Source organism: Pseudomonas sp. CHM02 (genome assembly GCF_000612585.1).
Taxonomy (GTDB): Bacteria; Pseudomonadota; Gammaproteobacteria; order Pseudomonadales; family Pseudomonadaceae; genus Aquipseudomonas.
Window position 1 is genome coordinate 1 of record NZ_JFCA01000019.1, and the last position, 56,536, is coordinate 56,536.

General features: G+C 60.4%; 55 protein-coding genes and 1 pseudogene (1 of these 56 cut by a window edge). 32 read left to right on the forward strand and 24 right to left on the reverse strand.

Features of this window, described 5'->3' with window-relative positions; all coding sequences use genetic code 11:
• Nucleotides 1-112: 112 nt before the first annotated feature.
• The 4 genes from sutA to glnK all read right to left on the reverse strand — a co-directional run bounded on the left by sutA (nt 113) and on the right by glnK (nt 2,890).
• Nucleotides 113-439 (reverse strand): transcriptional regulator SutA, encoded by a 327-nt coding sequence (gene sutA, locus BM70_RS0112455; RefSeq protein ID WP_015886504.1) that lies wholly within the window; start codon nt 437-439, stop codon nt 113-115.
• Nucleotides 440-542: 103 nt separating this feature from the next.
• The gene (locus BM70_RS0112460; RefSeq protein ID WP_025856326.1) at nt 543-968 is read right to left on the reverse strand and encodes a secondary thiamine-phosphate synthase enzyme YjbQ; all 426 of its coding nucleotides are present in this window, start codon (nt 966-968) and stop codon (nt 543-545) included.
• 211 nt (nt 969-1,179) lie between these two features.
• On the reverse strand, nt 1,180-2,517 hold the full coding sequence (locus BM70_RS0112465; RefSeq protein ID WP_025856327.1) for an ammonium transporter: 1,338 nt from the start codon (nt 2,515-2,517) through the stop codon (nt 1,180-1,182).
• Nucleotides 2,518-2,551: 34 nt separating this feature from the next.
• A complete protein-coding gene (gene glnK, locus BM70_RS0112470; RefSeq protein WP_002555808.1) occupies nt 2,552-2,890 on the reverse strand; it encodes a P-II family nitrogen regulator in 339 nt (112 codons plus the stop codon).
• 422 nt (nt 2,891-3,312) lie between these two features.
• Between glnK and BM70_RS0112475 the strand changes: the two genes are divergently transcribed.
• A complete protein-coding gene (locus BM70_RS0112475; RefSeq protein ID WP_025856328.1) occupies nt 3,313-3,573 on the forward strand; it encodes an accessory factor UbiK family protein in 261 nt (86 codons plus the stop codon).
• A 224-nt stretch (nt 3,574-3,797) separates the two neighbouring features.
• A complete protein-coding gene (locus BM70_RS0112480) occupies nt 3,798-5,294 on the forward strand; it encodes a YifB family Mg chelatase-like AAA ATPase (protein WP_025856329.1) in 1,497 nt (498 codons plus the stop codon).
• A gap of 107 nt (nt 5,295-5,401) precedes the next feature.
• Here the strand turns inward: BM70_RS0112480 and BM70_RS0112485 are convergent, their stop codons facing one another.
• Together BM70_RS0112485 and BM70_RS0112490 are read right to left on the reverse strand one after the other, a co-directional pair.
• The gene (locus BM70_RS0112485; RefSeq protein WP_025856330.1) at nt 5,402-7,378 is read right to left on the reverse strand and encodes a methyl-accepting chemotaxis protein; all 1,977 of its coding nucleotides are present in this window, start codon (nt 7,376-7,378) and stop codon (nt 5,402-5,404) included.
• A 177-nt stretch (nt 7,379-7,555) separates the two neighbouring features.
• Nucleotides 7,556-8,476, reverse strand: a complete 921-nt coding sequence (locus BM70_RS0112490) for a LysR substrate-binding domain-containing protein (protein WP_025856331.1) — start codon at nt 8,474-8,476, stop codon at nt 7,556-7,558.
• Nucleotides 8,477-8,628: 152 nt separating this feature from the next.
• On the opposite strand from BM70_RS0112490, the gene BM70_RS0112495 reads away from it, so the two are divergent.
• Complete coding sequence (locus BM70_RS0112495; RefSeq protein ID WP_025856332.1) at nt 8,629-10,026, forward strand: NorM family multidrug efflux MATE transporter; 1,398 nt, start codon at nt 8,629-8,631, stop codon at nt 10,024-10,026.
• Nucleotides 10,027-10,139: 113 nt separating this feature from the next.
• Here the strand turns inward: BM70_RS0112495 and BM70_RS0112500 are convergent, their stop codons facing one another.
• The gene (locus tag BM70_RS0112500; RefSeq protein ID WP_025856333.1) at nt 10,140-11,804 is read right to left on the reverse strand and encodes a bifunctional diguanylate cyclase/phosphodiesterase; all 1,665 of its coding nucleotides are present in this window, start codon (nt 11,802-11,804) and stop codon (nt 10,140-10,142) included.
• Nucleotides 11,805-12,059: 255 nt separating this feature from the next.
• Here BM70_RS0112500 and rep point away from each other — a divergent pair, with 255 nt between their 5' ends.
• The gene (gene rep, locus BM70_RS0112505; RefSeq protein ID WP_016975907.1) at nt 12,060-14,069 is read left to right on the forward strand and encodes a DNA helicase Rep; all 2,010 of its coding nucleotides are present in this window, start codon (nt 12,060-12,062) and stop codon (nt 14,067-14,069) included.
• A 58-nt stretch (nt 14,070-14,127) separates the two neighbouring features.
• Nucleotides 14,128-14,700, forward strand: coding sequence for a xanthine phosphoribosyltransferase (locus BM70_RS0112510; RefSeq protein WP_025856334.1), 573 nt, complete (start codon nt 14,128-14,130; stop codon nt 14,698-14,700).
• 83 nt (nt 14,701-14,783) lie between these two features.
• On the opposite strand, the gene BM70_RS0112515 is transcribed toward BM70_RS0112510, so the two are convergent.
• On the reverse strand, nt 14,784-16,706 hold the full coding sequence (locus tag BM70_RS0112515; RefSeq protein ID WP_025856335.1) for an acetyl-CoA hydrolase/transferase C-terminal domain-containing protein: 1,923 nt from the start codon (nt 16,704-16,706) through the stop codon (nt 14,784-14,786).
• Nucleotides 16,707-16,987: 281 nt separating this feature from the next.
• Here BM70_RS0112515 and BM70_RS31235 point away from each other — a divergent pair, with 281 nt between their 5' ends.
• From BM70_RS31235 to BM70_RS0112535, 4 genes are read left to right on the forward strand one after another with little or no spacing between them, the layout of a single operon-like run.
• On the forward strand, nt 16,988-18,322 hold the full coding sequence (locus tag BM70_RS31235; RefSeq protein ID WP_043274233.1) for a saccharopine dehydrogenase NADP-binding domain-containing protein: 1,335 nt from the start codon (nt 16,988-16,990) through the stop codon (nt 18,320-18,322).
• Nucleotides 18,323-18,358: 36 nt separating this feature from the next.
• Nucleotides 18,359-19,090, forward strand: a complete 732-nt coding sequence (locus tag BM70_RS0112525) for a ferritin-like domain-containing protein (protein ID WP_025856337.1) — start codon at nt 18,359-18,361, stop codon at nt 19,088-19,090.
• Nucleotides 19,091-19,109: 19 nt separating this feature from the next.
• Nucleotides 19,110-19,823 (forward strand): hypothetical protein, encoded by a 714-nt coding sequence (locus BM70_RS0112530; RefSeq protein WP_256220898.1) that lies wholly within the window; start codon nt 19,110-19,112, stop codon nt 19,821-19,823.
• Nucleotides 19,820-20,176 carry a hypothetical protein gene (locus tag BM70_RS0112535; RefSeq protein ID WP_025856339.1) on the forward strand — a complete coding sequence of 119 codons (357 nt, stop codon included), beginning with the start codon at nt 19,820-19,822 and terminating at the stop codon, nt 20,174-20,176. Before BM70_RS0112530 ends, BM70_RS0112535 begins: the two co-directional genes overlap by 4 nt.
• Before the next feature lie 78 nt (nt 20,177-20,254).
• On the opposite strand, the gene BM70_RS0112540 is transcribed toward BM70_RS0112535, so the two are convergent.
• The 5 genes from BM70_RS0112540 to dadA all read right to left on the reverse strand — a co-directional run bounded on the left by BM70_RS0112540 (nt 20,255) and on the right by dadA (nt 24,294).
• Nucleotides 20,255-20,668 (reverse strand): cytochrome c5 family protein, encoded by a 414-nt coding sequence (locus BM70_RS0112540; protein ID WP_043274234.1) that lies wholly within the window; start codon nt 20,666-20,668, stop codon nt 20,255-20,257.
• Nucleotides 20,669-20,850: 182 nt separating this feature from the next.
• Nucleotides 20,851-21,399, reverse strand: a complete 549-nt coding sequence (locus BM70_RS0112545; protein WP_003176893.1) for a cupin domain-containing protein — start codon at nt 21,397-21,399, stop codon at nt 20,851-20,853.
• Nucleotides 21,400-21,515: 116 nt separating this feature from the next.
• The gene (gene alr, locus BM70_RS0112550) at nt 21,516-22,589 is read right to left on the reverse strand and encodes an alanine racemase (protein ID WP_025856341.1); all 1,074 of its coding nucleotides are present in this window, start codon (nt 22,587-22,589) and stop codon (nt 21,516-21,518) included.
• A 78-nt stretch (nt 22,590-22,667) separates the two neighbouring features.
• Nucleotides 22,668-23,021: a RidA family protein gene (locus BM70_RS0112555; protein WP_017135862.1), complete on the reverse strand. Its 354-nt coding sequence runs from the start codon at nt 23,019-23,021 to the stop codon at nt 22,668-22,670.
• Nucleotides 22,993-24,294: a D-amino acid dehydrogenase gene (dadA, locus tag BM70_RS0112560; protein ID WP_025856342.1), complete on the reverse strand. Its 1,302-nt coding sequence runs from the start codon at nt 24,292-24,294 to the stop codon at nt 22,993-22,995. Before dadA ends, BM70_RS0112555 begins: the two co-directional genes overlap by 29 nt.
• A gap of 156 nt (nt 24,295-24,450) precedes the next feature.
• Here dadA and BM70_RS0112565 point away from each other — a divergent pair, with 156 nt between their 5' ends.
• Nucleotides 24,451-24,939, forward strand: coding sequence for an Lrp/AsnC ligand binding domain-containing protein (locus BM70_RS0112565; protein ID WP_003176896.1), 489 nt, complete (start codon nt 24,451-24,453; stop codon nt 24,937-24,939).
• Between the two features lie 28 nt (nt 24,940-24,967).
• Here BM70_RS0112565 and BM70_RS0112570 read toward each other — a convergent pair whose 3' ends face one another.
• Nucleotides 24,968-25,321 carry a YkgJ family cysteine cluster protein gene (locus BM70_RS0112570; RefSeq protein ID WP_016975913.1) on the reverse strand — a complete coding sequence of 118 codons (354 nt, stop codon included), beginning with the start codon at nt 25,319-25,321 and terminating at the stop codon, nt 24,968-24,970.
• Between the two features lie 115 nt (nt 25,322-25,436).
• Here BM70_RS0112570 and BM70_RS0112575 point away from each other — a divergent pair, with 115 nt between their 5' ends.
• Entirely contained in the window at nt 25,437-26,729 is a 1,293-nt protein-coding gene (locus BM70_RS0112575) for an FAD-binding oxidoreductase (RefSeq protein WP_025856343.1), read from the forward strand.
• On the opposite strand, the gene BM70_RS0112580 is transcribed toward BM70_RS0112575, so the two are convergent.
• A complete protein-coding gene (locus BM70_RS0112580) occupies nt 26,730-26,954 on the reverse strand; it encodes a DUF1127 domain-containing protein (RefSeq protein ID WP_025856344.1) in 225 nt (74 codons plus the stop codon). It abuts the gene before it with no gap.
• A 167-nt stretch (nt 26,955-27,121) separates the two neighbouring features.
• Here BM70_RS0112580 and BM70_RS0112585 point away from each other — a divergent pair, with 167 nt between their 5' ends.
• Both BM70_RS0112585 and BM70_RS0112590 read left to right on the forward strand, forming a co-directional pair.
• Nucleotides 27,122-28,546: a PLP-dependent aminotransferase family protein gene (locus tag BM70_RS0112585; RefSeq protein WP_025856345.1), complete on the forward strand. Its 1,425-nt coding sequence runs from the start codon at nt 27,122-27,124 to the stop codon at nt 28,544-28,546.
• Nucleotides 28,547-28,608: 62 nt separating this feature from the next.
• On the forward strand, nt 28,609-30,177 hold the full coding sequence (locus BM70_RS0112590; RefSeq protein WP_043274235.1) for a phospholipase D family protein: 1,569 nt from the start codon (nt 28,609-28,611) through the stop codon (nt 30,175-30,177).
• Nucleotides 30,178-30,300: 123 nt separating this feature from the next.
• Here the strand turns inward: BM70_RS0112590 and BM70_RS0112595 are convergent, their stop codons facing one another.
• Together BM70_RS0112595 and BM70_RS0112600 are read right to left on the reverse strand one after the other, a co-directional pair.
• Nucleotides 30,301-31,443, reverse strand: a complete 1,143-nt coding sequence (locus tag BM70_RS0112595) for an MFS transporter (RefSeq protein WP_025856347.1) — start codon at nt 31,441-31,443, stop codon at nt 30,301-30,303.
• A 181-nt stretch (nt 31,444-31,624) separates the two neighbouring features.
• On the reverse strand, nt 31,625-33,118 hold the full coding sequence (locus BM70_RS0112600) for an aldehyde dehydrogenase (RefSeq protein WP_025856348.1): 1,494 nt from the start codon (nt 33,116-33,118) through the stop codon (nt 31,625-31,627).
• Nucleotides 33,119-33,348: 230 nt separating this feature from the next.
• Between BM70_RS0112600 and BM70_RS0112605 the strand changes: the two genes are divergently transcribed.
• Nucleotides 33,349-33,711: a cupin domain-containing protein gene (locus BM70_RS0112605; protein WP_015886527.1), complete on the forward strand. Its 363-nt coding sequence runs from the start codon at nt 33,349-33,351 to the stop codon at nt 33,709-33,711.
• A 72-nt stretch (nt 33,712-33,783) separates the two neighbouring features.
• Here the strand turns inward: BM70_RS0112605 and rpmG are convergent, their stop codons facing one another.
• Nucleotides 33,784-33,939, reverse strand: coding sequence for a 50S ribosomal protein L33 (rpmG, locus tag BM70_RS0112610; RefSeq protein WP_003176906.1), 156 nt, complete (start codon nt 33,937-33,939; stop codon nt 33,784-33,786).
• Between the two features lie 11 nt (nt 33,940-33,950).
• Nucleotides 33,951-34,184, reverse strand: a complete 234-nt coding sequence (rpmB, locus tag BM70_RS0112615; RefSeq protein WP_010207494.1) for a 50S ribosomal protein L28 — start codon at nt 34,182-34,184, stop codon at nt 33,951-33,953.
• A 458-nt stretch (nt 34,185-34,642) separates the two neighbouring features.
• On the opposite strand from rpmB, the gene BM70_RS0112620 reads away from it, so the two are divergent.
• Nucleotides 34,643-36,235, forward strand: a complete 1,593-nt coding sequence (locus tag BM70_RS0112620; protein WP_025856349.1) for an ABC transporter substrate-binding protein — start codon at nt 34,643-34,645, stop codon at nt 36,233-36,235.
• Nucleotides 36,236-36,322: 87 nt separating this feature from the next.
• Here BM70_RS0112620 and radC read toward each other — a convergent pair whose 3' ends face one another.
• Complete coding sequence (gene radC / locus BM70_RS0112625; protein ID WP_025856350.1) at nt 36,323-36,997, reverse strand: DNA repair protein RadC; 675 nt, start codon at nt 36,995-36,997, stop codon at nt 36,323-36,325.
• Between the two features lie 161 nt (nt 36,998-37,158).
• On the opposite strand from radC, the gene coaBC reads away from it, so the two are divergent.
• From coaBC to argB, 4 genes and pseudogenes are all read left to right on the forward strand, one after another.
• Nucleotides 37,159-38,367, forward strand: a complete 1,209-nt coding sequence (gene coaBC / locus BM70_RS0112630; protein ID WP_010207499.1) for a bifunctional phosphopantothenoylcysteine decarboxylase/phosphopantothenate--cysteine ligase CoaBC — start codon at nt 37,159-37,161, stop codon at nt 38,365-38,367.
• 5 nt (nt 38,368-38,372) lie between these two features.
• Nucleotides 38,373-38,828, forward strand: coding sequence for a dUTP diphosphatase (gene dut, locus BM70_RS0112635; protein WP_025856351.1), 456 nt, complete (start codon nt 38,373-38,375; stop codon nt 38,826-38,828).
• 240 nt (nt 38,829-39,068) lie between these two features.
• Nucleotides 39,069-40,490 (forward strand): annotated as a pseudogene (locus BM70_RS0112640) (phosphomannomutase/phosphoglucomutase); the annotation flags it as partial.
• 19 nt (nt 40,491-40,509) lie between these two features.
• Entirely contained in the window at nt 40,510-41,415 is a 906-nt protein-coding gene (argB, locus tag BM70_RS0112645; RefSeq protein WP_010207505.1) for an acetylglutamate kinase, read from the forward strand.
• Nucleotides 41,416-41,615: 200 nt separating this feature from the next.
• Here argB and pyrE read toward each other — a convergent pair whose 3' ends face one another.
• A complete protein-coding gene (pyrE, locus tag BM70_RS0112650) occupies nt 41,616-42,260 on the reverse strand; it encodes an orotate phosphoribosyltransferase (protein WP_025856353.1) in 645 nt (214 codons plus the stop codon).
• A gap of 82 nt (nt 42,261-42,342) precedes the next feature.
• On the opposite strand from pyrE, the gene BM70_RS0112655 reads away from it, so the two are divergent.
• Complete coding sequence (locus tag BM70_RS0112655) at nt 42,343-43,122, forward strand: exodeoxyribonuclease III (protein WP_003195493.1); 780 nt, start codon at nt 42,343-42,345, stop codon at nt 43,120-43,122.
• Between the two features lie 58 nt (nt 43,123-43,180).
• Here BM70_RS0112655 and BM70_RS0112660 read toward each other — a convergent pair whose 3' ends face one another.
• Nucleotides 43,181-43,552, reverse strand: a complete 372-nt coding sequence (locus BM70_RS0112660) for a DUF4870 domain-containing protein (protein WP_025856354.1) — start codon at nt 43,550-43,552, stop codon at nt 43,181-43,183.
• Nucleotides 43,553-43,574: 22 nt separating this feature from the next.
• Nucleotides 43,575-44,297 (reverse strand): ribonuclease PH, encoded by a 723-nt coding sequence (rph, locus tag BM70_RS0112665; protein ID WP_010207511.1) that lies wholly within the window; start codon nt 44,295-44,297, stop codon nt 43,575-43,577.
• A gap of 185 nt (nt 44,298-44,482) precedes the next feature.
• Here rph and BM70_RS0112670 point away from each other — a divergent pair, with 185 nt between their 5' ends.
• The 6 genes from BM70_RS0112670 (at nt 44,483) to BM70_RS0112695 (ending at nt 49,794) form a co-directional block, all read left to right on the forward strand.
• Complete coding sequence (locus BM70_RS0112670) at nt 44,483-45,346, forward strand: YicC/YloC family endoribonuclease (protein ID WP_025856355.1); 864 nt, start codon at nt 44,483-44,485, stop codon at nt 45,344-45,346.
• A 10-nt stretch (nt 45,347-45,356) separates the two neighbouring features.
• Nucleotides 45,357-45,977: a guanylate kinase gene (gene gmk, locus BM70_RS0112675; RefSeq protein ID WP_025856356.1), complete on the forward strand. Its 621-nt coding sequence runs from the start codon at nt 45,357-45,359 to the stop codon at nt 45,975-45,977.
• 167 nt (nt 45,978-46,144) lie between these two features.
• Nucleotides 46,145-46,408 carry a DNA-directed RNA polymerase subunit omega gene (rpoZ, locus tag BM70_RS0112680; RefSeq protein ID WP_003176920.1) on the forward strand — a complete coding sequence of 88 codons (264 nt, stop codon included), beginning with the start codon at nt 46,145-46,147 and terminating at the stop codon, nt 46,406-46,408.
• A 60-nt stretch (nt 46,409-46,468) separates the two neighbouring features.
• Nucleotides 46,469-48,574 carry a bifunctional GTP diphosphokinase/guanosine-3',5'-bis pyrophosphate 3'-pyrophosphohydrolase gene (gene spoT, locus BM70_RS0112685; protein ID WP_017735756.1) on the forward strand — a complete coding sequence of 702 codons (2,106 nt, stop codon included), beginning with the start codon at nt 46,469-46,471 and terminating at the stop codon, nt 48,572-48,574.
• Nucleotides 48,575-48,613: 39 nt separating this feature from the next.
• Nucleotides 48,614-48,994, forward strand: coding sequence for a RidA family protein (locus BM70_RS0112690; protein ID WP_003176922.1), 381 nt, complete (start codon nt 48,614-48,616; stop codon nt 48,992-48,994).
• Nucleotides 48,995-49,050: 56 nt separating this feature from the next.
• On the forward strand, nt 49,051-49,794 hold the full coding sequence (locus BM70_RS0112695) for a hypothetical protein (RefSeq protein WP_025856357.1): 744 nt from the start codon (nt 49,051-49,053) through the stop codon (nt 49,792-49,794).
• Between the two features lie 59 nt (nt 49,795-49,853).
• Here BM70_RS0112695 and BM70_RS0112700 read toward each other — a convergent pair whose 3' ends face one another.
• Nucleotides 49,854-50,705, reverse strand: a complete 852-nt coding sequence (locus BM70_RS0112700) for an SDR family oxidoreductase (protein ID WP_025856358.1) — start codon at nt 50,703-50,705, stop codon at nt 49,854-49,856.
• A gap of 188 nt (nt 50,706-50,893) precedes the next feature.
• Between BM70_RS0112700 and exbB the strand changes: the two genes are divergently transcribed.
• The 6 genes from exbB to BM70_RS0112730 form a co-directional block, all read left to right on the forward strand.
• On the forward strand, nt 50,894-51,874 hold the full coding sequence (gene exbB, locus BM70_RS0112705; protein WP_025856359.1) for a tonB-system energizer ExbB: 981 nt from the start codon (nt 50,894-50,896) through the stop codon (nt 51,872-51,874).
• 6 nt (nt 51,875-51,880) lie between these two features.
• Nucleotides 51,881-52,306 carry a TonB system transport protein ExbD gene (gene exbD / locus BM70_RS0112710; protein ID WP_025856360.1) on the forward strand — a complete coding sequence of 142 codons (426 nt, stop codon included), beginning with the start codon at nt 51,881-51,883 and terminating at the stop codon, nt 52,304-52,306.
• Nucleotides 52,303-53,052 (forward strand): energy transducer TonB, encoded by a 750-nt coding sequence (locus BM70_RS0112715; protein WP_025856361.1) that lies wholly within the window; start codon nt 52,303-52,305, stop codon nt 53,050-53,052. The genes exbD and BM70_RS0112715 overlap by 4 nt, the downstream gene beginning before the upstream one ends.
• Nucleotides 53,053-53,357: 305 nt before the next feature.
• A complete protein-coding gene (locus BM70_RS0112720; RefSeq protein ID WP_015886540.1) occupies nt 53,358-54,278 on the forward strand; it encodes a hydrogen peroxide-inducible genes activator in 921 nt (306 codons plus the stop codon).
• An 8-nt stretch (nt 54,279-54,286) separates the two neighbouring features.
• Complete coding sequence (recG, locus tag BM70_RS0112725) at nt 54,287-56,362, forward strand: ATP-dependent DNA helicase RecG (RefSeq protein ID WP_025856362.1); 2,076 nt, start codon at nt 54,287-54,289, stop codon at nt 56,360-56,362.
• Nucleotides 56,363-56,521: 159 nt separating this feature from the next.
• Nucleotides 56,522-56,536, forward strand: the 5' end (the start) of a protein-coding gene (locus tag BM70_RS0112730) for an aminoacyl-tRNA deacylase and HDOD domain-containing protein (protein WP_025856363.1). Its footprint extends 1,386 nt past the window's final position; only the first 15 of its 1,401 coding nucleotides appear in the window; it begins with the start codon at nt 56,522-56,524; its stop codon lies off the right edge, out of view.

Consider the following 56,536-nt stretch of genomic DNA (forward strand, 5'->3'; position numbering starts at 1 on the left):
CATTGACTGACACTGCGCCATCGCGGGCAAGCCCGCTCCCACAGGGTATTGCGCCAGGCATGAAAAAGCCCGCAGCGACGGCGGGCTTTTTCTTACAAGCAGGTGACTGACCTCAGATAGGTCGGCTGCCGTACTTGTTGTCCGGCTTCTTCGGTGGATCTGCCACCACGTTAGCCTCGACTTCCTGCACTTTGCCGCCTTTAGCGAGGAACTCTTCCATCGCACGGGCCAGGGCATCACGCTCTTTGTTCTTGGCTTCAACGCTCGGCAATTCATCTACCGACACAGCCGCCTTGGCTTTGCCTTTGGCAGCCGGGACCGGTGCATCATCGCCACCGTCGTCGTCAGCAACGTCTTCCGCCGCCGCTTCAAGACCTTCTTCGGTGTCGTCTTCGTCACCTACTTCGAGTTCGTCGTTTTCCAGATCATCGTCGCTCATGTTCTACCTCATGACTTGCGAAAAGCAGATTAGTTATAGCCCAGCTTCACCCTCTGTCGACGGCTGCTGGAAAAAAATCAACATCCACTGGATAACCAGTGGCTTATGCCCCATCACCGTGCAAGGTGGCGAGGACTTTACGAGCATCGCCATGATCACGGTGCTCGCCCAGATAAACACCTTGCCAGGTCCCCATCGCCAAGCGGCCGGCCTTCACCGGCAAACTCAGCTGGCAGCCCAGGAGACTGGCCTTGAAGTGCGCCGGCAGGTCATCCGGACCTTCGTCGTTGTGTTCGAACCCTGCGCGGCCTTGCGGCACCAGCGAGTTGAAATAACGTTCGAAGTCACGGCGAACCGCCGGGTCGGCATTCTCGTTGACGGTCAACGAGGCCGAGGTGTGCTGCAGCCACAGATGCAACAAGCCCACGCGACAGGCCTTCAATTCAGGCAAGCCGGCCAGCAACTCATCGGTCACCAGGTGAAAGCCCCGGGGCTTGGCCCGCAGGGTAATCAGGGTCTGTTGCCACATACAGTTCTCCGCCCATCGGCGCGCATTCTAGCGCGCTCTGGGAAAAAACAAAGTGTCGAATACGCCTACATGCCTGTAAGACATTCGCATGCTGAAAAGTGCCACGTGCGCCCCATCACAAACTCGACGCAAAAACCGGCACAGCTTGTTATGACTGACAAACGCCAGGCAAAAAAATGCCCGGCAAGCCGGGCATCTTTTTTTCGCGTACTTACAGGTTGTAGCCGCGCTCGTTGTGTTGCGCCAGGTCGAGGCCGACCGCCTCTTCTTCTTCGGTAACCCGCAGGCCCATGACCGCATCCAGCACCTTGAGGATGATGAAGGTCACGATAGCCGTGTAGATCACGGTGAAGCCGACGCCTTTAGCCTGGATCCAGACTTGTGCCGCCACGTCAGTCACAGTACCGAAGCCGCCCAGTGCAGGGGCTGCGAACACACCGGTGAGGATCGCACCGACGATACCGCCGATACCGTGCACGCCAAACGCGTCCAGGGAGTCGTCGTAGCCCAGCTTGCGCTTGAGGCTGGTGGCGCAGAAGAAGCAGATCACACCGGCAACCAGGCCGATCACCAGGGCGCCCATCGGGCCCACGGTGCCAGCGGCAGGGGTGATGGCGACCAGGCCGGCCACCACACCCGAGGCGATGCCCAGTGCGCTTGGCTTACCGTGGGTGACCCACTCAGCGAACATCCAGCCCAGCGCCGCAGCAGCGGTAGCGATCTGGGTGACCAGCATCGCCATGCCGGCAGTACCGTTGGCAGCAGCAGCGGAACCGGCGTTGAAGCCGAACCAGCCGACCCACAGCATGGCCGCACCGACCAGGGTGTAACCCAGGTTGTGAGGCGCCATCGGAGTGGTCGGGAAGCCTTTACGCTTGCCGAGCACGATGCACGCCACCAGGCCAGCAACACCGGCGTTGATGTGCACCACGGTGCCGCCTGCGAAATCCAGCACGCCCCAGTCGCCCAGCAACGAACCCGGGCCGCCCCATACCATGTGAGCAATCGGCGCGTACACCAGGGTGAACCAGACGCCCATGAAGATCAGCATCGCGGAGAACTTCATACGCTCGGCGAAGGCACCGACGATCAGCGCCGGAGTGATGATCGCGAAGGTCATCTGGAAAGTGACGAACACGGCCTCAGGGAACAGCGCCGCCGGACCAGTGATGCTCGCCGGGGTCACACCCGACAGGAACAGCTTGGACAAGCCGCCCACGAACGAGTTGAAGTTGACGACGCCAGCCTCCATCCCGGTGGTGTCGAACGCCATGCTGTAGCCGTAGACGAACCACAGGATGGTGATCAGGCCGGTAATGGCGAAGCACTGCATCATCACGGAAAGAATGTTTTTGGAGCGAACCATGCCGCCGTAGAACAGCGCCAGGCCTGGAATGGTCATGAACAGCACCAGCGCAGTGGATGTGAGCATCCATGCGGTGTCGCCGGAATTGAGGACTGGAGCAGCCACTTCGTCTGCCGCCATGGCCAGGCTTGGCATTACGATGGACAACAGGGCTCCGAGCCCTGCGAATTTACGCAGAGTCATATTGTTTTCTCCTGGGGCGTTGGGGTTTGGCGGCTTAGATTGCGTCGGTATCGGTTTCGCCGGTACGGATGCGAATAGCCTGTTCCAGATTGACCACGAAGATCTTGCCGTCACCGATCTTGCCGGTGTTGGCGGCCTTGGTTATCGCCTCGATAACCCGGTCAAGATCCTTGTCGTCAATGGCGACATCAATCTTCACCTTCGGCAGGAAATCGACCACGTATTCCGCGCCGCGATACAGCTCGGTGTGACCCTTCTGCCGACCGAAGCCTTTGACCTCAGTAACGGTAATGCCCTGCACGCCGATCTCGGACAACGACTCGCGTACATCGTCCAACTTGAACGGCTTGATGATGGCAGTGACTAGCTTCATGAAAACTCTCTCCCGAATTGGTGGACTTGCCCCAGGAAAACAAACCCGTCTCAAGTCTAAGCGCAGTGCCTGGCTTTGTAACGCGTCGTCGCAAGAGCAGATGCCGTTGCGACGCCAGCGAACCACTGGTGACGAAACCTGTACCCCTGATCCGTCGGCGCACTGCATTCGTCACAGCGACTGCATCAGTGCATGGGTCATGATCGTCTAAGCAGAAACCTTGCCAGCTCCGTAAAAATCACTGAAATCAGTCCTTTGCCCACTTATGCCCACCTGCGGGGCTTTTTGGCGGCACCAATGCGCACAAAAACAGTGCGCCGCCGCCCGACCCCTTGCGCGAAAACCGTGCGCCCGAGGACATGAAAAAGACTATAGACGCTGCGTGATACACTGCCGGCCAACAGTTTTCCGGAATATTTCCCATGCTCGCGCCCAAAGACCTCCTCGACGCCCTGAGCGGCCACGCCTCTCGCCTGTTCAGCGGCGACACCCCGCTGCCCCGCAATGAAATCGAAAGCCAGTTCAAGGCGTTGCTGCAAAGCGGCTTCAGCAAGCTCGACCTGGTAAGCCGGGAAGAATTCGACAGCCAGATGGTCGTGCTGGCCCGCACGCGTGCGCGGCTGGAGAGCCTGGAGGCCAAAGTCGCTGAGCTGGAAGCGCGGTTGACGCCGCCAACCGAATAACCCCTCCCTTGTAGGAGCGAGCTTGTTCGCGAAGAACCCGAGAGCGCCGCGTCAAACCAGATTCGCTGCGCTATCGTTGACGGTCTTCGCGAGCAAGCTCGCTCCTACAGTTGATTTTCCACCGCTCTGGATACGTTCTGTAAAACCTCCCCGCCTCGCGCCTCCCCGCCTCGACTACTCTTGAAAAACCGCAGGAAGCGGCCTCCATTCTTCAAGGAACGAGCATGTCCCTCGCCATTGTCCACAGCCGCGCCCAGATCGGCGTCGAAGCCCCTGCCGTCACCGTTGAAGTACACATGGCCAATGGTTTGCCATCCCTGACGCTGGTGGGTTTGCCGGAAACGGCCGTCAAGGAAAGCAAGGACCGCGTGCGCAGCGCCATTCTCAACTCCGCGCTGCAATACCCCGCCCGCCGCATTACCCTCAACCTCGCGCCCGCCGACCTGCCCAAGGACGGCGGGCGTTTTGACTTGGCAATTGCCCTGGGGATCCTGGCCGCCAGCGTGCAAGTGCCGGCGCTGATGCTCGATGACGTGGAATGCCTGGGAGAATTGGCGCTGTCCGGCGAGGTGCGGGCGGTGAAAGGCGTGTTGCCGGCCGCTCTGGCGGCGCGCAAGGCTGGACGCACCGTGATAGTGCCGCGGGCGAATGCCGAGGAGGCGTGCCTGGCGTCAGGGTTGAAGGTGATCGCGGTGGACCACTTGCTGCAGGTAGTGGCGCACCTGAATGGGCATCAGCCCATCGAGCCTTACAAGTCCGACGGTTTGCTGTACTTGAACAAACCGTACCCGGACCTGAGTGAAGTCCAGGGCCAACTGACGGCCAAGCGCGCGCTACTGATCGCAGCGGCGGGCGCGCATAACCTGCTGCTTAGCGGCCCGCCGGGCACCGGCAAGACATTGCTTGCCAGCCGCCTGCCCGGCTTGCTGCCACCGTTGAGCGAGCAGGAAGCCCTTGAAGTCGCGGCGATTCAATCCGTGGTCAGCCTGGCGCCCTTGAGCCATTGGCCCCATCGACCGTTTCGCCAGCCGCACCACTCGGCATCGGGGCCGGCGCTGGTGGGCGGCGGGTCGAAGCCGCAACCAGGGGAAATCACCCTGGCTCATCACGGCGTGTTGTTCCTCGACGAGTTGCCGGAGTTCGACCGCAAGGTGCTGGAGGTACTGCGTGAGCCCTTGGAATCAGGGCACATCGTGATTTCCCGCGCCCGCGACCGGGTGAGTTTCCCGGCACGCTTTCAACTGGTGGCCGCGATGAATCCATGCCCTTGCGGCTATCTGGGCGAACCCAGTGGGCGCTGTCGCTGTACGCCGGAGCAAATCCAGCGCTATCGCAACAAGCTCTCCGGGCCCTTGTTGGACCGCATCGACTTGCACCTCACCGTAGCCCGGGAAACCACCGCGCTGAATCCAACCCAACAGGCGGGCGATAACACGGCCGAGGCATCGGCACGGGTCTCTCAGGCCCGCAATCGCCAACATCAACGTCAGGGCTGTGCGAATGCGTTCCTTGATCTGCCGGGGCTGCGCAAGCACTGCAAGCTGGCGAAGGTCGATGAAGGCTGGCTGGAAACCGCCTGCGAACGGCTGACGCTGTCGTTGCGCGCGGCCCATCGGCTGCTCAAGGTGGCGCGCACTCTGGCGGATCTGGAGCAAGCAGACGCCATCGCTCGCCATCATCTGCAAGAGGCCCTGCAATATCGCCCGGCAGCAATCACCTGATTGCCCAACATTGTAGGAGCCGGCTTGCCGGCGATGCGCCAGTGGCCTTGCGGTGATTCCAGGGCCGCCATCGCCGGCAAGCCTGCTCCTACAGGGATGGGGTGGTTTCAGCGGAAGCGGTCAACCTCATGGCGCAAGCTCGCCGCCAGGGTTTCCAGTTCCTTGGCGGTAATGGCCAGGTTCGACACCACTTCGCGCTGCTCGCTGTTGGCCAGCGCAATGCTCTGCAAGTTGCTGCTGAGCAAGGTCGCGGTGCTGCTCTGTTCCTGGGTGGCCGTGGTGATCGCGGCGAATTGCTGGCCGGCCGAGCGGCTTTGCTCATCGATACGCGCCAGGGCCGAGGCCACGTCGGCGTTGCGCGACAGGCCTTCCTGCATGAGCACGTTGCCGTGTTCCATGGTGCTGATGGCGTTGCCGGTTTCCTGCTGGATACTCTGGATCATCCCGGAGATTTCATCGGTGGCCTGGCGCGTGCGCGATGCCAGGTTACGCACTTCGTCGGCAACCACGGCGAAACCACGACCTTGCTCACCGGCCCGTGCCGCTTCAATGGCGGCATTGAGCGCCAGCAGGTTGGTCTGTTCGGCGATCGAAGTGATCACGCCGACGATCCCGCCGATTTCCTGGGAACGCTGGCCGAGGGTGTTGATCACCGTGGCGGTGCTGTTCAGCGCAGTGGCGATGTGTTCCAGGGACGACGACGCCTCTTGCATCGAGGTACGGCCAATGCGGGTTTGTTGCGCGTTTTCCTGGGCCAGGCGTTCGGTGTTGCCCATGTTGTCGGCGATGTTCAGCGAAGTGGCGCTGAACTCTTCCACCGCGCCGGCCATGCTGGTGATTTCGCCAGACTGCTGCTCCATGCCCTCATAGGCACCACCGGACAACCCGGACAGCGCCTGGGCACGACTGTTGACCTCTTCGGCCGCTTTGCGGATATGCGAGACCATGGTCGATAGCGCTTCACCCATCTGGTTGAAGCTGCGCGCCAACTGGCCGATTTCGTCATGACTGGATACGTTAAGGCGCGCGCTCAAGTCGCCGGCGCCCAAGGCCTCGGCCTGACGCACCAGGTCACTCAGAGGCTGCAACTTGCTGCGCAGCAACCACACCGCTGCGCCTACCGCGAACAGCATCGCCAACACACTGCCAATCACCAGACGGATCCCCACGGCCCAAGTGACTTCGCGGATTTCCGCCTTCGGCATGCTCGCCACCACCGACCACGGCCCGCCTTCGAAAGGCACCGAGACGCTGTAGAAGTCTTCGTTCTTGTCACTCCAGAAGCGGCCTTCGCCGGGCTTCTTCGCCAGGTCGAGCATCACCGGAATCGACTGGTCCAGTGCTTGCACGCCGGCAGGCGGTACCAACCAGCGTTTCTGTTCATCCAGCAAGGCCAGGGAGCCGGTCTTGCCGATACGGAAGCGCTTGAGGTTTTCGAACTGGGCGTTCTGGGCATCGGTGTAGTCGAAGCCGACAAACAGCACCGCAATCACCTTGCCGGCCGCATCACGCACCGGTGTGTACTGGGTCATGTAGGAGCGTTCGAACAACACGGCGCGCCCGACGTAACTCTGCCCGGCGAGCAGACGTTGGTAAGCCGGGTGCTGGTGATCCAGAGCCGTACCGATGGCGCGACTGCCATCCTGCTTGGTCAGGGAGGTACTGATGCGGATGAAGTCTTCGCCGCTGCGCACGAATACCGTGGCCACGCCGCCGGAGGTGTCCTTGAACTCATCGACCTCATCGAAATCGTTGTTCAGCAGGTCGCTGCCCAGGAACAGGCCAGGGGTCTGCACGCCGGCCACGGCCACCGACTGGTCAGCCCGCACACTCAAGCCGGCGCCGAAGCGCTTTTCAAACAGCCCGCTCAAGCGCTGCGTACTTTCGCGCAGGGTGCTGTGGAAGGTATTGAGTTGGTCGGCGAGCAAACGCGCCTCGCTGGCCAGGTGTTCCTCTCGGGTGTCGAGGTTGGCTGAGTCGAGGGAACGCAAGGCAAACACGGTACTGCCGCTGATGACGACAGCCAGAATCACGGCTAACGCGAGGCCTAACTGTGAGGCTATCCGGGCGCGAGGTTGAGACATGAAGGCTCCTGGCCGAGGCCAGGATCATCCTGATCTCATAGCGCTACTCGGCAAATTATCTAGTGGGAAACGTTGAAGCACGAGGGTTCCAACACACCTACTTCGGCGGCGCGCGGCAATACTTGAGCGAATCACAGGGGTATCACGCAAACGATTGCACGAACGGTCGTCCCCCCCTCAATCGAGGCGTTCAACCTGAGGCAACTCCATGGCCTTGACTTCCGCCTGGAGAAACTCCGCCAAGCGCCGCAGACGCTCGCCGCCGGGTCGGGTTTTCGGCCACACCAGGTAATAATTTTCACCACTGGCCACGGCGGTTGGCCAGGGCAGGCTCAGCCGCCCCTGGGCGACGTCTTCGGCCACCATCAGCAAGTCGCCCATCGACACACCATAGCCCCGCGCGGCGGCGATCATACCCAATTCGAGGGTATCGAATACCTGCCCGCCCTTGAGCGACACCTGGGATGACAACCTCATGCGCTCCAGCCAGTTGCGCCAATCGCGACGGTCGGGTGTGGGGTGCAGCAATTCGGCGGTGGCCAAGCGTGCGGCGTCCCAGGGCCCATCCGCCAACAGATTGGGCGCACCCACCGGAATCAGCAATTCCGGGAATAGATAACTGGCTTCCCAGTCCGCCGGAAAATGCCCATAACTCAGCAGCACCGCACAGTCGAACGGCTCCTGGTTGAAATCCACTTCATCCACACTCATCCAGGCACTGGTCAGTTGCACTTCGTTGCCCGGCTGCAAAGCCCGGAAACGACTCAGCCGCGCCAGCAACCACCGCATGGTCAGGGTCGAGGGCGCCTTCATGCGCAGGATGTCATCTTCGGCGTTCAGGGTATGGCAGGCCCGCTCCAGCGCGGCGAAACCTTCGCGCACGCCGGGCAAGAGCAGGCGCGCCGCTTCGGTGAGCTGCAAATTGCGGCCGCTGCGCTGGAACAGGCGACAGGCGAAATGCTCCTCCAATGTGCGGATATGTCGGCTCACTGCACTCTGCGTGATGGACAACTCCTCCGCCGCTCGGGTGAAGGAGTTGTGCCGAGAGGCGGCTTCAAATGCACGCAAGGCATAAAGCGGAGGAAGACGACGGGACATTGGGAAAGCTCCGACAGTGCAATGCGCAAACCCTACCAGAATCAAACAGGCATGAGTTTTAATCATGTGAACGATCGCATTTATCCCTTTGTGCAATGGGCTGGGAGCGCCGAGAATCAACCCTTCCCCAACCCTCCGAATTGTCGAGTGTGATGATCATGCAGCATCCGGCACGTACCGAACTCTGGGCCATTCTGCGGCTGTCAGGGCCGTTGATTGCCTCACAGTTGGCGCACATGCTGATGGTGCTGACCGACACCCTGATGATGGCCCGCCTGAGCCCCGAGGCCCTGGCCGGCGGCGGCCTCGGCGCGGCAAGCTATTCGTTCGTGTCGATTTTCTGCATCGGCGTGATTGCCGCCGTGGGCACGCTGGTGGCTATCCGTCATGGCGCGGGCGATATCGAAGGCGCCACCCGCCTGACCCAGGCCGGGCTATGGCTGGCCTGGCTGATGGCCTTGGCCGCGGGCTTGCTGCTATGGAACCTCAAGCCATTGCTGCTGATGTTTGGCCAGACCGAAACCAACGTGCACTCGGCCGGGCAATTCTTGACGATCCTGCCGTTCGCCCTGCCCGGCTACCTGAGCTTCATGGCCTTGCGCGGCTTCACCAGCGCGATCGGCAAGGCGACGCCAGTGATGGTGATCAGCCTCGGTGGCACGGTCCTCAACTACCTGCTCAACCACGCGCTGATCGAAGGCATGTTCGGCCTGCCGAAACTGGGCCTGATGGGCATCGGCCTGGTCACCGCCATCGTCGCCAACGGCATGGCGCTGGCGCTGATGTGGTACATCCGCAGCAACCGCACCTACGCGGCCTACCCGCTGAGCACCGGCCTGCTGCGCCTCAACACCCAGTACCTGCGCGAGTTGTGGCGCCTGGGCCTGCCGATCGGCGGCACCTACGCCGTGGAAGTCGGGCTGTTTGCCTTTGCGGCATTGTGCATGGGCACCATGGGCAGCACGCAGCTAGCGGCGCATCAGGTCGCGCTGCAAATTGTCTCGGTGGCATTCATGGTCCCGGCGGGGATGTCCTACGCCGTGACCATGCGCATCGGCCAGCACTACGGCGCCGGGCAGTTGGTGCATGCGCGCATGGCCGGACGCGTCGGCATCGGATTCGGCGCGGCGGTGATGTTGGGATTCGCCGCGGTGCTGTGGCTGTTTTCCGATCCGCTGATCGGGCTGCTCATCGACCACAACGACCCGGCGTTCCACGACGTGATCGTCCTGGCCGTCAGCCTGCTCGCAGTGGCCGCGTGGTTCGAGCTGTTCGACGGCGTGCAAACCATCGCCATGGGCTGCATTCGCGGGCTGAAAGACGCCAAGACCACCTTTCTGATCGGCGCGGGCTGCTATTGGCTGATTGGCGCGCCGTCGGCCTGGCTGATGGCCTTCACCCTGGGCTGGGGCCCGACCGGCGTGTGGTGGGGGCTGGCGCTGGGCCTGGCGTGCGCGGCGGTGAGCCTGACCTGGGCGTTTGAGGCGAAGATGAAGCGGATGATTCGGCAAGAGCCGGAACCTCACCCGGCATTCAGCACCGCGCATTGACCTGTAGGAGCCGGCTTGCCGGCGATAGCGGCGTGTCAGTCAGAACATCTGATACTGATACACCGCTATCGCCGGCAAGCTAGCTCCTACAGTTGACTGGGTTCGCAACCCGTTCATCCCAGCAAGGCTTGCTGGCTTTTGCCGAAGGTCAGGTACTCCACCAACTCCGGCAACGGCAGCGGCTTGCTGATCAGGTAACCCTGGGCCTGGTCGCAGCCAAACAAGCGCAACAGCGCCAGTTGCTCCGGCGTTTCCACACCCTCGGCGACCACTTCCAGATTGAGGTTGTGGGCCAGGTTGATCATGGCGTGCACCAGCTTGCGGTTCTCTTCGCGCTCTTCCATGCCGCCGACAAAACTCTTGTCGATCTTCAACAAGGCGATCGGCAAGCTGTTGAGGTGCACGAACGATGAGAAACCGGTGCCGAAATCATCCAGCGAGAACCGCACTCCCAGGCGGCCGAGGGCGTCCATGGTCTGCTTGACCAGGTCACTGCGGCGCATCACGGCGGTTTCGGTGAGTTCGAACTCCAGCCATTGCGCTTCCACCCCACGCTCGGCAATCAGCCGGCTGAGGGTCGAGAGCAACTGGCTGTCCTGGAACTGACGGAACGACAGGTTGACGGCCATGTGCAGCGGCGGCAGACCGCGTTCGCGCAGGTCCTGCATGTCACGCAGGGCCCGGGAGATGACCCAGTAGCCCAACGGCACGATCAGGCCACTTTGCTCGGCCAGGGGCACGAATTCACTCGGCGGCAACAGGCCACGCTCGCCATGGCGCCAGCGCACCAGGGCCTCGAGGCCAACGATATGCCCGTCGTCCAGGTCCAGGCGCGGCTGGTAATGCAGCTCCAGCTCATCACGCCGCAAGGCGCGGCGCAGCTCGCTTTCCAGGTCAGCCAGGCTGCGCGCGTTGCGGTTGATGCGTTCGTTGAAGATATGAAAGGTACAGCCCTGGGTGCTCTTGGCCTGCTGCATGGCGATATGGGCGTGCCACATCAGCGGGTCGGCCCCGGCGCGTGCGCGGGCATGCGCCACACCCAGGCTGCAACCGATCAGCAGGCTTTCGCCATCCACCCAGTAGGGTTCGGCCATGACCTCGGTGATGCGCTCGGCCATCCACTCGGCGCGCTGGGGCGCCCGGCGGGTGTCGATCAGCAGGGCAAATTCATCACTGCCCAGGCGCGCCAGTTGGTCCCCGACCTCAAGCTGGCTCTTGAGCCGCGAGACCACTTGCAGGATCAACCGGTCGCCGGCCTGGTGGCCGAGGGCGTCGTTGGCGTGACGGAAGTTATCGAGGTCCAGGTGGCCGAGGGCCAGGCCACGGCCTTCATTCTCGGCCAGTCGCGCGGTGAGCAGGGTCTGGAAGCCTTGGCGGTTGGCGATGCCGGTGAGCGGGTCCTGCTCGGCCAGGCGTTGCAGGGTGTTTTCCAGCACGCCACGCTCGCGGACGTGGCGCAGGCAGCGGCGCAATGTATCGGCGTCCAATACATCACGCACCAGCCAGTCGCTGACGCCCAGGGGAGAAACCAGCGGCTCCTGCTCCAGCAGCAACACGCACGGCAGGCTGCAGCGGCCAGGTCCGGGTTGCAGGCTGGGCGTGGTCAACAGCACGGCACTGTGGTCGTCATCGAACAGACGGCTCACGGAGTCCCAGTTTGGCGCACTGATCAGCACAGCCCCTTCGCCCATCGGCGCCAGGCACTCGCGCAATAACGCTGCCCACGCGGGCTCATCGGCCAGCAGCAGCAAACGCAAGGGTTCGACAGGCGTAGACAAGCTAGCTCCCTAGACTCTGCAAAAAAACGTGGCGGCGGGCATTATGACGTGCGCCCTGACAATCACCAATGATAGGGGTTATCAAACACGCGGACTGTAAACATTAGTCTCAAACAACCCCGACATCCTGCGGCAAAGTATCAAAACCGGCAAATTTAGATCGAGTGGTACGTCACACTGTCGTTCTGACAGGGCAGAATCCTGCCAGCCTGTTAAAATGCCCGCCCTTTTGAATAACGACTCCCTGAATTCTGTATGTCCCGACTCAATCCCCGGCAGCAAGAAGCCGTGAACTACGTCGGCGGCCCTCTATTGGTGCTCGCCGGTGCAGGCTCCGGCAAGACCAGCGTGATCACCCGCAAGATCGCGCACCTCATCCAGCAGTGCGGCATCCGCGCCCAGTACATCGTCGCCATGACCTTTACCAACAAGGCGGCGCGAGAAATGAAAGAGCGCGTCGGCACCCTGCTCAAGGGTGGCGAAGGCCGTGGCCTCACCGTGTGCACCTTCCACAACCTGGGGCTGAACATCATCCGCAAGGAGCATGTACGGTTGGGCTACAAGCCGGGCTTTTCGATCTTCGACGAGACCGACGTGAAGTCGCTGATGACCGACATCATGCAAAAGGAATACGCAGGCGACGACGGCGTGGATGAGATCAAGAACATGATCGGCGCCTGGAAAAACGACCTGATCCTGCCCGCCCAGGCCTTGGAAAACGCACGCAACCCCAAGGAACAGACCGCCGCCATCGTCTACACCCACTACCAGCGCACGCTCAAGGCGTTCAACGCGGTGGACTTCGACGACCTGATCCTGCTGCCGGTGAAGCTGTTCGAGGAACACGCCGACATCCTCGAAAAATGGCAGAACAAGGTGCGCTACCTGCTGGTGGACGAATACCAGGACACCAACGCCAGCCAATACCTGCTGGTGAAAATGCTGATCGGCAAGCGCAACCAGTTCACCGTGGTAGGCGACGACGACCAGTCGATCTACGCTTGGCGCGGCGCCCGCCCGGAAAACCTCATGCTGCTCAAGGACGACTACCCGTCCCTGAAAGTGGTGATGCTGGAGCAGAACTACCGCTCCACCAGCCGCATCCTGCGCTGCGCCAACGTGCTGATTTCGAACAACCCCCACGAGTTTGAAAAACAACTGTGGAGCGAGATGGGCCATGGCGACGAGATCCGCGTGATCCGCTGCCGCAACGAAGACGCTGAAGCCGAGCGCGTGGCCGTGGAGATCCTCAGCCTGCACTTGCGCACCGACCGGCCCTACAGCGATTTCGCGATCCTGTACCGCGGCAACTACCAGGCCAAACTGATCGAGCTGAAATTGCAGCACCACCAGGTGCCGTATCGCCTGTCGGGCGGCAACAGCTTTTTCGGACGTCAGGAAGTGAAAGACCTGATGGCCTACTTCCGGCTGATCGTGAACCCGGACGACGACAACGCCTTCCTGCGCGTGATCAACGTCCCGCGCCGCGAAATCGGCTCCACCACCCTGGAAAAACTCGGCAACTACGCCACTGAGCGCAAGATCTCGATGTACGCCGCCACCGACGAAATCGGCCTGGGCGAACACCTGGACTCGCGTTTCACCGACCGCCTGTCACGCTTCAAGCGCTTCATGGACAAAGTGCGCGAGCAGTGCGCCGGCGAAGACCCGATCAGTGCGCTGCGCAGCATGGTCATGGACATTGACTACGAAAACTGGCTGCGCACCAACAGTTCCAGCGACAAGGCCGCGGATTACCGCATGAGCAACGTCTGGTTCCTGATCGAAGCGCTGAAGAACACCCTGGAAAAAGACGAAGACGGCGAAATGACCGTCGAAGACGCCATCGGCAAGCTGGTGCTGCGCGACATGCTTGAGCGCCAGCAGGAAGAAGAAGACGGCGCCGAGGGTGTGCAGATGATGACCTTGCATGCCTCCAAGGGCCTGGAATTCCCCTACGTGTTCATCATGGGCATGGAAGAGGAAATCCTCCCGCACCGTTCCAGCATCGAAGCCGACACCATCGAAGAAGAACGCCGCCTGGCCTACGTGGGTATCACCCGCGCGCGTCAGACCCTGGCCTTCACCTTTGCCGCCAAGCGCAAGCAATACGGCGAAATCATCGATTGCGCCCCCAGCCGGTTCCTGGATGAACTGCCGCCGGACGACCTGGCCTGGGAAGGCAATGACGACACCCCGACCGAGGTGAAGGCCGTTCGCGGCAACACCGCCTTGGCGGATATACGCGCAATGTTAAAGCGCTAGAATCGACTACTTTTTAATCTACTTTCGGCGCACACCGCGCCATTAGAGGAAGCTTTCCGTGGAAGCACTGCATAAGAAAATTCGCGAAGAAGGCATCGTGCTTTCCGATCAGGTACTCAAGGTCGACGCCTTTCTGAACCACCAGATCGACCCGGCACTGATGAAGCTGATCGGCGACGAATTCGCCGCACTGTTCAAGGATTCGGGCATCACCAAGATCGTCACCATCGAGGCCTCGGGCATCGCCCCCGCGATCATGACCGGCCTGAACCTGGGTGTACCGGTGATCTTCGCCCGCAAGCAGCAATCCCTGACCCTGACTGAAAACCTGCTGTCAGCGACGGTGTATTCCTTCACCAAGAAGGTCGAAAGCACTGTGGCGATTTCCCCGCGCCACCTGACCAGCAGCGACCGCGTGCTGGTGATCGATGACTTCCTGGCCAACGGCAAGGCGTCCCAGGCGCTGATCTCGATCATCAAGCAGGCGGGCGCAACGGTCGCCGGTTTGGGGATTGTGATCGAGAAGTCGTTCCAGGGTGGCCGTGCGGAGCTGGATGCGCAGGGATACCGAGTGGAATCCCTGGCACGGGTCAAATCGTTGGAAGGCGGCGTAGTGACCTTCATCGAATAATCACGCCTGGCAGAATTTTTGTAGTGAGCGAGCTTGCCTCGCGCGGGTGTAGCCCGCTCACCACAAGAACCCTGCTCTGCCGGCTAATTCGCAGTCGCCTGCAGGCCCGCCAGCAACAGCCGCTGATACAAATCTTCCTTTAGCCCCTCCGGCTTATCCAATCGCATGCGCTCCAGATGCTTGGGAAACGCCTCCGGCTCAGGCGCATCCAGCGCTGCCTTGCCCAATTCCAGAATCTCCGTGAGCTTGAATTTGCTCTTGAGCCAGTTCAGCGCGCGCAACAAATCCCGCTCCTCGTCCGTGAAATCGCTGCCCAGCGGATACTCCGGGAACAGCCGACGATGACGCGCTTGAATCGCCTGTAGCCGCTCCGGCGTGTTATCGGCAAAGCGTGGATCCAGCTGGAAATCCTTCGCTAGCTTGCCGGCCTTTTGCGCCTGCTCGATCAAATCGTCCTGGAACCGTGAGTCGGTGATATTGAGCAATGCCTCGATCACCTTGGCATCCGTCTGCCCACGCAAATCGGCAATGCCGTACTCGGTGATGACAATATCCCGCAGGTGCCGAGGAATCGTGCAGTGGCCGTATTCCCACACGATGTTGGAACTGACCTCCCCCGCCGACTCGCGCCAGCTGCGCAAGATCAGGATCGACCGCGCACCTTCCAGCGCATGCCCTTGGGCAACGAAGTTGTACTGCCCGCCCACACCGCTGAGCACACGGCCGTCTTCCAACTGGTCGGCCACGCCCGCGCCCAGCAGTGTCACCATAATTGCGCTGTTGATAAACCGCGCATCCAGGCGTTGCAGGCGCTTGAGCTCTTCCTGGCCGTACAGCTCGTTGATGTAACTGATGCGGGTCATGTTGAATTCGAGGCGCTTGGCGTGCGTCATTTCCTGGAGGCGCTGGTAAAAACTGCGTGGCCCCAGGAAGAACCCGCCATGGATCGAAATCCCGTCGGGCTGCGCAGCGTCGTCGAGCGTGCCGGCGTTGGCCTGCTCCTGCGTCGCCACATCCGGGTAAACCTTGCGCCGGATAATCCCCGCGTCCGCCAGCACCAACAAGCCGTTGACGAACATCTCGCTGCAACCGTAGAGGCCACGGGCGAAAGGATCGACACCGCCTTCTCGGCTGATCAGGGGCGCCCATCGATACACATCGAGGTCCGTCAGCAGCAGTCGATAGGCTTCGTTATCTGCCTGGCGCGCCAGCAGTGCGGCCGTCAGCGCATCGCCCATGGAACCGATGCCGATCTGCAAGGTGCCGCCATCGCGCACCAGCGTGCTGGCATGCAGGCCGATGAAGTGGTCCTGGAAACCCACCGGCATATTCGGCGTGGAGAACAGCGTGGTGCTGTCTTTTTCATCGATCAGGTAATCGAAGGCATCCATGCCCAGCTCGGCGTCTCCGGGCATATAGGGCAAGTCACTGTGAACCTGGCCGACGATCAGCACGGTTTCGCCGGCATCGCGGCGCCTGGCGATCATTGGCAGCAGGTCGAGGGTGATATCCGGGTTGCAGCTCAGGCTCAGGCGATCAGGATGTTCGGCGCTGCTGGCGACCAATTGCGCCACCAGGTTCAGGCCTGCGGCGTTGATGTCGCGGGCGGCATGGCTGTAGTTGCTGCTCACGTAATCCTGCTGGGCCGACTCGCTGTGGAGCAGGCTGCCGGGCTGCATGAAGAACTGCTGCACATGGATGTTCTTCGCAAGGCTGTCCTTGTGCAGGTCGGCGAGGAAATCCAGCTCGGGGTAATCGCCAAACACCCGCTCGATAAACGGTTCGAGAAAGCGTTTCTGCAAGCCATCGCCCATCTTTGGCCGGCCCAGGCTCAACGCGGTATAGATCGTCAGCGAGCGCTCGGGCAATTTGGCGACGCGCCGGTAAAGCGCGTTAGCGAACAGGTTCGGCTTGCCCAGACCAAGCGGCATGCCCATGTGGATATGCGCCGGCAACCGCGCCAGTACATCGTCAACTGCTTGCTCGATTGAACACAACTGCACCATCCGACCCTCCTGAACATTCCGTGATTAGGGGTTGGACAGAGAGTGGCGGGTGTTTGCTGCAATGAACAGCAATCAATCTGAAAATCCAGCAATTCAATCAAAATAAGGGCTTGATAAATAAGTTTAACAGCCAATCAAATAAAAGGAAAAACCCTACAAACTATCGAATCAAGTCTTACACAAACATAGGACCTCGAAAAAAACAAACCACTCACATATCCACTAGCATAAAAACTAGAAGTACTTACACACCCACCAATAAAAACAGGTTAACCATTACAATGATAAACCACATAATCATAATCGGTTTTGGAAGTATCGCCCAAGGCTTGCTGCCACTTCTATCAAAGCATTATAACGGAGCAACAATCACTATCTTCGAAAAGTCGCCCCAGAAAACGCACTTCTTAATTGCTAGCGAATTTCTAGCAAATCTAGAAAGCTTCCCCATAACCTCTGAAAATTTTGATCGCATTTTGTCTCCCCACCTAAATGAAAATGTCTTTCTCATTAATCTTGCGGTCACAGTATCGAGCCTAGCCATAGCAAAACTTACACAGAGGCATAATTCACTTTATCTGGACACATGCATAGAGCCTTGGAGCTACGGCACCGGTGGCAATAAGACGCTTACAACCAACTACGAACTACGGGAGGAGATGAAGAATTGCCAGCGTAAAAATAGTGGCTCGACTGCTATTTTGGCACACGGTGCAAACCCGGGGTTCATTTCTATACTTTTAAAAAAAGCCCTTCTTGAAATGGCCGTCCTTAACAATATAGCGGCAGACCCTAATCACCAAGTAGAGTGGGCAGCCCTTGCAAAAAAACTAGAAATACAGGTTATACAGATTTCTGAGCGCGACTCGCAAGTTCCCTCAACAACACGTGCGCCGTTTGATTTTGTATCTACATGGTCTGCAGACGGGCTAATAACCGAATGTCTACAACCCGCAGAATTAGGTTGGGGGACCCATGAAGGCGCGCCTCCCCTTGGAGCAAAAAAAAACGGCTACGCCATAGAGATGTGTGAGTCGGGATATCAAGTCAGAGTTAAAAGTTGGTCACCTAACTATTTAGAGTTTTCCGCTTACCTGTTGACCCACAACGAAGCACTTTCAATTTCCGAATATCTAACTTTAGGCGACCCGAGAGCCCCAACGTACCGCCCAACTGTGTTTTACGCGTATGAGCCATGCGACCAGACACTCGATTCTATTATGCTTCTTGATAAAAAATCGAAAAATTATGACTTTGAGAAAATAGTGTTAAAAAACGAAATAACATCTGGCGCAGACGAACTGGGAATTTTTCTAATCAGCAACAAATACAATGCATTTTGGCTCGGCTCAAACTTATCAATCGGAAAAGCAAAAAAAATTGCACACTACAATAATGCGACAAGCCTTCAAGTAGTGGCGAGTATTATAGGCGGGATGAAGTGGGCGGAAAAATTCCCAAGAGAGGGAATTGTAGAGTCTGAGAGCTTGGACTGGAAATACATATACGACATAACTGCCATTTATTGGGAGCCCATAGTGAAGCAAGAAGTAAATTGGAGGCCTTCCCAAACCGACGGATCACTATCATTCAACAATTTCATAAGTGACAAATAGCCTTCCGAAACCAATCACCCGAACAAGGAACTCACAATGATTAGACAGTCAAACAAGGAACAATTGAAATACTCGAACAATGCCTTTGAAATACTCAAAGGATTTTCCTTCCCACCGCTAGAACTTAGTCGAACAGAAAAGCTTGAATGGCAAGATATATTTTTCGATTCAATAATCACCGAATATGATGCACGGCGGCTATATTGGCACATAGACGCTAAAAATCCAGATCTGACTATTGAACTGGAAGACACCCTAAAACCTTGGCTCAGAGACGAAATCGATCACGCCTACGGATTCTCTTTAATTTACTCGGCCTATACGGGTCTGCCACTCGACGAAATCGCATTGGACGTTGAAACACGAAAGTCCGACTTTAGCAGCCTAGACGCTTTTATCAGCGACCCGTTCAAGCTATTAATTTTATTTGCCTACGACGAGATAATCACTACTCACGTTTATCATCGCAGCATAAAAAAATATGATTACTTTAAGTCCCCGCAACTTTCAACCTGGATTAGGAAAGCTAAAAAAGACGAGACCAAACACTTTTTTCTATTCATAGAGAAAATCAAATTAATGTATTCACACAGACTGCCAGAAGCCCCATCCGTCCTAAAACATCTTTTTAAATTGGATTTCGAAAAAAGAGATTACACCGGAACATTTGTATTGGATCACAACACCATCGACTACCCAATCTCCCAAACAGAGATCGAAAAAACTATAATTCCAACTATCATAAAAAAACTGAATACCACAACTTAAGGCCCCATAGGATAGAAAAATGAAACCCACTTTTCTTAATAAGCGGCACTGGAGTTCCAAGGCCATTTTCAAACAAATATCTGATAGCGGATGGGTTAACCCCGGTATAGACTCAAAATATAAAGAATTTTTCTTGGCGGATTTAGTATCTGAGTACGACTCGATAAATCTATACCATTATCTTTATGCGAGACGTCCAAAACTATCCTCATACTTCGTACAGTACCTAGATCTTTGGTTTGCAGATGAAAAGAACCATGCCGACGGCTTTCTTGAGCTAAATCGACTTCTATACGATATGAGCGAAGAGTCTATTTTAGAAAAACTGAAAGCAAGAAAAAGTAACTTTGAGCATTTTGAGCAATTACTCTCAAATGAGTTGAGCTTGCTTACCGTGTTCGCTTACGACGAATACACTTCTGTTAAAACTTACAAAAAAGACACTTTTTACAACGACTTTGGAAACCCACTCTTTAACTCGTGGATTAGCAACCTAATCGCTGATGAGGCCACTCACTTTGCAAACGCCGTCAAACTACTAAGACGTAATCACTTATCAAACACTAAGGAAATTGAGAACACACTACGACAAATTATTCTGCTGGAGAGTGACCAATACGAAAATACGTTTTTACTCGACCATGATGGCCCTCATTTCCTCTTAGGCAGCGCTGACTTCGCAGAATCTACAGCGAATGAAGTACTGGCCATAATAACAAGACCCCAAAAATGAAAAATATCCACTACTTAATCCTGTCTATGGCGCTTATGGCAATCGGTGAAATACTCACTATATATAGCGAGGTATACGCATCAAAGCTTTCTGGAAAAGCAGTAGAACATCCCGAGCTTTTTATAAAGCCCATGATATTAATATGTGTCGCGGGCATATGCCTGATATTTGCATATTGGTTTGGTTACCAAGGAACAGGAAATATATGGGTCGTCACAGTCGCATCACTGACATTGCTGCTTATCCTAGAGCCCCTGGTCATTTACGTAATGCTAAAGGAACTTCCAGGTCGCGGGGCTCTGGTAGGTTTCCTTCTAGGCGCTGTCGGACTACTCGCGACTTTTATACTTTGACGAATTACTATTCACTATTGCGAATATACGAGGGGTAGTCACTCATTGACCTTCCCCTCTGTATAAGTACTCCGCGCCTTATTTCAACCCCGACATCTGCTTAATAGCCCCTTTCAGGTCATCATCCGAGCAATCAGCGCAGGTGCCTTTTGGCGGCATGGCATTGATACCCGTAATCGCCTTGGCCAGGATGCCATCCAGGCCGCCCTGGTGGTCGGCGCGTTCTTTCCACGCGGCGGTGTCGCCGATTTTCGGCGCGCCCAACAGGCCGGTGCCGTGGCAAGCGTTGCAGTGCTTGGCGATGATTTCATCCGGCGTCTTCGCAGCGCCGCCGCCTGCGGCTACCGCCACTTCCATCCCTTTGCATTCCTGGCCCTGGACGCACACCTGGCCGACAGGCTCCAGGCGCTTGGCGATCTCATCATTGGTCGCAGCTTGAGCGCTGACAGCCCATAGGGCCAGTACGGTTGCTGGTGCAGCCAGCATTTTCATAATTAGGTTCACGCGTTCACCCTCAATGGTGGCTATTCACGCCTGCGGCCACGGTTTCGCAGGCGGCGAAAGTATAACGGTTAGCCCGTCCGGCCGAAACAACCCTATTAAATAAAGGGAGATTCGGCCTCACGGAATACAGCTGCGGGTGTCTCTGCAACGCTGGCAGGACGCCTCTTTTCTTAAAAGTTCGCGGGTGTGGCTGCGCTGATTAGTCGCGCCGGCACGTCGAACGGATTGCGAAAACGATGAGGCTTGGTGCTTTCAAAGTAGTAGCTATCGCCCGCTTCGAGCACAAAAGTTTCAAGGCCGACCACCAACTCCAGGCGACCTTCCACCAGAATCCCGGTTTCTTCGCCTTCGTGGGTGAGCATTTCTTCGCCCGTGTCGGCGCCCGGCGGGTAGATCTCGTTGAGAAACGCAATCGCCCGGCTCGGGTGCGCGCGGCCCACCAGTTTCATGGTGACGGCGCCGTCAGAGATATCGATGAGCTCATTGGCTTTATAGACGATCTGCGTCGGTATTTCCTGGAGGATCTCCTCGGAAAAGAACTCGACCATCGACATGGGAATGCCGCCCAGCACCTTGCGCAAGGAGCTGATCGAAGGGCTGACACTGTTTTTTTCGATCATCGAAATGGTGCTGTTGGTGACACCCGCGCGCTTGGCGAGCTCGCGCTGGGAAAGACCCTTCAGTTTACGGATGGATTGCAGTCGTTCGCCGACGTCCAATGCGGGAGCCTCCTAGGATTCAGGCTTTGTTGTAATTGAGCGTTATCATGGCGACAGCGTTCAGTATTTACAACACTTGGGCCTAAATCCCGGGCGGTTGCGTTCGTATCGAGCGATCAGGCCCCGGAATAGAGCCTTGGCACGCGACGCAGGTTGCAGAACAGCTGATAGGGAATGGTTTCGGCGGCGACTGCGACGTCACTGGCGAGGATGTTTTTGCCCCACAGCTCTACCGTGGAACCGAGGCCAGCCTGAGGCACGTCCGTCAGGTCGATGCACAGCATGTCCATGGACACACGCCCCAGCAACTGACTGCGTTGTCCGGCCACCAGCACCGGTGTGCCCGTCGGCGCGTGGCGCGGGTAACCATCGGCATAGCCCATGGCAACTACGCCGATGCGCATGGGTTTTGGCGTGATGAACTTGGCGCCGTAGCCCACCGGCTCACCAGCTGGCAATTCACGCACGCAGATTACCTTGGACTCCAGGGTCATGACCGGCTGCAGACGCGAGGCCACGGCCTGCTCTTCGCCAAAGGGCGTAGCACCATAGAGCATGATGCCCGGGCGCACCCAATCGCTGGACACGCTGGGCCAGCCCATCACCGAGGGCGAGTTGCGCAGGCTGACTTCGGCCGACAAGCCCTGCCGCGCCGCCTCGAACACCGCCACCTGTTCATTACTGCGCACGCAATCAAGTTCATCGGCGCGGGCAAAATGGCTCATCAGCACGATCTTGGCCACTTTGCCGCTGGCCAGCAGGCGCTGGTAAGCCTCGTGATAATCCTTGGGGTGCAGGCCGACGCGGTGCATGCCGGAATCGAGCTTGAGCCAGATGGTCAGCGGCGTGCTCAAGGCAGCCTGTTCGATGGCTTCCAACTGCCACAGCGAATGCACCACGCACCAGAAATCATGCTCGATGATCAACGGCAGTTCGTCGGCCTCGAAAAACCCTTCCAGCAGCAACACCGGCGCGCGAATCCCGGCGGCGCGCAGTTCCAGTGCCTCTTCGATGCAGGCCACTGCAAACCCATCCGCCTCGGCTTCCAGCGCCTGGGCCACGCGCACGGCGCCATGGCCGTAGGCATCGGCCTTGACCACGGCAAGGGCCTTGGCCCCGGTGACTTCACGGGCCAATTGGTAGTTGTGGCGCAGGGCTTGGAGGTCGATCAGGGCACGGGCAGGACGCATGGCGGCAGGCTTCTAGACGGCAAAGTGAAAAAAACCGGCACCGACCGACAACGTCGGCACCGGGAGAGGGATCGTTGTTTAAGGCAGCGCCGCTACGACGGACAGCTCTACCAGGATTTCCGGTTCGCATAACTTGGCTTCAACCGTGGCACGGGCCGGGGCAACGCCTTTGGGTAGCCACTTGTCCCATACCGCGTTCATGCCGGCGAAATCCGCGTCGATGTCTTTCAGGTAGATCGTCACCGACAGCAATTTGGTCTTGTCGGTGCCGGCCAGGTCCAGCAAACGCTCGATATTGGCCAGGGTTTCACGGGTCTGCTGTTCAATCCCGGCGTTCATGTCGTCGCCGACTTGCCCGGCCAGATACACGGTACCGCTGTGGACAACGATCTGGCTCATGCGCTCATTGGTGAGCTGGCGCTGGATTGACATGTTCTGCGGACTCCTGGTGGTTGCCATAACGGGAAATATCGAGGCCTGCGGCGCTGATCTGCGGCGTTTTCTTCGCCATCAGGTCAGCCAGCAAGCGACCGGAACCACAGGCCATGGTCCAACCGAGGGTGCCATGGCCGGTATTCAGGAACAGGTTCTTGAACGGGGTGGCACCGACAATCGGCGTGCCGTCGGGTGTGGTCGGGCGCAAGCCGGTCCAGAAACTGGCTTCGGTCAAATCGCCGCCCTGAGGATAAAGGTCGTTGACGATCATCTCCAGGGTTTCGCGCCGGCGCGGGTTCAGCGACAGGTCAAAACCGGCTATTTCAGCCATGCCACCGACGCGGATACGGTTGTCGAAACGGGTGATCGCGACCTTGTAGGTCTCGTCGAGAATGGTCGACGTCGGCGCCATCGCCGCGTTGGTGATCGGCACGGTCAGCGAGTAACCCTTGAGCGGGTACACCGGCGCCTTGATCCCCAGCGGCTTGAGCAACTTCGGCGAGTAGCTCCCGAGGGCCAGCACGTAGCGGTCGGCGGTTTCCAGCTTGCCGTCGATCCACACGCCATTGATGCGGTCACCGGCGTAGTCGAGGCGCTGGATGTCCTGTTCGAAGCGGAACTCCACGCCCAACTGCTTGCACATGTCGGCCAGGCGCGTGGTGAACATCTGGCAGTCACCGGTCTGGTCGTTGGGCAGGCGCAGGGCACCGGCGAGGATATCGGTGACGCTGGCCAGGGCCGGCTCAACCCGGGCAATACCGACGCGATCGAGCAGCTCGAACGGCACGCCGGATTCCTTCAACACCGCGATGTCCTTGGCGGCGCCATCGAGTTGTGCCTGGGTGCGGAACAGTTGGGTGGTGCCGAGGCTGCGGCCTTCGTAGGCAATGCCGGTCTCCGCGCGCAGTTCGTCGAGACAGTCACGGCTGTACTCGGACAGGCGCACCATGCGCTCCTTGTTCACCGCATAGCGGCTGGCCGTGCAGTTGCGCAGCATCTGCGCCATCCACAGGTATTGGTCGATGTCGGCGGTGGCCTTGATCGCCAACGGCGCGTGGCGTTGCAGCAGCCACTTGATGGCCTTGAGCGGCACGCCTGGTGCGGCCCATGGCGAGGCATAGCCTGGGGACACCTGGCCGGCGTTGGCGAAACTGGTTTCCATGGCAGCAGCAGGCTGACGGTCGACTACGACGACTTCAAAGCCGGCCCGAGCCAAATAGTAGGCACTGGTCACACCAATGACGCCGCTACCCAAGACCAGAACGCGCATTTTTATATCCTCATCGCGGGCATGGCCGCTGACGTGTGTTGTTCGAGCAATGATGTGCGCAGTATAAAAAGCAATCGCCAGTGCATTTCACTATATAACTGCCTATATTTGGCGACAATTCTCGGCAAAAACCCTTTTCACAGAGGCGTATCCCCTATGCGTACCAACACCCAGACCAAGCGGGAGCTGGACAAGATCGACCGCAACATCCTGCGCATCCTGCAAACCGACGGGCGTATCTCGTTCACGGAATTGGGGGAGAAGGTCGGGCTGTCGACCACGCCGTGCACCGAACGGGTCCGCCGGCTGGAGCGTGAAGGGATCATCATGGGCTACAACGCGCGGCTCAATCCCCAGCATTTGAAGGGCAGCTTGCTGGTATTTGTCGAGATCAGCCTCGATTACAAATCCGGCGACACCTTCGAGGAATTCCGCCGTGCGGTGTTGAAACTGCCCCATGTGCTGGAGTGCCACTTGGTGTCGGGCGACTTCGACTACTTGGTGAAGGCGCGGATTTCCGAGATGGCGTCGTACCGCAAATTGCTCGGCGACATCCTGCTCAAACTGCCCCATGTGCGGGAATCCAAGAGCTATATCGTGATGGAAGAGGTGAAGGAGAGCCTGAACCTGCCGATCCCGGACTGAAGCCAATCCCGGCAGGAGGTTGATGGTGTCAGACCAGGACCTGCCGGGTACTGGCCATGTATTCGTGGATCTGTTTCTCCACCCGTGGGTGAATCAGCTCCACCGGCCGCCGCCCATTGGGGCATGGCAGCGTCTTGGTGGTGCCGAACAGCCGGCAGATCAGCGGGCGTTCGTCATACACCGTGCAGCCGTTCGGCCCCAGGTGTACGCAGTTCAGTTCATCCATGGCCGCGTCCTGCTCGGCAGCGGTTTTGCGCGGCAGGCGCGACATTTCTTCGGGCGAGGTGGTCACCGGCCCACAGCAATCGTGGCAACCGGGGACGCACTCGAACGAAGGAATCTGCCTGCGCAATGCGCTGATTTTCTGACTGTTGCAACTCATCGAGACACATACCGAACGGTGATCAGGCGTGGATTCTGACGCAAAACACCCTGCGCAGACAGCTTCCTCCGACCGCTGTATCCTGCGTCAAATTTTCCAAACAGGGATGCTCCCCATGACTGCCAGCGCCCGGCACACCACTTCCTACTACGCCGCCAGCAGCGTGCCGCAACCCGATTACCCGGTGTTGACGGGAGAAATGACGGCGGATGTGTGCGTGGTCGGCGGCGGCTTTTCCGGGCTGAACACGGCATTGGAGCTGGCCGAACGTGGTTTCAGCGTGGTGTTGCTGGAAGCGCGCAAGATCGCCTGGGGCGCCAGCGGACGTAACGGCGGCCAGTTGATTCGTGGCGTCGGCCATGGCCTGGACCAGTTCACCCATGTGATCGGCACCGACGGTGTACGCCAGATGAAGCTGATGGGCCTGGAGGCCGTGGAGATTGTGCGTGAACGCGTCGAGCGCTTCCAGATCCCCTGCGACCTGACGTGGGGTTATTGCGACCTCGCCAACAAACCCCGTGACCTGCAAGGCCTGGCCGAAGACGCCGAAGAATTGCGCAGCCTCGGCTATCGCCATGAAGTACGCCTGTTGCACGCGAGCGAAATGGGCAGCGTGATCGGTTCCTCGCGTTACGTGGGCGGCATGATCGACATGGGCTCCGGCCACTTGCACCCGCTGAACCTCGCCCTCGGCGAGGCCGCCGCCGCGCAGCAATCGGGCGTGAAGCTGTTCGAACAGTCCGAAGTCACGCGCATCGACTACGGCGCCGAGGTCAACGTGCACACCGCCAAGGGCAACGTACGCGCCAAGACCCTGGTACTGGCCTGCAATGCCTACCTCAATGGCCTCAACCCACATTTGAGCGGCAAAGTGCTGCCCGCCGGCAGCTACATCATCGCCACCGAGCCGCTGAGCGAAGCCCGGGCCGCCAACCTGCTGCCGCAGAACATGGCGGTGTGCGACCAGCGCGTCACGGTTGACTACTTCCGACTGTCGGCCGACCGCCGCCTGCTGTTCGGCGGTGCCTGCCACTATTCCGGTCGCGACCCCAAGGACATTGGCGCCTACATGCGTCCGAAGATGTTGCAGGTGTTCCCGCAGCTGGCGGATGTGAAGATCGACTACCAATGGGGTGGCATGATCGGCATCGGTGCCAACCGCTTGCCACAGATTGGTCGCCTGGCCGACCAACCCAACGTGTATTACGCCCAGGCCTACGCCGGCCATGGCCTGAACGCCACACACCTGGCGGGCAAGCTGCTGGCCGAAGCCATCAGTGGTCAGCAACAGGGGCGCTTCGACCTGTTCGCCCAGGTGCCGCACATCACCTTCCCTGGTGGCAAGCACTTGCGCTCGCCGCTGCTGGCGCTGGGGATGCTCTGGCACCGCCTCAAAGAGCTGGTGTGATCAATCGCGCCAGAACGGTTTCAGCCCTTCCTGGCGCGCCTGTTCGGCAGTCAGCCCGACATCGCGCAGTTGCTCGCGGGTCAGGTGCAATAACGTCTTGCGCGTGTGACGACGCTGCCAGAACAGATGCCAGCGGCTGATATTGCGCGGTGCTGTCGCCTGCGCCTGTTCAGCCTCCAATTCCTGACTGTGTAACGTCAGCCGCACATCGCTCATGCCGTTCATTTTGCTGCCCCTCGTTTGCATTATTGCCTTGAGTGACAAGCATGGGCGCTCGACCAAAACCATGACAGATTCAACCAATCGTTATTAAATCCATACAGATACTGCCCGTGGGTGGCTGAATCCTGTATTTTCCCCTCATCTGTACTGGTCCCACGGGAGCGACCGCCATGACTCTTTACATGAATCTCGCCGAGTTGCTGGGCACGCGCATCGAACAGGGCTTCTATCGCCCCGGCGATCGCCTCCCCTCTGTACGGGCCTTGAGCGTGGAACACGGGGTCAGCTTGAGTACCGTGCAGCAGGCCTATCGCTTGCTGGAAGACCATGGCCTGGCGATGCCCAAGCCGAAATCCGGCTACTTCGTGCCGGTCAGCCGTGAGTTGCCGGCGCTGCCCGAGGTCGGCCGTCCAGCCCAACGCCCGGTAGAAATATCCCAGTGGGATCAGGTGCTGGAGTTGATACGTGCAGTGCCGCGCAAAGATGTCATACAGATGGGTCGTGGCATGCCGGATGTATTGTCCCCCACCATGAAGCCGTTGCTGCGTAGCCTGGCCCGCGTGAGTCGCCGCCAGGACCTGCCAGGCCTGTACTACGACAATATCCTCGGCTGTATGGAATTGCGTGAGCAGATTGCGCGTCTGTCATTGGATTCTGGCTGCCAACTGACCGCCGAAGACATCGTGATCACCACCGGCTGCCATGAGGCGCTGTCGGCGAGTATCCATGCCATTTGCGAACCCGGTGATATCGTCGCGGTGGACTCGCCCAGCTTCCACGGCGCCATGCAGACCCTCAAGGGCCTGGGCATGAAAGCCCTGGAAATCCCTACCGACCCGATCACCGGTATCAGTCTCGAAGCCTTGGAACTGGCGCTGGAACAGTGGCCGATCAAGGTCATCCAACTGACCCCCAACTGCAACAATCCCCTGGGCTACATCATGCCGGAGGCCCGCAAGCGCGCATTGCTGACCCTGGCCCAGCGCTTTGATGTGGCGATCATCGAAGACGATGTGTACGGCGAATTGGCCTACAGCTACCCGCGCCCGCGCACCATCAAATCGTTCGACGAAGACGGCCGTGTATTGCTGTGCAGTTCGTTCTCGAAAACCCTGGCGCCCGGCTTGCGCATCGGCTGGGTGGCGCCTGGTCGCTACCTGGAACGGGTGCTGCACATGAAATACATCAGCACCGGCTCTACCGCCACGCAGCCGCAGATCGCGATTGCCGAATTCCTCAAGGGCGGCCACTTCGAACCCCATTTGCGGCGGATGCGCACGCAATACCAGCGCAATCGCGACTTGATGCTCGATTGGGTCAGCCGCTACTTCCCGGCAGGCACCCGCGCCAGCCGGCCCCAGGGCAGCTTCATGCTGTGGGTCGAACTGCCCGAAGGCTTCGATACGCTCAAGCTCAACCGCGTCCTGATTGAACAAGGTGTACAGGTAGCGGTAGGCAGCATCTTTTCTGCGTCGGGCAAATACCGGAACTGCCTGCGCATGAACTACGCTGCCAAGCCAACCGCACAGATTGAAGAAGCCGTGCGCAAGGTCGGGGCCGCCGCAATCAAGATGCTCGCAGAGACCGCCGACTGACCTTTCGCGAAAAATTGCCGTCATATGCCGACAACCGCCCTGATCTGGAAGCAACTCCCTTGATGATTCAACGGCTATTACCGTTTTTCCTGTCGGGAGCCCTGGCCCTGGGCGGCTGCGCCACCGTGAGCACACCGCGTATCCCGAGCGACGCGCTGCCCGCCGCACAGTCGTCGTTCGGCCGCTCGATCCAGGCCCAGGCCGCGCCGTATCAGGGGCGTTCGGGCTTTCGCTTGCTGCCCAACAGCAGCGAAGCGTTCATGGCCCGCGCCGAACTGATCCGCAACGCGCAGACCAGCCTCGACCTGCAGTACTACATCGTGCACGACGGCATCAGCACCCGAATGCTCGTGGACGAACTGCTCAAGGCTGCCGACCGTGGCGTGCGGGTGCGCATCCTGCTGGATGACACCACCAGCGACGGCCTCGACCAGATCATCGCCACCCTCGCCGCCCATCCCCGGATCGAGATCCGCCTGTTCAACCCTCTGCACTTGGGCCGCAGCACCGGCGTGACGCGGGCCATGGGGCGGCTGTTCAACCTGTCGCTGCAACATCGGCGCATGCACAACAAGCTGTGGTTGGCGGACAACAGCGCGGCCATCGTCGGCGGGCGCAACCTGGGGGACGAATATTTCGACGCCGAGCCCAACCTGAACTTCACCGACATCGACATGCTCAGCGTGGGGCCGGTGGCCGAGCAGCTCGGTCACAGTTTCGACCAGTACTGGAACAGTGCCCTGAGCAAGCCCATCGATGACTTCGTCTCCAATACGCCGTCCAGAGGCGACCTGGCCGCTGCGCGCGTGCGCCTGGAAGCATCGCTGGCCGAATCGCGCCAGCAGAACCACGTGCTGTACAACCGCTTGCGCACCTACCAGACCCAACCGCGCATGGACACCTGGCGCCGCGAGCTGATCTGGGCCTGGAACCAGGCGCTGTGGGATGCGCCGAGCAAGGTGTTGGCCAAGGCCGACCCGGACCCTCGATTGCTGCTCACGACCCAACTGGCGCCGGAATTGGAAGGGGTCAATCACGAACTGATGATGATCTCGGCCTACTTCGTGCCGGGGCAACCGGGGCTGGTGTACCTGACCGGGCGCGCCGATGCAGGTGTGTCGGTCAGCCTGCTGACCAACTCTCTGGAGGCCACCGATGTGCCTGCCGTGCACGGCGGTTATGCGCCCTATCGCAAGGCACTGCTGGAACACGGGGTGAAACTCTACGAATTGCGCCGCCAGCCAGGCGACCCCAGCGCAGGCAGCGGGCCGCACCTGTTTCGGCGCGGCACCTTCCGCGGCTCGGACTCCAGCCTGCACAGCAAGGCGATGATCTTTGACCGGGAGAAGTCGTTTATCGGCTCGTTCAACTTCGACCCACGCTCGGTGCTGTGGAACACCGAAGTCGGTGTGCTGGTCGACAGCCCGGAGCTGGCAGAACACGTACGCAACCTGGCCCTGCAAGGTATGGCGCCAGCGTTGAGCTATGAGGCGAAACTGCAGGATGGCCAAGTGGTGTGGGTGACCGAAGATAACGGCCAGCTGCACACCCTGACGCGCGAGCCGGGCAGTTGGTGGCGACGGTTCAATGCCTGGTTCGCCACCTCGGTCGGCCTGGAGCGCATGCTCTAAAAACGACACAGATCAACTGTAGGCGCCGGCTTGCCGGCGATGGCGGCGTTTCAGTTGATCAATTCGCTGGCTGACACACCGCCATCACTGGCAAGCCAGTGCCTACAGGGAATGCATTTCAGGTCAGGCCGGCTGTGCTGCGCCGAATGCACCCTGGCGCAGCAACAACAGCACCAGGCCCAGCGCTCCGGCCGCCATCAGCAACGGCAGTGCATGCCCGCTGATCCACTGGCTGCCAGCACCGGCTACCAACGGGCCGATCAGACAACCGATCCCCCACAATTGCGCCACATGGGCATTGGCGCGCACCAAAGCATCGTCGCGGTAACGCTCGCCGATCAGGATCAACGACAGCGTGAACAAGCCCCCGGCACTCGCGCCAAACACCACCCACATCGGCCAGATCAACAGCGTGTGCATCAACAACGGAATCGCCAGGCTGGAAGCCAGCAACAGCACCGCACAACTCAGGAACAACGTGCGTCGCGGCAGGTAGTCCGCCAATGCACCGATGGGCAGTTGCAGCAGCGCATCGCCCACCACCACCGTGCTGACCATGGCCAGGGCAATCTCGGCCGTAAACCCTTGCTGGAGGCAGTACACCGGCAGCAATGTGAGGATCATCGCCTCGAATGCCGCGAACAACGCTACCGCCCAGGCAATCGCGGGCAGGCTCAGGCAGAAGGTCCACAGCTGCGCAAAGGTCACACTAAAGGACTCGGCGCTCGGTGCGCCGGAGCGCCCCAGCAGCAACAGCGGCGCCACCATCAGCAGGCCTGTGCCCACCCAGAAACCATAGTCGTGGTCGGTACCGATCAGACCCAACAGCAACGGGCCCGACAGCTGGCTCAAGGCATAACTGCAGCCGTACAGCGCCACCAGCCGGCCGCGCCACTGCTCCACCACCAACTGGTTGATCCAGCTTTCGCCGAGGATAAACACGATGGTGAGGATCACGCCGATCATCAGCCGCAACACCAGCCACACCGGGTAGCTGGGCAGGATCGCCAGCAAGCCGATGGACACCGCACCCGCCCACAGGCACAAGCGCATGAGGTTGGCGGTACCGAGCAGCGACGCCAGGCGACTGGAAATCTTCGCGCCGAGCAGCACACCAAAGGCCGGCATCGCCGCCATCACACCGATGGCGAAACTGCCGTAGCCCCAGTTTTCGAGGCGCAGGGACACCAGCGGCATGCTGACGCCCAGCGCCAGGCCGACGCTGAGCACCGAAGCCAGGACGGCGAAATAAGTCGCCCAACGCATTTCCACGCTCCTGTGGATAATTTTTCGGGTTTGCAAAACGAACTGTAGGAGCGGGCTTGTGTGGGAGTCGGGCTTGCCCGCGATGCAGGCACCTCGGCGTGTCAGGCACACCTCGGTGATGCTATCGCAGGCAAGCCAGCTCCCACACAAGCTCGCTCCTACAGGGGATCTGCGGTGTTGCTTAGAGCTTGATCCAGGTCGCCTTCAGTTCAGTGTACTTGTCGAACGCATGCAGCGACTTGTCGCGACCGTTACCCGATTGCTTGAAGCCACCAAACGGCGCGGTCATGTCGCCGCCGTCGTACTGGTTGACCCACACGCTACCGGCGCGCAGGGCTTTGGCCGTCAGGTGCGCCTTGGAGATATCCGCCGTCCACACCGCCGCGGCCAGGCCGTACTGGGTGTCGTTGGCGATGGCGACCGCTTCCTCGGCGCTGTCGAAGGTGATCACCGACAGGACTGGGCCGAAGATCTCTTCCTGGGCGATCTTCATCGCGTTGGTCACACCGTCGAAAATCGTCGGCTCGACGTAGGTGCCGCCGGTTTCTTCCAGGGTGCGCTTGCCACCCGCGACCAACTTGGCGCCATCGGCATGGCCAGCTTCGATGTAGGAGAGCACGGTGTTCATCTGCTGGGTGTCCACCAGCGCACCCACGGTGGTGGCCGGGTCCAGCGGGTTGCCGGGTTTCCAGCCCTTGAGGGCCTCGATCACCAACGGCAGGAATTTATCCTTGATGGAGCGCTCCACCAGCAGGCGGGAACCTGCGGTGCAGACCTCACCCTGGTTGAAAGCAATGGCGCTGGCTGCAGATTCGGCAGCGGCTTGCAGGTCCGGCGCATCGGCAAACACGATGTTCGGGCTCTTGCCGCCCGCTTCCAGCCATACACGCTTCATGTTCGATTCGCCGGAGCGGATCAACAGTTGCTTGGCGATCTTGGTGGAACCGGTGAACACCAGGGTGTCGACGTCCATGTGCAGCGCCAGCGCATTGCCGACGGTGTGGCCGTAGCCCGGCAGCACGTTGAACACGCCTTTTGGAATACCGGCTTCAACGGCGAGGGCCGCGATACGAATGGCGGTCAACGGGGATTTTTCGGACGGCTTGAGGATCACCGAGTTACCGGTGGACAGCGCCGGACCGAGCTTCCAGCAGGCCATCATCAGCGGGAAGTTCCACGGCACGATGGCACCGACAACGCCCACCGGCTCGCGGGTCACAAGGCCCAGTTGGTCGTGCGGCGTAGCGGCGACTTCGTCGTAGATTTTGTCGATGGCCTCGCCGCTCCAGCTCAGGGCATTCGCCGCGCCGGGGACGTCGATGTTCAGGGAGTCGCTGATCGGCTTGCCCATGTCCAGCGTTTCCAGCAGCGCCAGCTCTTCGGCATTGGCCTTGAGCAACGCGGCGAAACGGATCATGGCGGATTTGCGTTTGGCCGGCGCCAGGCGCGACCACACGCCGGAATTGAACGTGGCGCGGGCGTTTTCTACGGCGCGCTGGGCGTCGGCGGCGTCACAGCTGGCAACGGTGGCCAGCAGGCGACCATCAACCGGACTGATGCATTCGAAGGTGTCACCGGATACGGCGGCGGTGTACTCGCCATTGATATAGGCACGGCCTTCGATCTTCAGATCCTTGGCGCGTTGTTCCCAGTCGGCACGGGTCAGGGTGGTCATGCGAGTGTCCTCCTCTTATTGAATACAAGGCCCGGGCGATGTCCCCCGGCAGCCTCAAAGAATTCTTGCCCGGCCAGCCAGCTGTTCGGCTCAAGGCAGCTGCCACCCTAAACCAGCGACTGGGGATGTTTCAATATATTTGACATAACCCCGGCAAACGCCCTTGCGATGTTCATTTTAATAAACATAGACTTTGGGCTCTCCAACCCCAGGCCAGACGGGACACGCACATGAGCATCCAGGACATCGTCGACTTCAGCCAAGCCAGCACCGCCCCAGACCGCTACCGCCCCGCCGCCGAAAAAATCCTCAAGGGCGATCCCGAGCAAACGATCTACAACCACTACAACAGCCCGTGCGGACAGATGAGTGCCGGCGTGTGGGAAGGCGAGGTCGGGCAGTGGAAGGTCAACTACACCGAGCATGAGTACTGCGAGATCGTGCAGGGTGTGTCCGTACTGCGTGATGCCGACGGTAACGCCAAGACCTTACGCGCCGGTGACCGTTTCGTGATCCCCGCCGGCTTCAGCGGCACCTGGGAAGTGCTGGAGCCTTGCCGCAAGATCTACGTGGTGTTCGAACAGAAAGCCTGATCAGCCAAATCGCAGGCAAAAAAAAGCCCGGATCGTGAGATACGGGCTTTTTTTCACAAGGAGGAAAATCAATTACTTGATTTTGCCTTCTTTGTAGATCACGTGCTTGCGAACGCGCGGGTCGAACATTTTCTTTTCGAGCTTGTCCGGGGTAGTACGCTTGTTCTTGTCGGTAGTGTAGAAGTGACCAGTACCGGCGCTAGAGATCATTCGAATCAATTCACGCATGATATAGCTCCTTAGATTGTGCCAGCGCGGCGCAATTCAGCCAGCACGACAGTGATGCCACGCTTGTCGATGATGCGCATGCCTTTGGCAGATACGCGCAGACGGACGAAACGTTTCTCTTCTTCAACCCAGAAGCGGTGATGCTGCAGGTTCGGCAGGAAACGACGACGGGTTTTGTTATTTGCGTGGGAAATGTTATTCCCAGTCACCGGACCCTTACCGGTAACTTGACAGACTCTCGACATGCCTCAGCCCTCTAAAACCACATGCCCAACCCGGCATGGGTTGGCCGCTTAATCTCTCAGTCATTTGGCGCCAGGCGCCGCGTTTCTTTAGGGTCTTACCGGCTACACCTACAAGCGAAGGAACCGGGCCCCTAGAAAAGAGCGCTGCTTTATACCAGAAAGACCCCAGTGCAACAACAGCCCGCGTGTTTTTACTGGCGTAAATCTTGGCGGCAGACGCCTGAACCGTTGCCAGGAGGGGCCGCTGTCACAGCCGACCGCTCGTCGCACAGAATGATTTACAGCGCTCGCGGGCACGGTGAAGTGCACGACAAAACGCGCTGAGGTGCCATCAAAACAGCATTTCGCGCAAAAGCACAGGCAAAAATGGGCTAGTCATTTACCTATCAGACCACTACGGTAGGACTTTTCCAGACTGCACTCGCAGATGGGCCTTCGATCTGCAAAGGAAACCGAACATGCGCCTCGCTGCCCTACCGCTATTGCTAGCCCCTCTATTTATCGCCCCGCTGGCCTCTGCCGCCAGCAACCTGAGCGTCTGCACCGAGGCCAGCCCAGAAGGGTTCGATGTGGTGCAATACAACTCGCTGACCACCACCAACGCTTCGGCCGACGTGCTGATGAATCGCCTGGTGGAATACGATGCGGCCGACGGCAAACTGGTGCCGAGCCTGGCGGACAGCTGGGAAGTCTCGCCGGATGGCCTGACCTATACCTTCAAGCTGCACCCGGATGTGAAATTCCATCGCACCGAGTACTTCACGCCAAGCCGCACCCTGACCGCCGAAGATGTGCGCTTCAGCTTCGAGCGCATGCTCGACCCCGCGAACCCATGGCACAAGATCGCGCAGAGCGGCTTCCCCCACGCGCAGTCGCTGCAACTGCCGACGCTGGTGAAGAAAATCGACGCCCTCGACCCGCTGACCGTGCGCTTCACCCTGGATCACGCCGACTCCACCTTCCTCGCCGCCCTGAGCATGGGCTTCGCCTCGATCTACCCGGCGGAATACGCCGACAAACTGCTCAAGGCCGGCACACCGGAAAAACTCAACAGCCAGCCGATCGGCACCGGGCCGTTCATCTTCAGCCGCTTCCAGAAAGATGCCGTGGTGCGCTACAAGGCCAACCCGGACTACTTCGCCGGCAAACCGCCTGTGGATAACTTGATCTTCGCCATCACCCCGGACGCCAACGTGCGCCTGCAGAAACTGCATCGCGACGAATGCCAGATTGCCCTGTCGCCCAAGCCGCTGGACGTGGGCGAGGCCGAAAAGGACCCGGCACTCAAGGTGGAAAAAACCGCTGCGTTCATGACCGCCTTCGTGGCCATCAACAGCCAGCACCCGCCCCTGGACAAGCCGGAAGTGCGCCAGGCGATCAACCTGGCGTTCGACAAGGGCAGCTACCTCAAGGCCGTATTTGAAGGCACCGCCGAAGCCGCCAACGGCCCTTACCCGCCCAATACCTGGAGCTACGCCAAGGACCTGCCCGGTTATCCACAGGACCTTGCCAAGGCCAAGGCACTGCTCGACCGTGCAGGGCTCAAGGACGGCTTCAAGACCACCATCTGGACCCGCCCTACCGGCAGCCTGCTGAACCCCAACCCGAACCTCGGCGCACAACTGCTGCAGGCGGACCTGGCCAAGGTCGGCATCCAGGCCGAGATCCGCGTGATCGAATGGGGCGAGCTGATTCGCCGCGCCAAAGCCGGCGAGCACGACCTGTTGTTCATGGGCTGGGCCGGCGACAACGGCGACCCGGATAACTTCCTGACCCCGCAGTTCTCATGCGCGGCGGTGAAATCCGGTACCAACTTCGCCCGCTACTGCGACCCGGCGCTGGACAAGCTGATCAGCGCCGGCAAGACCACCAGCGAGCAAGGGGTGCGCAGCAAGCTGTATCAGCAGGCCCAGGCGCAGATCCAGCAGCAGGCGCTGTGGCTGCCACTTGCGCACCCGACGGCGTTTGCCCTGGCCCGCAAGAACATCGAGGGCTACCAGGTGAGCCCGTTCGGGCGCCAGGATTTCTCCAAAGTCAGCGTCAAACCGTAACCTCCCCGTAGGAGCTGGCTTGCCAGCGATGGCGCCAGCGAATCCATCGCGACCTTGCGGCCCCAATCGCCGGCAAGCCAGCTGCTCCTACATCCACCCATACTCCGCCATCGACAACGGATCGCCATCCCCCACGATGATGTGGTCCAGTACCCGCACATCCACGACTTCCAGGGCTTTTTGCAGCAACTTGGTCAGTTTTCGATCAGCTGCGCTCGGCTCAAGACTGCCGGAAGGATGGTTATGGCACAGGATCAACGCCGCCGCGTTGTAGGCCAAGGCGCGCTTGACCACTTGGCGGGGATAAACCATTGCCGCGTCGATGGTGCCTTGGGACAGCGCCTCGAAACCCAGCACCCTATGCCTTGAATCAAGGAACAGGCAGCCGAAGATCTCATGAGGCTCATGGCGCAGCATGGCCTTCAGGTAGTCGCGCACGGCCATCGGGCTTTCCAGCACCGAGTCGCTTCGCAGGCGCTCGGCCATGTGCCGCTTGGCCATTTCCAGCACCGCCTGTAACTGCGCAAACTTCGCCGGCCCCAGGCCCAATTGCTGGTTGAACAACGTCTGGCTTGCCTCCAGCAGTGGGCGCAAACCACCGAATTGCGCCAACAGATGACGCGCCAAATCCACCGCGCTCCTGCCGGACACCCCGGTACGCAGGAAAATCGCCAGCAATTCGGCATCCGACAGGCTCGCCGCGCCCCATTCCAAAAGTTTCTCTCGCGGCCGCTCTGCCGCCGGCCAATCGCGAATACTCATCCCGCCTCCCTTCCCATATACGCCTTATGCTCCATGTGCACCGCTGTTGACTCGCGGGCGCTGTGTTATCGTAGGTCCTCTTTTTTGCAGGCGATTTCCCCTGGGGAGGGGGCATCGCAGGCGTCACTGAACTGGCATCACTGAACTGGAAAGGCAAACCAATGCAGCGTCTGTATCGGAAACGCATCGTTCTCGGCGTTGGCGGCGGCATTGCCGCCTACAAAAGCGCAGAGCTGGTCCGCAGGCTCCTGGACCAGGGTGCCGAAGTGCGTGTGGTCATGACGCGCGGCGGCAGTGAGTTCATTACTCCACTGACCATGCAGGCCCTGTCCGGGCACCCGGTTCACCTGGATCTGCTGGACCCCGCGGCCGAAGCCGCCATGGGCCATATCGAGCTGGCCAAATGGGCCGACCTGGTGCTGATCGCCCCAGCCACCGCCGACCTGATCGCGCGCCTCGCCCAAGGCATCGCCGACGACCTGTTGACCACCCTGGTATTGGCCACCGACGCCACCGTCGCCATCGCCCCGGCCATGAACCAGGCGATGTGGCGCGACCCGGCCACCCAGGCCAACACCCAACTCCTGCAAAGCCGTGGCCTCAAGGTGTTCGGCCCGGCGTCCGGCAGCCAGGCCTGCGGCGACGTCGGCATGGGCCGCATGCTCGAAGCCACTGACCTGGCGCTGTGCGCCGCCGAGTGTTTCCAGCACCTGGCCCTGACCGGCAAGCACGTGCTGATCACGGCGGGCCCGACCCAGGAAAATATCGACCCGGTGCGCTACATCACCAACCATAGCTCAGGAAAAATGGGCTTTGCCTTGGCCGAAGCGGCGGTCGAGGCAGGCGCACGTGTCACCTTGATCACCGGACCGGTGCATTTGCCGACCCCTGATCGGGTCACGCGAATCGACGTAGTCAGCGCCCGGGACATGCTGGCAGCCTGTGAGGCAGCCATTCCCTGCGACCTGTTCATTGCCTCGGCAGCGGTTGCGGACTACCGCCCGGAAGTCGTCGCCCCCCAAAAACTCAAGAAAGACCCTACAAGCGGCGACGGCCTGCTCCTGCAAATGGTGCGCAACCCAGACATCCTGGCGACCATCGCCACCCGTGCGGACCGTCCGTTCAGCGTCGGCTTTGCCGCCGAGACCGAGCACCTGCTGGACTACGCCGCACGCAAATTGAAAGACAAAAACCTCGACTTGATCGTAGCCAATGATGTCGCCAACCCGAGCATCGGCTTCAACAGCGAGGAAAATGCCATCAGCGTGATCGACCGCGAGTTGCACGCCACCGTTTTCGCCCAGACCAGCAAGGGCAAGATTGCCCGCCAACTGATCTCTTTTATCGCCCAACGGCTGAACCAGGTTTAATTTCCATGCACGCTTTGCAAGCCAAGATCCTCGACCCACGCATCGGCAACGAATTCCCACTGCCGACCTACGCCACCCCTGGCTCCGCCGGCCTCGACCTGCGCGCCATGCTCAAGCAAGACACCGTCCTCGAGCCGGGCCAGACCCTCCTGATTCCGACCGGCCTGTCGATCTACGTCGGTGATCCTGGCCTCGCGGCGCTGATCCTGCCGCGCTCCGGCCTGGGCCACAAACACGGCATCGTGCTGGGCAACCTGGTGGGCCTGATCGACTCGGATTACCAGGGCGAACTGATGGTGTCGTGCTGGAACCGTGGCCAGACCGCGTTCAACATCGCCGTGGGCGAGCGCATTGCCCAGCTTGTGCTGGTGCCGGTGGTGCAGGCGCACTTCGAGTTGGTGGCGGAATTTGACGAAACCCAACGTGGCGCGGGCGGCTTTGGGCATTCCGGCAGCCACTGACTAAGCTGAACCTGGCCGGGCGCCGCTGCCCGGCCTGACGCCACCGCAAGGCTTTTCAGGACGAAGAATGCGCGGATTTTATCAGCGAGATTTCCCCATAGAAATCAACGTATTACGCAGACAACAAGACGGGGCCAGCGCTCCGATGGCACTTTTGCACCACGAACTCTCTGCCGAAAACACCGTCATACCCTTCAGTTTGAGCCTGCCGGCCAGCCACATTAGGGCCAGCCTTGCCCCCTTCAGATGGAGTTTCCCCCCGCGATGAGTACCGCAGCCCGCGTAGCCCCGACCTTCCCCGACAGCATCTTTCGCGCCTATGACATTCGTGGCGTAGTGCCCAAGACCCTGACTGCCGAAACCGCCTACTGGATTGGCCGCGCCATCGGCTCCCAGAGCCTGGCCCAGGATGAGCCCCACGTTTCGGTCGGCCGTGACGGTCGCCTGTCCGGCCCGGAGCTGGTGGAACAACTGATCCAGGGCCTGGCCGACAGCGGTTGCCATGTGAGCGACGTCGGCCTGGTGCCGACGCCTGCGCTGTACTACGCAGCCAACGTGCTGGCCGGCAAATCCGGGGTGATGCTCACCGGCAGCCATAACCCGTCGGACTACAACGGTTTCAAGATCGTCATCGCTGGCGATACCCTCGCCAACGAACAGATCCAGGCCCTGCACCACCGCCTGAAAACCAACGACCTGACCAGCGGTAAAGGCAGCGTCACCAAAGTCGACATCCTGCAGCGCTACTCTGACGAAATCACCCGTGACGTCAAACTCGCGCGCCGCCTCAAAGTGGTGGTGGACTGCGGCAACGGTGCGGCCGGCGTGATCGCCCCGCAGTTGCTCGAAGCCCTGAACTGCGAAGTGATCCCATTGTTCTGCGAGGTAGACGGCAACTTCCCCAACCACCACCCGGACCCGGGCAAGCCTGAGAACCTGGTGGACCTCATCGCCAAGGTCAAGGAGACCGGGGCTGACGTGGGCCTGGCCTTCGACGGCGACGGCGACCGCGTGGGAGTGGTGACGGAAACCGGCGAGATCGTGTTCCCGGATCGCCTGCTGATGCTGTTTGCCCGTGACGTGGTGGCACGCAATGCCAACGCCGAGATCATCTTCGACGTGAAGTGCACCCGCCGCCTCACGCCGCTGATCAAGGAATATGGCGGTCGCCCGCTAATGTGGAAGACCGGTCACTCGTTGATCAAAAAGAAAATGAAGGAAACCGGCGCGCTGTTGGCTGGCGAAATGAGCGGCCACGTGTTCTTCAAGGAACGCTGGTTCGGCTTTGACGACGGTATTTACAGCGCTGCGCGCCTGCTGGAGATCCTCAGCAAGGAAAAATCCACCGCCGAAGAGCTGTTCCAGACCTTCCCGAACGATATTTCTACGCCAGAGATCAATATCCATGTGACCGAGGAGAGCAAATTCAGCATCATTGACGCACTGCACGATGCGCAATGGGGCGAAGGCGCCAACCTGACCACCATTGATGGTGTGCGAGTCGATTACGCCAAAGGCTGGGGCCTGGTTCGCGCGTCCAACACCACACCGGTGCTGGTCCTGCGTTTCGAGGCGGATACCGAGGCTGAGTTGCAGCGCATCAAGGACGTGTTCCACGCCCAGTTGAAACGTGTTGCCCCTGATCTCCAACTACCGTTCTGATTTTTTACCGGAGCCCTGAATGACCCTCGAACGCGAAGCCGCTGCCAACACTGCCAAGGTCCTTTCCGAAGCGTTGCCTTACATCCGACGCTACGTCGGCAAGACGCTGGTGATCAAGTACGGCGGCAATGCCATGGAAAGCGACGAGCTGAAAACCGGTTTCGCCCGCGACATCGTGTTGATGAAAGCCGTGGGGATCAACCCGGTGGTGGTCCACGGTGGCGGCCCGCAAATCGGCGACCTGCTCAAGCGCTTGTCGATCGAGAGTCACTTCATCGATGGCATGCGCGTCACTGACGCGCAGACCATGGACGTGGTGGAAATGGTCCTCGGTGGCCAGGTCAACAAGGACATCGTCAACCTGATCAACCGCCACGGCGGCAGCGCTATCGGCCTGACCGGCAAGGATGCGGAGCTGATCCGTGCGAAAAAACTGACCGTGACCCGTCAGACGCCGGAGATGACCCAGCCGGAAATCATCGACATCGGCCAAGTGGGCGAAGTGATCGGCATCAACACCGACCTGCTGAACCTGCTGGTCAAGGGCGACTTCATTCCAGTGATCGCGCCGATCGGCGTGGGCGCCAATGGCGAGTCCTACAACATCAACGCCGACCTGGTGGCCGGCAAGGTGGCCGAAGCGTTGAAGGCTGAAAAGCTGATGCTGCTGACTAACATCGCCGGTTTGATGGACAAGCAAGGCAAGGTCCTGACTGGCCTCACCACCCAACAGGTGGACGACCTGATCGCCGACGGCACCATCTACGGCGGCATGCTGCCGAAGATCCGTTGCGCGCTGGAAGCCGTGCAAGGCGGTGTCGGCAGCTCGCTGATCATCGATGGCCGGGTACCGAATGCGGTGCTGCTGGAGATCTTCACGGATACCGGCATGGGTACGCTGATCAGTAACCGCAAGCGTCCTTAAACGCTGAAAACAAAAGGCCCCGCTCAATCTGATTGAGCGGGGCCTTTTTATAGACGCTGACTTTGCAGCAATGTGGAGATCCCCTGTGGGAGCGGGCTTGCTCGCGAAAGCGGTGGATCAGTCAGCACCTGTATCACTGAAAGACCGCCTTCGCGAGCAAGCTCGCTCCCACACAAGCCCGCTCCACAGGATTTACCGTGTCAGACGCCGAACTGCTCGCGGTACGCCTTGACCGCCGGCAGGTGTTGCTTGAGCTGGGGGTCATCTTCCAGGAACTGCAGCACCTGGTTCAGCGACACGATGCTCACCACGGGAATGCCGAAATCGCGCTCCACTTCCTGGATCGCCGACAACTCGCCGTTGCCGCGCTCCTGGCGGTTCAGTGCGATGAGCACACCCGCGGCCTTGGCGCCGTCCTGGGAAGCGATGATCTGCATCACCTCACGAATGGCGGTGCCGGCAGTGATCACGTCGTCGATGATCAGCACGTCGCCCTTGAGCGCAGCCCCGACCAGGCTGCCGCCTTCACCGTGGGCCTTGGCTTCCTTGCGGTTGAAGCACCACGGCAGGTCCTGCCCGTGATGTTCAGCCAGGGCCACAGCAGTGGCGGCGGCCAGGGGAATGCCTTTGTAGGCCGGGCCAAACAGGACGTCGAAGGGAATACCGCTTTCAACGATGGCGGCCGCATAGAAACGACCCAGCTGAGCCAGGGCCGAACCCGAGTTGAACAAGCCCGCATTGAAGAAGTACGGACTGGTGCGCCCGGACTTCAGAGTGAACTCACCGAAGCGCAAAACGCCGCGATCGATGGCAAAACGAATGAAATCGCGTTGATACGCCTGCATGAAAAAAGCCTCAGATACCACGGATTTAGCTAATTAGGTAGACGGCGTGTATCATACACGCACGCGATTTTTGGGGCCATTTATGCGGATCATCAGTGTGAACGTTAATGGTATTCAGGCTGCAGTCGAGCGTGGTTTGCTCAGTTGGCTGCAAGCCCAGAATGCCGACGTCATCTGCCTGCAGGATACCCGCGCCTCCGCCTTTGAACTGGACGACCCAGCCTTCCAACTGGATGGCTACTTCCTTTATGCCTGCGATGCCGAAGTGCCCACCCAAGGTGGCGTGGCTTTGTATTCGCGGTTGCAACCCAAGGCGGTCATCAGCGGCCTCGGCTTCGAGACAGCCGACCGCTACGGGCGCTACCTGCAAGCCGATTTCGACAAGGTCAGCATCGCGACCTTGCTGCTTCCTTCGGGGCAGAACGGCGATGAAGACTTGAACCAGAAGTTCAAGCTAATGGACGATTTCGCCCGTTACCTGGATAAACAGCGGCGCAAACGTCGCGAGTACATTTATTGTGGCTCGCTGTACGTGGCGCAACAGAAGCTGGATATCAAGAACTGGCGCGACAGCCAGCAATCCCCGGGTTTCCTGGCGCCGGAACGGGCCTGGATGGACGAGATTGTCGGCAACATGGGCTATGTCGATGCCCTGCGTGAAGTGAGCCGCGAAGGCGACCAGTACAGCTGGTGGCCGGACAACGAACAGGCTGAGATGCTCAACCTGGGCTGGCGTTTCGACTACCAGTTGCTCACCCCAGGTCTGCGCCGGTTCGTGCGCAGCGCCCGCCTGCCGCGCCAGCCACGCTTCTCGCAGCACGCGCCGCTGATCGTGGACTACGACTGGACACTGACCATCTAAGGTCTTTTTCCAGGCACAAAAAAACCGCATCACTGTCGGTTTTTTTTGTGGGTGCTCATTATTTGATCAGGCGCCAGGTCAAGGGGTAGCGATAAACAATCCCCTTGTTGGCCTTGATGCTGCCAATGATGGTCAGCACCACCGTGGCGATCGCCAGGGCAACCATCAGGAAAAAGCCAATCACTGCAAAAGCCAGCACGATGCACGCTATCCAGGCGATGGCCACGGTGATCTGGAAGTTCAGCGCTTCCTTGCCCTGATCATCAATGAACGGGTCCACTTCTTTCTTCATCTGCCACAGGATCAGTGGCCCCACGACGCTGCCGAAGGGGAACACGAACCCCAGAAACGCCGCGAGATGGCACAACATCGCCCCCTGACGCACTTCATACGAAGGCGTAGGTACCGGCATTTGGCTGTTGTCATTCATGGCGCTTCTCCTTGAGACGAGCTCAGTCAGCCAGGGCGGCGTTCTGCAGCTCGAAGATTTCGGTCATGCCTTTCTGGGCCAGGGCCAGCATGGCGTTCAGGTCGGCCGGCTGGAATGGCGCACCTTCGGCGGTGCCCTGCACTTCGATGAAACCACCGGTGCTGGTCATGACCACGTTCAGGTCGGTCTCGGCGGCCGAGTCTTCCAGGTAGTCCAGGTCCAGTACTGGCTCGCCCTGGTACATGCCTACCGACACCGCGGCGATCATCTGCTTGAGTGGGTCGCCCGCTTTCAGGCCACCGCGCTTCTTGATCACTTTCAGAGCGTCGACCAGGGCCACCATGGCGCCGGTGATGGATGCGGTACGGGTGCCGCCGTCAGCCTGGATCACGTCGCAGTCGACGTACAGGGTCACGTCGCCCAGCTTGGACATGTCCAGGGCTGCGCGCAGGGAGCGGCCGATCAGACGCTGGATTTCCAGGGTACGACCGCCTTGCTTGCCACGGCTGGCTTCACGCTGGTTACGCTCGCCGGTGGCGCGCGGCAGCATGCCGTACTCGGCGGTCAGCCAACCCTGGCCCTGGCCTTTAAGGAAGCGCGGCACGCCGTTTTCGACGCTGACGGTGCAGATCACCTTGGTATCGCCAAACTCGACCAGTACAGACCCCTCGGCGTGTTTGGTGTAGTTGCGGGTGATGCGGATCGAGCGGAGCTGATCGGCAGCGCGACCACTTGGACGTTTCATAGGGAGACACCTGTACTGAGGACGAAAAACTGCCGAGCATTATAGAGCCGCGAGCCGGTTCGGGGCACTGCTAAAAAATTCGGTTACGAATGCTCGGGTTTGGGCGTGTCTGCCCCACTGCGCTACAATCCTGCGCCTTCTTAATCATCAGCCCGTATTTGCGGGCTGCAACGCGAGGTACCTCCATGGTGCACAGCATGACCGCCTTCGCCCGCGTCGAAAAAGCCGGCATACAAGGCACCCTGAGCTGGGAACTGCGCTCGGTCAACAGCCGTTACCTGGAGCCGCACCTGCGCCTGCCGGAGTCGTTCCGCGACCTCGAAGGCGCTGTCCGTGAAGCGCTGCGCCAGGGTATTTCCCGCGGCAAGCTGGAATGCACGCTGCGCTTTACCGAGGAAACCACCGGCAAGCCGCTGCAGGTCGACCGCGACCGCGCCGCGCAACTGGTGGCCGCCGCCGAAACCATCGCCGGCCTGATCAAGCAGCCCGCCGCGCTCAACCCCCTGGAAGTGCTGGCGTGGCCCGGCGTGCTGGTGGCCGACGCCACCGACCCGCAAGCCCTCAACGCCGAAGCCCTGGCCCTGTTCAACCAGGGCCTGAAGGAGCTCAAGGCCGGCCGCGAGCGCGAAGGCGCCGAACTGGCGCGCCTGATCAACGAGCGCCTGACCTCGATCGAAGAAGACGTCGTCACCCTGCGCGAGCTGGTTCCACAGATGCTCGCCACCCAGCGCCAGAAGGTGCTCGACCGCTTCACCGACATGAAGGCCGACCTCGACCCGGTGCGCCTGGAGCAGGAAATGGTCCTGCTGGCGCAGAAGAGCGACGTGGCCGAAGAGCTTGACCGCCTGAGCACCCACATCCTCGAAGTGCGCCGCGTACTCAAGTCCGGCGGTGCCGCCGGTCGGCGCCTGGACTTCCTGATGCAGGAACTCAACCGCGAAGCCAATACACTGGGCTCCAAGGCGTTCGATCCGCGCACCACCACCGCCGCGGTCAACCTCAAAGTGTTGATCGAGCAGATGCGCGAACAAGTACAGAATATTGAGTAAGGCAACCTCCATGACCCACAGCACCGGCACCCTTTACATCATTTCCGCCCCTTCGGGCGCGGGCAAGAGCAGCCTGGTCAAGGCCCTGACCGACGCTGACGAGCAGATCCGCATCTCGGTCTCCCACACCACCCGCGCCATGCGCCCGGGCGAGGTGAACGGCGTGCACTATCACTTCGTCGAACGCACCGAGTTCGTCAAGATGATCGAACACGGTGACTTCCTGGAGCGCGCCGAAGTGTTCGGCAACCTCTACGGCACCTCGCAGAGCCACTTGCAGCAGACCCTGGACGAAGGCCACGACCTGATCCTGGAAATCGACTGGCAAGGCGCCGAACAAGTGCGCCAGTTGATGCCCAAGGCACGTTCGATCTTTATCCTGCCGCCGTCGCTGGAAGCGTTGCACCAGCGCCTGACCAACCGTGGCCAGGACAGCGACGAGATCATCGAAGGTCGCATGCGTGAGGCCGTCAGCGAAATGAGCCACTACGTCGACTACGACTACCTGATCATCAATGACGATTTTGCCCACGCACTGGACGACCTGAAGGCGATTTTCCGCGCCAATCAGCTCCAGCAAAAGCGCCAGCAGCAGCGTTTCGGCAGATTACTCGCTGAACTGCTCGGCTGATTGGCTCTTCCCAAAACCGCTGCAAGGGCTTTACATTGGCACTTGTAGCGGTTTTGCGAGGGCCTGCGAAAAATCAGCGCTTCCCTAAACGCTGGTGATTTTTTAAACTGTTCAGTCCGCTCGCCCAACCGGGCAGCGCGCATCTTGCATTCGCTCCGAGGAATACCATGGCCCGCGTAACCGTTGAAGACTGCCTAGAACACGTGGATAACCGCTTTGAGCTGGTCATGCTCTCTACCAAGCGTGCCCGTCAACTGGCCACTGGCGGCAAAGAGCCCCTGGTCCAGTGGGAAAACGACAAGCCTACCGTTGTAGCCCTGCGTGAAATCGCTGAAGGCCTGATGAGCTACGAGTTCATCGCCAACGCTGAAATCGTTGAAGACGAACCGCTGTTTGCAGCGTTCGAGGACGAGTCCAACGAGGCCGTCTAAGCCTATGCCTGGTCGACGTAGCACGGCGCAGGGTCACAGCCAACGGCAGGAGTTGATACTTTGCCGAGCATAGACGCCCTCGCCGATCGCTTATCGACCTACCTCGGCCCAGACCAGGTCAACCTGGTCCGCCGAGCGTACTTCTACGCCGAACAAGCCCACGACGGCCAACGCCGCCGCAGCGGCGAGGCGTATGTCACCCATCCTCTTGCGGTGGCAAATATTCTTGCCGACATGCACATGGACCACCAGAGCCTGATGGCTGCCATGCTGCATGACGTGATCGAAGACACCGGCATCGCCAAGGAAGCGCTCAGCGCGCAATTTGGCGAAACCGTGGCCGAACTGGTCGACGGGGTCAGCAAACTGACCCAGATGAATTTCGAGACCAAGGCCGAAGCCCAGGCGGAAAACTTCCAGAAGATGGCCATGGCCATGGCGCGCGATATCCGCGTGATCCTGGTCAAGCTGGCCGACCGGCTGCACAACATGCGCACGCTGGAAGTGCTGTCCGGCGAAAAACGCCGGCGCATCGCCAAGGAAACCCTGGAAATCTACGCGCCCATCGCCAACCGGCTGGGCATGCACGCCATTCGTATCGAATTCGAAGACCTCGGCTTCAAGGCCATGCACCCGATGCGTTCGGCGCGCATCTACCAGGCGGTCAAGCGCGCCCGGGGCAACCGCAAGGAAATCGTCAACAAGATCGAAGAGTCCCTGAGCCATTGCCTGGCGATCGACGAGATCGAAGGCGAGGTCAGCGGACGGCAGAAGCACATCTACGGCATCTACAAGAAGATGCGCGGCAAGCGCCGGGCCTTCAACGAGATCATGGATGTGTATGCATTCCGGATCATCGTCGACAAGGTCGACACCTGCTACCGCGTGCTGGGCGCTGTACATAATTTGTACAAACCCCTGCCGGGCCGCTTCAAGGATTACATCGCGATTCCCAAGGCCAACGGCTATCAATCGCTGCATACCACGCTGTTCGGTATGCATGGCGTGCCGATCGAGATCCAGATCCGCACCCGCGAAATGGAAGAGATGGCCAACAACGGCATCGCCGCCCATTGGCTGTACAAATCCAGCGGCGACGAGCAGCCCAAAGGCACCCATGCCCGCGCCCGCCAGTGGGTCAAGGGCGTGCTGGAAATGCAGCAACGGGCCGGCAACTCCCTGGAATTCATCGAAAGCGTGAAGATCGACCTGTTCCCGGACGAGGTCTACGTGTTCACGCCCAAAGGCCGGATCATGGAGCTGCCCAAAGGCTCCACGGCCGTCGATTTTGCGTACGCCGTGCACACCGACGTGGGCAACAGCTGCATCGCCTGTCGGATCAATCGTCGTCTCGCGCCGCTGTCCGAACCGCTGCAAAGCGGCTCCACGGTCGAGATCGTCAGTGCACCGGGCGCACGCCCGAACCCGGCCTGGCTCAACTTCGTGGTCACCGGCAAGGCGCGCACACACATCCGTCACGCCTTGAAACTGCAGCGCCGCTCCGAATCCATCAGCCTGGGCGAGCGCCTGCTGAACAAGGTGCTCAACGGTTTCGACAGCGCTCTGGACAAGATTCCTGCGGAGCGCGTGCAAGCGATGCTCCACGAGTATCGCCAGGAAACCATCGAAGACCTGCTGGAAGATATCGGCCTGGGCAACCGCATGGCTTATGTCGTCGCCCGCCGCCTGCTCGGCGAAGGCGAACAGTTACCAAGCCCGGAAGGCCCGCTGGCGATTCGCGGCACCGAGGGCCTGGTGCTCAGCTACGCCAAGTGCTGCACCCCGATCCCGGGCGACCCGATTGTTGGCCACTTGTCTGCGGGCAAAGGCATGGTGGTGCACCTGGACAACTGCCGCAACATCACCGAAATCCGCCACAACCCGGAAAAATGCATCCAGCTCTCGTGGGCCAAGGATGTCACCGGCGAATTCAACGTCGAGTTGCGGGTGGAGCTGGAACACCAGCGCGGCCTGATCGCCCTGCTCGCCAGCAGCGTCAACGCGGCCGACGGCAATATCGAAAAAATCAGCATGGACGAGCGCGATGGCCGCATCAGCGTGGTTCAACTGGTGGTCAGCGTCCACGACCGCGTGCACCTGGCCCGCGTGATCAAGAAACTGCGTGCCTTGACCGGGGTCATCCGCATCACCCGCATGCGTGCATAGCGCTTCAAATGAACCCCACTTAATTACAAGGAGTCATTCATGACCAAGACTGTTATCACCAGCGACAAAGCCCCCGCCGCCATCGGCACTTACTCCCAGGCGATCAAGGCGGGCAACACCGTCTACATGTCCGGCCAGATCCCGCTGGACCCAAAGACCATGGAGCTGGTGGAAGGTTTTGAGGCCCAGACCGTACAGGTCTTCGAAAACCTCAAGTCGGTGGCCGAAGCGGCCGGCGGCTCGTTCAAGGACATCGTCAAGCTGAACATCTTCCTCACCGACCTGAGCCACTTCGCCAAGGTCAACGAGATCATGGGCAAGTACTTCGAACAGCCGTACCCAGCCCGCGCCGCCATCGGCGTTGCCGCCCTGCCAAAGGGTGCGCAGGTTGAGATGGACGCGATTCTGGTCATCGAGTAAAACACCCGGCGCAGCCCCCACAGGCTGCGCCGACTTCGTTTCAGAAGGATTTCATGATGCGCAAAGCGCTTGTAGCCTCATCAATGCTCGCCCTGTTGCTCGGCGGCTGTGCCAGCAACCCTGCCGACCTGGATGTGAGCGGCACCTGGATCAACCAGGTCGCCATCGATGCGGCAGCCAAGGGCGGCCCTTTGCGCGAAGCCCTGCAGAGCTTTGGCCCGAACCTCGAATGGGAGGTCAATACCAAGGCCTCGCAGGCACGCTACTACAACGGTTTTGAAGTAGCGGAAGGCAAGCTGCTCGGTGAAAAATCCGGCGCCTGGAGCGTGGATTTCTACGGCAGCTCCGCCACCGAACTCAAGCGCAAAGGCAAACAACTGCTGCAAGTGGCCAATGACAACGAGCCTGAACAGCTGTTTGCCCGTGCCAAAGAGCCTGCGCCGGACGGCGCCCCCATCGGCGCCAACTTCGAGCGTGCGCTGTACGCGGCCTACATGGGCGGCGACTGGAAGATCGCCGACGGCTTCGGCAGCGGCGCCATCGTACAGTTCCAGGCTAACGGCAAGGTCGCCGGCCTGCCAAATGTCGATCAGTACTCGTTGTGCCTGGCGGGTGACTGCGCCTCCATGAGCGGCGGCTACGACAGCATCTGGCTGCAACTCAATGGCCAGGGCAACCCGTGGATCTTCATCCGCAAGGGCAAGCAACTGGAGATCTTCCAGGCGATCAATACCGCGCAGGCGGATGAAGTGCCCTCGTTTACGCCAGGCCCACGCCAGTGGCTGCTTGAAAAGCAATAAGCAGCCGAACGCGCATCCAAATGTGGGAGCAAGCCCGCTCCCACATTTTTCACCGCATTTCAGCCTTTCAGGATCGCCGCGTAGCCTTCCCGGTAAGTCGGGTAAGTCGGCACCCAACCCAGCGCCTTGATACGCGCATTGCTGCACTGCTTGCTGCCAGCACGCCGCACACTCGCATCATCGGCCCACTCAGTCACACCCAGGTACTCGCGCAACCAATCGACCACCTCGGCCAGCGGCGCAGGCGCATCGTCGACGCCGATGTAGACCTTGTCCAGCGAACCGCCCTTCTCCACATGCCGCAACAAGAAGGCCAGCAAACCCGCTGCGTCATCCACGTGAATGCGGTTGCCATATAAAGGTGGGTCGATTGCCACGCGGTAGCCTTGTCGAACCCGGCTCAGCAGCGACTCGCGACCGGGGCCATAGATGCCAGTCAGGCGCACAACGCTCGCCGGGATACCGCTGTTGAGTGCGACGTGCTCAGCTTCCAGCATCACCTGCCCGGAATAACCCTTCGCTTGAGTCTCCGACGTTTCGTCGACCCACTCGCCATTCTGCTGCCCGTAGACACTGCTGCTGGATACAAACAGCAGGTGTCTGGGCTCCTGGCCGTAATCACCCAGCCACTCCAGCACATGTTTCAGCCCTTGTACGTAGGCGGCGCGATAGCCAGCCTCGTCGTGATCTGTCGCAGCCGCGCAGTACACCAGGTAATCCACCCCGCCGATCGGCCAGGTGTCAGGGCAATCCTTCTTGAACAGATCGCCGGCAATGCCGATCACCCCCTCAGGGAGCCGTGAAATATCGCGGCGCAGGCCATGAACCTCCCATTCCGAGGCGAGCAATTGGCTAGCCAGCCGACTCCCCACATCGCCACATCCGGCAATCACAACAGAAGGCGCTGACATCACAAAACTCCGCACTGAAAGGTCTAGGTTAGCCTTCGCAGATGACCGGCGGCTATAAAAAGGGCAAATAAAGTAACTGTATTACTTTAGTTAACAAGAATTACTTGCAATAATAACCGCCCATTTGTCCCCGACTTCCCAAAGTCCGGTAGGACAATCACTCATTTTTTCTCTCAGGTCCGGCCAGCATGACACGTAATACAACCCCCGCTTCGCCAACCAAGCTTCACAGCCCATCCCGCGCCTGGCGCGCGATTGCTGCGCTGCTGTTCAGCGTACTGCTGGCACCGACCGCCGCCTTCGCTGACGCCACCGCGCCGGCCACCCCGGCTGCTGCCGAGCACAACACCGCCGCACCGGCAGCACCTGGCGCAGCGCCAGCCGCTACCGACCCGGCCCAGGCTGCTGACCCCGCCTCCGCCGACGACACCGGTGTAGTGCTGGAAGAAGACAACACCCTGGGCATGGCCCACGACCTGTCCCCATGGGGCATGTACCAGAACGCTGACGTAGTGGTGAAAGCCGTCATGATCGGCCTGGCCATCGCCTCGATCATCACCTGGACCATCTGGATCGCCAAAGGCTTCGAGCTGCTGGGCGCCAAACGTCGCCTGCGCAACGAAATCGTTCACCTGAAAAAGGCCACCACCCTCAAGGAAGCCAGCGAAAGCGCGACCAAGAAAGGCACCCTGGCCAACACCCTGGTGCACGACGCGCTGGAAGAAATGCGCCTGTCGGCCAACGCCCGCGAAAAAGAAGGCATCAAGGAACGTGTTGCGTTCCGCCTGGAGCGCCTGGTGGCGGCCTGCGGTCGTAACATGAGCAGCGGCACCGGCGTACTGGCGACCATCGGTTCCACAGCACCCTTCGTCGGTCTGTTCGGTACCGTGTGGGGCATCATGAACAGCTTCATCGGCATCGCCAAAACCCAGACCACCAACCTTGCCGTCGTTGCTCCAGGCATCGCCGAAGCCCTGCTGGCGACTGCCCTGGGCCTGGTTGCCGCGATTCCCGCGGTGGTGATCTACAACGTCTTCGCCCGTTCGATTGCCGGCTACAAGGCCCAGGTATCGGACGCGTCGGCAGAAGTCCTGCTGCTGGTGAGCCGCGACCTCGATCACCTGCCTACCGAGCGCAGCTCGCAACCGCACATGGTGAAAGTGGGGTAATCGGCCATGGGCCTGCATTTGAATCAAGGCGACGACGAACTCGTCGAGAACCACGAAATCAACGTCACGCCGTTTATCGACGTGATGCTGGTGCTGCTGATCATCTTCATGGTGGCGGCACCGTTGGCGACCGTGGACATCAAGGTTGACCTGCCCGCGTCCAGCGCCAAGCCGGCGCCGCGGCCAGAGAAACCGATCTTCCTCAGCGTCAAGGCGGACCAACGCCTGTTCCTGGGTGAAGAAGAAGTCAAGACTGAAACCCTGGGACCGGTGCTCTACGCCAAGACCCAAGGCAAGAAAGACACGACGATCTTCTTCCAGGCTGACAAGGGCGTGGACTACGGCGACCTGATGAGCGTGATGGATGCCCTGCGGGCAGCCGGCTACCTCAAGGTAGGCCTGGTCGGACTTGAGACGGCAGCCAAGAAATGATCACGACGCGCCACAAACTGACGCGTTATGGCACCAGCCTCGCCGTCGTACTGGGCGTGCATGCCGTCGCGATCGCGATCGCGCTTCATTGGTCAGCGCCGCACACGGTGCAGTTGCCACCGGCCGCCATGGTCATCGACCTGGCTCCGATGCCAGCCCCGCCGCCGCCGGCGCCGCCCAAGGTGGTAACGCCGCCACAGCCGCCTGCACCGGTAGAAGAGTTGCCTCTGCCGAAACTGGCCGAGGCCCCCAAGCCGACGATCCAGGTGCCCAAGCCGGTCAAGCCCAAACCCAAACCGCAGCCGCCCAAGCCGGTAGAGAAGAAGATCGAGCCGCCCAAGGAGAAACCCTCCGAGGACCCGCCGAGCGATGCTCCGCCGACCAACGCGCCGGCTGAAAAATCGGCCCAGCCCGTACCTGGCCCGTCGCCGCAGCAGGTCGCCGCCAAAGCGTCCTGGGAAGGCACCCTGCTGGCACACTTGCAGAAGTACAAGAAGTACCCGCCAGGCGCCCAGGCCCGTGGCAAGGAAGGGCTGAACCGCCTGAAGTTCGTGGTGGATGCCGACGGTAACGTGCTGTCCTACGAGTTGGTGGGCCGCTCCGGCAACGCCGACCTGGACCGCGCCACACTGGACATGATCCGTCGTGCCCAGCCGCTGCCCAAGCCTCCGTCGGACATGCTCAAAGGTGGCAGCATCGAGATCGTTGCACCGTTCGTGTACAACATCGAGAAACGCCGCCGCTAAGGATTGCGGGAGCCAGCTTGTGTGGGAGCTGGCTTGCTGTGGTGAGTGGGGCTTGCTGTGGTGAGCAGGCTTGCTGTGGTGAGCAGGCTTGCCCTGCGCTGGGCTGCGAAGCAGCCCTTTGGTTCCCGTCGGGGGACAAGCCCCCTCACCACAGCAAGCCCACACATTTGGTCTCATCGCCTCAAATAATCCGCTTTTCAGCTAAATCCTCCGCACTCCTCGCTCAATCCCCACCAAAGTTCTGATAACGTGCGTCTATCGATTGCAGCCGGTATGCTTGGCCCGCAACCTCATGGACGCCCGCTATGACTCTTACAGAATTACGCTACATCGTTACCCTCGCCCAAGAGCAGCACTTCGGCCACGCGGCCGAGCGTTGCCACGTCAGCCAGCCGACGCTGTCGGTGGGCGTGAAGAAGCTTGAAGACGAACTCGGTGTGCTGATTTTCGAGCGCAGCAAAAGCGCCGTGCGCCTCACCCCGGTGGGCGAAGGCATCGTTGCCCAGGCCCAGAAGGTGCTGGAGCAAGCGCAGAGCATTCGCGAGCTGGCCCAGGCCGGCAAGAACCAGCTGACCGCACCGCTTAAAGTCGGCGCCATCTACACCGTCGGCCCGTACCTGTTCCCGCACCTGATCCCGCAACTGCACCGCGTCGCGCCGCAGATGCCGCTGTATATCGAAGAAAACTTCACCCACGTGCTGCGCGACAAACTGCGCAATGGCGAGCTGGACGCGATCATCATCGCCCTGCCGTTCAATGAAGCCGACGTGCTGACCCTGCCGCTCTACGACGAGCCGTTCTACGTACTGATGCCGGCTTCCCACCCGTGGACGCAGAAAGACACCATCGACGCTGGCCTGCTCAACGACAAGAGCCTGCTGCTGCTCGGCGAAGGCCACTGCTTCCGCGACCAGGTGCTCGAAGCCTGCCCAACCCTGACCAAGGGCAACGACGGTGCCAAGCACACCACCGTGGAATCCAGCTCCCTGGAAACCATTCGCCACATGGTCGCTTCCGGCCTGGGCATTTCGATCCTGCCGCTGTCGGCGGTGGACAGCCATCACTACGCCCCCGGGGTGATCGAAGTACGCCCGCTCACGCCGCCGGTGCCGTTCCGCACCGTGGCGATCGCCTGGCGCGCCAGCTTCCCACGGCCCAAGGCCATTGAGATCCTCGCCGACTCGATCCGCCTGTGTTCGGTGGCCAAGCCGCCTGCCGCGAGCTAAGCAAGGGTATGACTGAGCTGTCGCAGGTGTCGGTGACGGCACTCAAGGGTGTCGGTGAAGCCATGGCCGAGAAGCTGGCCAAGGTCGGCCTGGAGAACCTCCAGGACGTGTTGTTCCACTTGCCCCTGCGCTATCAGGATCGCACCCGCGTGGTGCCCATCGGCCAGTTGCGGCCCGGGCAGGATGCGGTGGTCGAAGGCACCGTCAGCTGCGCCGACGTGGTGATGGGCAAGCGCCGCAGCCTGGTGGTGCGCCTGCAGGACGGCACCGGTGGCCTGAGCCTGCGCTTCTATCATTTCAGCAACGCGCAGAAGGAAGGCCTCAAGCGTGGCACCCGCGTGCGCTGCTATGGCGAAGCCCGGCCCGGCGCCTCGGGCCTGGAGATCTATCACCCGGAATACCGCGCCATCACCGGGGAAGAGCCGCCGCCGGTCGACACCACGCTCACCCCGATCTACCCGCTCACCGAAGGCCTGACCCAGCAACGCCTGCGCCAACTGTGCATGCAGACCCTGACGATGCTCGGCCCAAAGAGCCTGCCCGATTGGCTACCTGTGGAACTCGCCCGCGACTATCAACTGGCGCCGCTGGACGATGCGATTCGCTACCTGCATCACCCGCCTGCCGACGCCGATGTCGACGAATTGGCCCTCGGCCATCACTGGGCCCAGCACCGCCTGGCCTTTGAAGAACTGCTGACCCACCAACTGTCCCAGCAGCGCCTGCGCGAAAGCATGCGCTCCCTGCGTGCGCCAGCGATGCCCAAGGCCACGCGTTTACCTGCGCAATACCTGGCCAACCTGGGCTTTGCGCCGACCGGTGCCCAGCAACGCGTCGGTAATGAAATCGCCTACGACCTCAGCCAGCAGGAGCCCATGCTGCGGCTGATCCAGGGCGACGTGGGCGCGGGCAAGACCGTGGTCGCCGCCCTCGCCGCCTTGCAAGCCCTCGAAGCCGGTTACCAGGTGGCGCTGATGGCGCCCACCGAAATCCTCGCCGAACAGCACTTCATCACCTTCAAGCGCTGGCTCGAACCGCTGGGCCTGGAAGTGGCGTGGCTGGCCGGCAAGCTCAAGGGCAAGAATCGCACGGCTGCACTCGAGCAGATCGCCGGTGGCGCACCGATGGTGGTGGGCACCCACGCGCTGTTCCAGGACGAAGTGCAGTTCAAGAACCTGGCCCTGGTGATCATCGACGAACAGCACCGCTTCGGCGTGCAACAGCGCCTGGCCCTGCGCCAGAAAGGCGTCGGCGGGCGCATGAACCCGCACCAGTTGATCATGACCGCCACACCGATCCCGCGCACCCTGGCCATGAGCGCCTACGCCGACCTCGACACCTCGATCCTCGACGAGCTGCCGCCCGGCCGTACCCCGGTCAATACCGTATTGGTCACCGACACCCGGCGGGTCGAGGTGATCGAGCGGGTCCGCGGCGCCTGCGCCGAAGGTCGCCAGGCGTACTGGGTATGCACGCTGATCGAAGAGTCCGAAGAGCTGACCTGCCAGGCCGCCGAGACCACCTTTGAGGACCTCACCAGCGCCCTCGGCGAACTCAAGGTCGGGCTGATCCACGGGCGAATGAAGCCCGCTGAAAAAGCCGCGGTGATGGCCGAATTCAAGGCCGGCAACCTGCAACTGCTGGTCGCCACCACGGTGATTGAAGTGGGCGTGGACGTTCCCAACGCCAGCCTGATGATCATCGAAAACCCCGAGCGCCTGGGCCTGGCGCAGTTGCACCAACTGCGTGGGCGTGTCGGCCGGGGCAGCGCCGCCAGCCATTGCGTGCTGCTCTACCACCCGCCGCTGTCACAGATCGGCCGCCAGCGCCTGGGCATCATGCGCGAAACCAATGACGGCTTTGTCATCGCCGAAAAAGACCTCGAACTGCGCGGGCCCGGCGAAATGCTTGGCACTCGCCAGACCGGCCTGCTGCAATTCAAGGTCGCCGACCTGATGCGCGACGCCGACCTGCTCCCTGCCGTGCGTGATGCGGCGCAAGCGCTGCTCGAGCGCTGGCCGGATCACGTCAGCCCATTGCTGAACCGCTGGCTGCGCCACGGCCAACAATACGGCCAGGTCTGATACGCCCTGTAGGCGCCGGGGGGGGACGCCTAGTTCTTGCCGGCGATAGCGCCCGAAAGCCGAGCCCCATAGCCAACCGCGTCACAAACCGCAGTTAGTCGACCAACATATGTATCAAGCTGGTTATACTTCGACGACTGTAAGAAATTGGATCAGGCCATGTCAGAAGTTGCC

Coding starts and splice junctions, on each gene's coding strand:
- pyrE (WP_025856353.1), bottom strand. CDS start 42,260: ATGCAGGCGTATCAACGCGATTTCATTCGTTTTGCCATCGATCGCGGC.
- BM70_RS0112475 (WP_025856328.1), top strand. CDS start 3,313: ATGCTCGCGCCCAAAGACCTCCTCGACGCCCTGAGCGGCCACGCCTCT.
- BM70_RS0112485 (WP_025856330.1), bottom strand. CDS start 7,378: ATGTCTCAACCTCGCGCCCGGATAGCCTCACAGTTAGGCCTCGCGTTA.
- BM70_RS0112540 (WP_043274234.1), bottom strand. CDS start 20,668: ATGAAAATGCTGGCTGCACCAGCAACCGTACTGGCCCTATGGGCTGTC.
- BM70_RS0112700 (WP_025856358.1), bottom strand. CDS start 50,705: ATGTCAGCGCCTTCTGTTGTGATTGCCGGATGTGGCGATGTGGGGAGT.
- argB (WP_010207505.1), top strand. CDS start 40,510: ATGACCCTCGAACGCGAAGCCGCTGCCAACACTGCCAAGGTCCTTTCC.
- BM70_RS0112605 (WP_015886527.1), top strand. CDS start 33,349: ATGAGCATCCAGGACATCGTCGACTTCAGCCAAGCCAGCACCGCCCCA.
- dut (WP_025856351.1), top strand. CDS start 38,373: ATGCACGCTTTGCAAGCCAAGATCCTCGACCCACGCATCGGCAACGAA.
- BM70_RS0112495 (WP_025856332.1), top strand. CDS start 8,629: ATGATCATGCAGCATCCGGCACGTACCGAACTCTGGGCCATTCTGCGG.
- BM70_RS0112465 (WP_025856327.1), bottom strand. CDS start 2,517: ATGACTCTGCGTAAATTCGCAGGGCTCGGAGCCCTGTTGTCCATCGTA.
- BM70_RS0112670 (WP_025856355.1), top strand. CDS start 44,483: ATGGTGCACAGCATGACCGCCTTCGCCCGCGTCGAAAAAGCCGGCATA.
- rph (WP_010207511.1), bottom strand. CDS start 44,297: ATGAAACGTCCAAGTGGTCGCGCTGCCGATCAGCTCCGCTCGATCCGC.
- BM70_RS0112660 (WP_025856354.1), bottom strand. CDS start 43,552: ATGAATGACAACAGCCAAATGCCGGTACCTACGCCTTCGTATGAAGTG.
- sutA (WP_015886504.1), bottom strand. CDS start 439: ATGAGCGACGATGATCTGGAAAACGACGAACTCGAAGTAGGTGACGAA.
- BM70_RS0112720 (WP_015886540.1), top strand. CDS start 53,358: ATGACTCTTACAGAATTACGCTACATCGTTACCCTCGCCCAAGAGCAG.
- BM70_RS0112695 (WP_025856357.1), top strand. CDS start 49,051: ATGCGCAAAGCGCTTGTAGCCTCATCAATGCTCGCCCTGTTGCTCGGC.
- BM70_RS0112580 (WP_025856344.1), bottom strand. CDS start 26,954: ATGAACGGCATGAGCGATGTGCGGCTGACGTTACACAGTCAGGAATTG.
- rep (WP_016975907.1), top strand. CDS start 12,060: ATGTCCCGACTCAATCCCCGGCAGCAAGAAGCCGTGAACTACGTCGGC.
- BM70_RS0112460 (WP_025856326.1), bottom strand. CDS start 968: ATGTGGCAACAGACCCTGATTACCCTGCGGGCCAAGCCCCGGGGCTTT.
- BM70_RS0112620 (WP_025856349.1), top strand. CDS start 34,643: ATGCGCCTCGCTGCCCTACCGCTATTGCTAGCCCCTCTATTTATCGCC.
- BM70_RS0112600 (WP_025856348.1), bottom strand. CDS start 33,118: ATGACCACCCTGACCCGTGCCGACTGGGAACAACGCGCCAAGGATCTG.
- rpoZ (WP_003176920.1), top strand. CDS start 46,145: ATGGCCCGCGTAACCGTTGAAGACTGCCTAGAACACGTGGATAACCGC.
- BM70_RS0112530 (WP_256220898.1), top strand. CDS start 19,110: ATGAAACCCACTTTTCTTAATAAGCGGCACTGGAGTTCCAAGGCCATT.
- rpmB (WP_010207494.1), bottom strand. CDS start 34,184: ATGTCGAGAGTCTGTCAAGTTACCGGTAAGGGTCCGGTGACTGGGAAT.
- BM70_RS0112570 (WP_016975913.1), bottom strand. CDS start 25,321: ATGAGTTGCAACAGTCAGAAAATCAGCGCATTGCGCAGGCAGATTCCT.
- BM70_RS0112715 (WP_025856361.1), top strand. CDS start 52,303: ATGATCACGACGCGCCACAAACTGACGCGTTATGGCACCAGCCTCGCC.
- BM70_RS0112595 (WP_025856347.1), bottom strand. CDS start 31,443: ATGCGTTGGGCGACTTATTTCGCCGTCCTGGCTTCGGTGCTCAGCGTC.
- BM70_RS0112575 (WP_025856343.1), top strand. CDS start 25,437: ATGACTGCCAGCGCCCGGCACACCACTTCCTACTACGCCGCCAGCAGC.
- radC (WP_025856350.1), bottom strand. CDS start 36,997: ATGAGTATTCGCGATTGGCCGGCGGCAGAGCGGCCGCGAGAGAAACTT.
- BM70_RS0112565 (WP_003176896.1), top strand. CDS start 24,451: ATGCGTACCAACACCCAGACCAAGCGGGAGCTGGACAAGATCGACCGC.
- alr (WP_025856341.1), bottom strand. CDS start 22,589: ATGCGTCCTGCCCGTGCCCTGATCGACCTCCAAGCCCTGCGCCACAAC.
- BM70_RS31235 (WP_043274233.1), top strand. CDS start 16,988: ATGATAAACCACATAATCATAATCGGTTTTGGAAGTATCGCCCAAGGC.
- dadA (WP_025856342.1), bottom strand. CDS start 24,294: ATGCGCGTTCTGGTCTTGGGTAGCGGCGTCATTGGTGTGACCAGTGCC.
- exbB (WP_025856359.1), top strand. CDS start 50,894: ATGACACGTAATACAACCCCCGCTTCGCCAACCAAGCTTCACAGCCCA.
- BM70_RS0112655 (WP_003195493.1), top strand. CDS start 42,343: ATGCGGATCATCAGTGTGAACGTTAATGGTATTCAGGCTGCAGTCGAG.
- BM70_RS0112535 (WP_025856339.1), top strand. CDS start 19,820: ATGAAAAATATCCACTACTTAATCCTGTCTATGGCGCTTATGGCAATC.
- BM70_RS0112480 (WP_025856329.1), top strand. CDS start 3,798: ATGTCCCTCGCCATTGTCCACAGCCGCGCCCAGATCGGCGTCGAAGCC.
- exbD (WP_025856360.1), top strand. CDS start 51,881: ATGGGCCTGCATTTGAATCAAGGCGACGACGAACTCGTCGAGAACCAC.
- BM70_RS0112555 (WP_017135862.1), bottom strand. CDS start 23,021: ATGTCAATCCAGCGCCAGCTCACCAATGAGCGCATGAGCCAGATCGTT.
- BM70_RS0112590 (WP_043274235.1), top strand. CDS start 28,609: ATGATTCAACGGCTATTACCGTTTTTCCTGTCGGGAGCCCTGGCCCTG.
- BM70_RS0112515 (WP_025856335.1), bottom strand. CDS start 16,706: ATGGTGCAGTTGTGTTCAATCGAGCAAGCAGTTGACGATGTACTGGCG.
- BM70_RS0112585 (WP_025856345.1), top strand. CDS start 27,122: ATGACTCTTTACATGAATCTCGCCGAGTTGCTGGGCACGCGCATCGAA.
- coaBC (WP_010207499.1), top strand. CDS start 37,159: ATGCAGCGTCTGTATCGGAAACGCATCGTTCTCGGCGTTGGCGGCGGC.
- glnK (WP_002555808.1), bottom strand. CDS start 2,890: ATGAAGCTAGTCACTGCCATCATCAAGCCGTTCAAGTTGGACGATGTA.
- recG (WP_025856362.1), top strand. CDS start 54,287: ATGACTGAGCTGTCGCAGGTGTCGGTGACGGCACTCAAGGGTGTCGGT.
- BM70_RS0112525 (WP_025856337.1), top strand. CDS start 18,359: ATGATTAGACAGTCAAACAAGGAACAATTGAAATACTCGAACAATGCC.
- gmk (WP_025856356.1), top strand. CDS start 45,357: ATGACCCACAGCACCGGCACCCTTTACATCATTTCCGCCCCTTCGGGC.
- rpmG (WP_003176906.1), bottom strand. CDS start 33,939: ATGCGTGAATTGATTCGAATGATCTCTAGCGCCGGTACTGGTCACTTC.
- BM70_RS0112490 (WP_025856331.1), bottom strand. CDS start 8,476: ATGTCCCGTCGTCTTCCTCCGCTTTATGCCTTGCGTGCATTTGAAGCC.
- BM70_RS0112690 (WP_003176922.1), top strand. CDS start 48,614: ATGACCAAGACTGTTATCACCAGCGACAAAGCCCCCGCCGCCATCGGC.